The organism is Acidobacteriota bacterium (assembly GCA_039028635.1).
Lineage (GTDB): Bacteria > Acidobacteriota > Thermoanaerobaculia > Multivoradales > JBCCEF01 > JBCCEF01.
The window spans coordinates 1-42,290 of record JBCCHV010000059.1 but is presented as its reverse complement, the minus strand read 5'-3'; the positions used below and the strand labels follow the sequence as shown (position 1 = coordinate 42,290).

The 42,290-nt window shown below is 65.9% G+C and carries 39 protein-coding genes; 20 read left to right on the top strand and 19 right to left on the bottom strand.

Annotated elements, in window-relative coordinates:
• From AAF604_20110 to AAF604_20095, 4 genes are all read left to right on the top strand, one after another.
• A partial coding sequence (locus AAF604_20110; protein ID MEM7051983.1) for an RHS repeat-associated core domain-containing protein occupies window positions 1-1,317 on the top strand: 1,317 nt, incomplete at its 5' end.
• Entirely contained in the window at window positions 1,314-1,766 is a 453-nt protein-coding gene (locus AAF604_20105) for a hypothetical protein (protein ID MEM7051982.1), read from the top strand. The genes AAF604_20110 and AAF604_20105, both read left to right, overlap by 4 nt.
• Window positions 1,767-2,011: 245 nt before the next feature.
• Complete coding sequence (locus tag AAF604_20100) at window positions 2,012-2,473, top strand: hypothetical protein (GenBank protein MEM7051981.1); 462 nt, start codon at window positions 2,012-2,014, stop codon at window positions 2,471-2,473.
• Between the two features lie 217 nt (window positions 2,474-2,690).
• Window positions 2,691-3,236: a hypothetical protein gene (locus AAF604_20095; protein MEM7051980.1), complete on the top strand. Its 546-nt coding sequence runs from the start codon at window positions 2,691-2,693 to the stop codon at window positions 3,234-3,236.
• A 139-nt stretch (window positions 3,237-3,375) separates the two neighbouring features.
• Here AAF604_20095 and AAF604_20090 read toward each other — a convergent pair whose 3' ends face one another.
• Window positions 3,376-4,788 carry a hypothetical protein gene (locus AAF604_20090; protein MEM7051979.1) on the bottom strand — a complete coding sequence of 471 codons (1,413 nt, stop codon included), beginning with the start codon at window positions 4,786-4,788 and terminating at the stop codon, window positions 3,376-3,378.
• 32 nt (window positions 4,789-4,820) lie between these two features.
• Complete coding sequence (locus tag AAF604_20085; GenBank protein MEM7051978.1) at window positions 4,821-5,408, bottom strand: BON domain-containing protein; 588 nt, start codon at window positions 5,406-5,408, stop codon at window positions 4,821-4,823.
• 172 nt (window positions 5,409-5,580) lie between these two features.
• Between AAF604_20085 and AAF604_20080 the strand changes: the two genes are divergently transcribed.
• Window positions 5,581-6,183: a hypothetical protein gene (locus AAF604_20080; protein MEM7051977.1), complete on the top strand. Its 603-nt coding sequence runs from the start codon at window positions 5,581-5,583 to the stop codon at window positions 6,181-6,183.
• Between the two features lie 59 nt (window positions 6,184-6,242).
• On the opposite strand, the gene AAF604_20075 is transcribed toward AAF604_20080, so the two are convergent.
• The 6 genes from AAF604_20075 to AAF604_20050 form a co-directional block, all read right to left on the bottom strand.
• Window positions 6,243-7,055 carry a hypothetical protein gene (locus AAF604_20075; protein MEM7051976.1) on the bottom strand — a complete coding sequence of 271 codons (813 nt, stop codon included), beginning with the start codon at window positions 7,053-7,055 and terminating at the stop codon, window positions 6,243-6,245.
• Between the two features lie 7 nt (window positions 7,056-7,062).
• Window positions 7,063-7,314, bottom strand: coding sequence for a hypothetical protein (locus AAF604_20070; GenBank protein MEM7051975.1), 252 nt, complete (start codon window positions 7,312-7,314; stop codon window positions 7,063-7,065).
• The gene (locus tag AAF604_20065) at window positions 7,311-7,508 is read right to left on the bottom strand and encodes a hypothetical protein (GenBank protein MEM7051974.1); all 198 of its coding nucleotides are present in this window, start codon (window positions 7,506-7,508) and stop codon (window positions 7,311-7,313) included. The genes AAF604_20070 and AAF604_20065 overlap by 4 nt, the downstream gene beginning before the upstream one ends.
• A gap of 22 nt (window positions 7,509-7,530) precedes the next feature.
• Window positions 7,531-8,082 carry a cytochrome c oxidase subunit 3 gene (locus AAF604_20060; protein MEM7051973.1) on the bottom strand — a complete coding sequence of 184 codons (552 nt, stop codon included), beginning with the start codon at window positions 8,080-8,082 and terminating at the stop codon, window positions 7,531-7,533.
• Between the two features lie 71 nt (window positions 8,083-8,153).
• Window positions 8,154-9,845, bottom strand: a complete 1,692-nt coding sequence (locus tag AAF604_20055; protein MEM7051972.1) for a cbb3-type cytochrome c oxidase subunit I — start codon at window positions 9,843-9,845, stop codon at window positions 8,154-8,156.
• Between the two features lie 119 nt (window positions 9,846-9,964).
• On the bottom strand, window positions 9,965-10,666 hold the full coding sequence (locus AAF604_20050; protein MEM7051971.1) for a carboxypeptidase regulatory-like domain-containing protein: 702 nt from the start codon (window positions 10,664-10,666) through the stop codon (window positions 9,965-9,967).
• A gap of 266 nt (window positions 10,667-10,932) precedes the next feature.
• Between AAF604_20050 and AAF604_20045 the strand changes: the two genes are divergently transcribed.
• Window positions 10,933-11,439: a hypothetical protein gene (locus AAF604_20045; GenBank protein MEM7051970.1), complete on the top strand. Its 507-nt coding sequence runs from the start codon at window positions 10,933-10,935 to the stop codon at window positions 11,437-11,439.
• Here the strand turns inward: AAF604_20045 and AAF604_20040 are convergent.
• Window positions 11,397-12,485: an HD domain-containing protein gene (locus tag AAF604_20040; protein ID MEM7051969.1), complete on the bottom strand. Its 1,089-nt coding sequence runs from the start codon at window positions 12,483-12,485 to the stop codon at window positions 11,397-11,399. The two genes, AAF604_20045 and AAF604_20040, sit on opposite strands and share 43 nt — an antisense overlap.
• Before the next feature lie 236 nt (window positions 12,486-12,721).
• Between AAF604_20040 and AAF604_20035 the strand changes: the two genes are divergently transcribed.
• The 3 genes from AAF604_20035 to AAF604_20025 are packed head-to-tail and all read left to right on the top strand — an operon-like array spanning window position 12,722 to window position 16,588.
• Complete coding sequence (locus AAF604_20035; protein ID MEM7051968.1) at window positions 12,722-15,265, top strand: VWA domain-containing protein; 2,544 nt, start codon at window positions 12,722-12,724, stop codon at window positions 15,263-15,265.
• Window positions 15,262-15,915: a hypothetical protein gene (locus AAF604_20030; protein MEM7051967.1), complete on the top strand. Its 654-nt coding sequence runs from the start codon at window positions 15,262-15,264 to the stop codon at window positions 15,913-15,915. Before AAF604_20035 ends, AAF604_20030 begins: the two co-directional genes overlap by 4 nt.
• A gap of 10 nt (window positions 15,916-15,925) precedes the next feature.
• Complete coding sequence (locus AAF604_20025; protein MEM7051966.1) at window positions 15,926-16,588, top strand: rhomboid family intramembrane serine protease; 663 nt, start codon at window positions 15,926-15,928, stop codon at window positions 16,586-16,588.
• A 673-nt stretch (window positions 16,589-17,261) separates the two neighbouring features.
• Here AAF604_20025 and AAF604_20020 read toward each other — a convergent pair.
• From AAF604_20020 to typA, 3 genes are all read right to left on the bottom strand, one after another.
• The gene (locus AAF604_20020; protein MEM7051965.1) at window positions 17,262-18,299 is read right to left on the bottom strand and encodes a LamG domain-containing protein; all 1,038 of its coding nucleotides are present in this window, start codon (window positions 18,297-18,299) and stop codon (window positions 17,262-17,264) included.
• A gap of 105 nt (window positions 18,300-18,404) precedes the next feature.
• The gene (gene map / locus AAF604_20015; GenBank protein ID MEM7051964.1) at window positions 18,405-19,292 is read right to left on the bottom strand and encodes a type I methionyl aminopeptidase; all 888 of its coding nucleotides are present in this window, start codon (window positions 19,290-19,292) and stop codon (window positions 18,405-18,407) included.
• A gap of 121 nt (window positions 19,293-19,413) precedes the next feature.
• On the bottom strand, window positions 19,414-21,219 hold the full coding sequence (gene typA, locus AAF604_20010) for a translational GTPase TypA (GenBank protein MEM7051963.1): 1,806 nt from the start codon (window positions 21,217-21,219) through the stop codon (window positions 19,414-19,416).
• Window positions 21,220-21,503: 284 nt separating this feature from the next.
• Between typA and AAF604_20005 the strand changes: the two genes are divergently transcribed.
• On the top strand, window positions 21,504-22,796 hold the full coding sequence (locus AAF604_20005) for an aminotransferase class I/II-fold pyridoxal phosphate-dependent enzyme (GenBank protein ID MEM7051962.1): 1,293 nt from the start codon (window positions 21,504-21,506) through the stop codon (window positions 22,794-22,796).
• Here the strand turns inward: AAF604_20005 and AAF604_20000 are convergent.
• Together AAF604_20000 and AAF604_19995 are read right to left on the bottom strand one after the other, a co-directional pair.
• The gene (locus tag AAF604_20000; protein MEM7051961.1) at window positions 22,793-23,671 is read right to left on the bottom strand and encodes a 3-hydroxyacyl-CoA dehydrogenase NAD-binding domain-containing protein; all 879 of its coding nucleotides are present in this window, start codon (window positions 23,669-23,671) and stop codon (window positions 22,793-22,795) included. The genes AAF604_20005 and AAF604_20000 overlap by 4 nt on opposite strands.
• 83 nt (window positions 23,672-23,754) lie before the next feature.
• On the bottom strand, window positions 23,755-24,414 hold the full coding sequence (locus AAF604_19995; GenBank protein ID MEM7051960.1) for a ferritin-like domain-containing protein: 660 nt from the start codon (window positions 24,412-24,414) through the stop codon (window positions 23,755-23,757).
• A 337-nt stretch (window positions 24,415-24,751) separates the two neighbouring features.
• Between AAF604_19995 and AAF604_19990 the strand changes: the two genes are divergently transcribed.
• The 4 genes from AAF604_19990 (at window position 24,752) to infC (ending at window position 26,958) form a co-directional block, all read left to right on the top strand.
• Entirely contained in the window at window positions 24,752-25,024 is a 273-nt protein-coding gene (locus AAF604_19990) for a hypothetical protein (GenBank protein MEM7051959.1), read from the top strand.
• Window positions 25,021-25,362 carry a metalloregulator ArsR/SmtB family transcription factor gene (locus AAF604_19985; protein ID MEM7051958.1) on the top strand — a complete coding sequence of 114 codons (342 nt, stop codon included), beginning with the start codon at window positions 25,021-25,023 and terminating at the stop codon, window positions 25,360-25,362. Before AAF604_19990 ends, AAF604_19985 begins: the two co-directional genes overlap by 4 nt.
• 181 nt (window positions 25,363-25,543) lie before the next feature.
• Window positions 25,544-26,263, top strand: a complete 720-nt coding sequence (locus tag AAF604_19980) for a metal-dependent hydrolase (GenBank protein ID MEM7051957.1) — start codon at window positions 25,544-25,546, stop codon at window positions 26,261-26,263.
• A 164-nt stretch (window positions 26,264-26,427) separates the two neighbouring features.
• The gene (infC, locus tag AAF604_19975) at window positions 26,428-26,958 is read left to right on the top strand and encodes a translation initiation factor IF-3 (protein MEM7051956.1); all 531 of its coding nucleotides are present in this window, start codon (window positions 26,428-26,430) and stop codon (window positions 26,956-26,958) included.
• Window positions 26,959-27,051: 93 nt separating this feature from the next.
• Here the strand turns inward: infC and AAF604_19970 are convergent, their stop codons facing one another.
• Genes AAF604_19970 through AAF604_19955 form a run of 4 tightly spaced genes read right to left on the bottom strand, consistent with a single transcriptional unit; the run spans window position 27,052 to window position 31,212 of the window.
• Complete coding sequence (locus AAF604_19970) at window positions 27,052-28,167, bottom strand: metal ABC transporter permease (protein ID MEM7051955.1); 1,116 nt, start codon at window positions 28,165-28,167, stop codon at window positions 27,052-27,054.
• Window positions 28,164-29,465 carry an iron chelate uptake ABC transporter family permease subunit gene (locus AAF604_19965; protein MEM7051954.1) on the bottom strand — a complete coding sequence of 434 codons (1,302 nt, stop codon included), beginning with the start codon at window positions 29,463-29,465 and terminating at the stop codon, window positions 28,164-28,166. The genes AAF604_19970 and AAF604_19965 overlap by 4 nt, the downstream gene beginning before the upstream one ends.
• Complete coding sequence (locus AAF604_19960; protein ID MEM7051953.1) at window positions 29,462-30,253, bottom strand: metal ABC transporter ATP-binding protein; 792 nt, start codon at window positions 30,251-30,253, stop codon at window positions 29,462-29,464. The genes AAF604_19965 and AAF604_19960 overlap by 4 nt, the downstream gene beginning before the upstream one ends.
• Window positions 30,250-31,212, bottom strand: coding sequence for a zinc ABC transporter substrate-binding protein (locus tag AAF604_19955; protein MEM7051952.1), 963 nt, complete (start codon window positions 31,210-31,212; stop codon window positions 30,250-30,252). The genes AAF604_19960 and AAF604_19955 overlap by 4 nt, the downstream gene beginning before the upstream one ends.
• A gap of 88 nt (window positions 31,213-31,300) precedes the next feature.
• On the opposite strand from AAF604_19955, the gene AAF604_19950 reads away from it, so the two are divergent.
• Both AAF604_19950 and AAF604_19945 read left to right on the top strand, forming a co-directional pair.
• Window positions 31,301-31,996: a metal-dependent transcriptional regulator gene (locus AAF604_19950; GenBank protein MEM7051951.1), complete on the top strand. Its 696-nt coding sequence runs from the start codon at window positions 31,301-31,303 to the stop codon at window positions 31,994-31,996.
• 95 nt (window positions 31,997-32,091) lie between these two features.
• The gene (locus AAF604_19945; GenBank protein ID MEM7051950.1) at window positions 32,092-32,874 is read left to right on the top strand and encodes a tryptophan 2,3-dioxygenase family protein; all 783 of its coding nucleotides are present in this window, start codon (window positions 32,092-32,094) and stop codon (window positions 32,872-32,874) included.
• A gap of 181 nt (window positions 32,875-33,055) precedes the next feature.
• Here the strand turns inward: AAF604_19945 and AAF604_19940 are convergent, their stop codons facing one another.
• Window positions 33,056-33,436, bottom strand: a complete 381-nt coding sequence (locus tag AAF604_19940) for a hypothetical protein (GenBank protein MEM7051949.1) — start codon at window positions 33,434-33,436, stop codon at window positions 33,056-33,058.
• A 168-nt stretch (window positions 33,437-33,604) separates the two neighbouring features.
• Here AAF604_19940 and AAF604_19935 point away from each other — a divergent pair, with 168 nt between their 5' ends.
• The 4 genes from AAF604_19935 (at window position 33,605) to AAF604_19920 (ending at window position 42,162) form a co-directional block, all read left to right on the top strand.
• Window positions 33,605-34,519, top strand: a complete 915-nt coding sequence (locus tag AAF604_19935; GenBank protein MEM7051948.1) for a histone deacetylase — start codon at window positions 33,605-33,607, stop codon at window positions 34,517-34,519.
• Window positions 34,520-34,620: 101 nt separating this feature from the next.
• Window positions 34,621-35,883 carry a tetratricopeptide repeat protein gene (locus tag AAF604_19930; protein MEM7051947.1) on the top strand — a complete coding sequence of 421 codons (1,263 nt, stop codon included), beginning with the start codon at window positions 34,621-34,623 and terminating at the stop codon, window positions 35,881-35,883.
• A gap of 335 nt (window positions 35,884-36,218) precedes the next feature.
• Window positions 36,219-39,110 (top strand): TonB-dependent receptor, encoded by a 2,892-nt coding sequence (locus AAF604_19925; GenBank protein ID MEM7051946.1) that lies wholly within the window; start codon window positions 36,219-36,221, stop codon window positions 39,108-39,110.
• A 163-nt stretch (window positions 39,111-39,273) separates the two neighbouring features.
• The gene (locus tag AAF604_19920; protein ID MEM7051945.1) at window positions 39,274-42,162 is read left to right on the top strand and encodes an alkaline phosphatase family protein; all 2,889 of its coding nucleotides are present in this window, start codon (window positions 39,274-39,276) and stop codon (window positions 42,160-42,162) included.
• Window positions 42,163-42,290 lie beyond the last annotated feature (128 nt).

Here is a 42,290-nt window from a genome sequence, read left to right as displayed (position 1 = left end):
GTGGTGAAGGGCACGATGGGCGGAGGCAACTCTCAAAGCTACACCTACGACGCCTTCGGCAACATCTCCGCCGTCACCACCGTGCGCTCCGGCGTTTCGACGACCCGCGGTTACGGCATCGTCCGCTCCACCAACCGCCTGAGCGCCACCGGCTACGATGCCGCCGGCAACCAGCTCCACTTCGGCTCCGGCACCACCGGCTACACCTACACCTGGGACGCTTTGTCCAAGCTGAGGTCGAAGCAGAGCGGCAACGGCGCCATCGAGGACTACTACCTCTACACCGCCGACGACGAGCGCATCAACACCCTCCACTGGGCCGAAAGCCCGATCGAAGAGACCTGGACTCTCAGGGACCTCGGCGGCCAGGTACTGCGCACCTGGGGCACCGTCGGCGGCTCCGCCGGAACCTGGAACCACCGGGAAGACCACGTCCACCGGGATGGTCAGCTGCTGGCTTCCTGGAGACCGGCCGAGGGGCTACGTTTCTTCCACCTCGACCATCTCGGCACCCCGAGGCTCATCACCAAGGCCGATGGCCGCAGCGCGGGGCTTCATACCTACTTTCCGTTTGGGGAAGAGTCCGTGCCCAACGGGTCCACCGAGCGGATGAAGTTCACCGGGCATGAAAGGGACCTGCACGGCACCGCCGGTCAGGGGGATGACCTTGACTACATGCATGCCCGGTACTGCAATCCGCTCAATGGACGGTTTCTGAGCGTCGATCCGGCACGGGAATCCGGCAAGCCGGGGGCGCCCCAGAGCTGGAATCGCTATGCCTATGGGCGAGGCAATCCGGTCAAGTTTGTCGATCCCGATGGTCGAGAGACCGCCGCGGTCCTAGCCATGGAGAGGGACAACCAGGCGCTCTTGAATGGAGAGATCTCCTCCGAGCAGTACTTCGACAACGCCAAAGCAAGGGCCGGAGGAGCTATGCTCGGAGTCTCGCTGCTCATGCCCGGACCTGAGGATGCCGTCATCGCGGGTATTGCCGCCAAGACTCTCAGGGCCTATCGAGCCGCCAAGGAGATCAGGAAGGCCAAACAGGCGACTAGGGCGGCCGAGGCTGCCCAAGAAGTCCCAAGGAGGACCGCGCGGACCACGCCGCGAGACCTCCCTGAAACGCTGGCTCTCGATGAGGCCCAGGGTGGGGCCGGGAAACGAATTATGCAGGGGAAGATAAACGATCCGGAGTACCCGGAGGACGCCTGGGCCAAGATGCAGCATGTGCATGAGAACCCGGACGGAACCAGGACAGTCGTTCACTATTGGGAAAACCTCAAGACTGGTGCTCGGGAAGGATTCAAGTTCAAATGAACACCAATGGGTTGAAGGTAGCTGCCTCAAGAGCCGTGCTAGGGCTGCTTCAATCGGATGAACTTATTCGAGTCGGAGTGCAGGCGCTTGTAAGCGGCTGCGACTCGCCTTCGCTCCGAATCCTGGCTGGGCTGAACGCAACCGAGATCGAGGAAGCGAGAGGGATGTTTAAACGAGCGCTCTCGGAACTCCGCGTCGCTGTGCCTGGCAAGCGGGATGCGGTGATGCACTTGGCGCGAGAGACGGCGAAAGGAATCCTCTCTGGCACGACAGGGGTCTACCTCGGGGCGAAGCAAATCTGGGACCTCACTCATCGTGCATCAGACGAAGAATTTCCGGAGCTCGATTCATTCGTCTATGCGGCCAGCGAATGGGAGGATCGCCCCGAAGCTCGCCATGACTTCGAGGAAGGTATCGTCGCGGCGGCCAGAGAATTCGTGAACGGTTGAGACCTTGGCAGGTTGAGAGACCGAGACGCCATCCCCGAGGAGGCAGGGCGCGCTGTCCGTTCGGCGCTCGAGCGTAATTGAGAGCACCAAACGTGCTCCCATTAAGCTCTAAGCGAAGCGGGGAGGCACTTCGCAGTCAACCCTGCTGGTCGACCGCGAAGTGCCGGCTACGACGCGGCGGCAACCAGCTCACCTTGGGGGCTGGTTCCCTGGGCTTCGCCTACGAGTGGGATTCCCTCTCCAAGATGAAGCGCGCCCGCCGCAACGATGGGACTCGGGACGACCTCTATCTCTACACGGCCGACGACGAGCGCATCTGCACCTTCCGAAACGCCATCCAGTCGATCGAGGAGACTTGGACCGTTCGCGACCTCGACAGCCAGGTTCTCCGTACGTGGACCAATGTCGGAGGCTCCTCCGGAACTTGGACCCATCACGAGGACTATGTCTACCGGGAGGGCAGCCTACTGGCCTCGTGGCGGCCGCAGGAAGGGATCCGCCTCCAGCTCCTCGATCATCTCGGAACGCCGCGACTCTCCGTCAATGCCAATGGGCAGATCCCGGGACTTTCCGTCTTCTTTCCCTTCGGAGAAGAGTTCGGAAACATCCATCTCGATGACCGGTTCGATTCGATGAGGCTATCTTCGCGCTGCAACGGAGTCCTGGATGTGGAGGTCTCGAATTTTGAATCCACTGAAGGGGATTGAGGGAATTCGTTACGACGAAGACGGTGACGGTGTCTTGGAGTACCACGACATTGGTGAGGGCCTGCGGTGGCTTGAGAATCGCTGTGTCGTTTGGGCCGACTGGACAGGTCGCAGGTTCTTGAGTGTGGGCGAGAGTCGAAGGCCGGTTAACTCATCGTGAGCTATCCTGGGTCAAATTTCGAAAGGGCCAATTTTTGTGCCAGGAGATATCGACTAGATGAAAAGACTGACGCTGGTTTGGATTGTCTGCTCTGCTTGCGTCACGCCTATGACGGAAGACCTGGGGCCAGAGGCTGTCGCCCTGCGGCATCTTTGCCAAGAATTCTCTGGTATGGGTGATCTTGCGCCGGAAGTGATTCTCGTGAACGTCGAGACTCGCCCTGTCTTCTCTACTCTCGCACTTCGATACATATATTCCGGGACGCCTCCGGGGCTTGAAGAAGGTGAAGAAGATCTGGCTCGCGATGAGAATCTTGCGGAGAATTTTTCATCCAAAGATATTCCTAATGGTGCGCTTCCCGAGTTGTGCGAATGGGAGTGGCTGCAGCGAGAGGCCAAGAGTAGCGCTGGTGACAAATTGAGACTAGAGCTGTCCGGTATATTGCGAAATCCATTTTCAAACGCTGCGGAAGAGGAGTTGGGAATATTCGCCAAAGTGTCTTCCGGAGAATTGGGCGGTGCCTGGTGGTGGCTCGCCATGAAGAGAAGTGGCCAGGGATGGCATTTAGTTCGCTCTGTCTCGCTGGATGTCTCAGAGAACTAAAGGCAATTGATGTGGTAAAGAGGCCGATCAGGAGGTCGAAGCGTGGCACGGGCCTGATTCATCCACGGCTTGGCGGACCGAATTACAAGGAGCACGTCAGTGTGGAGGTCGACTTGGTCGAGCTCAACGATGTGGTGGTTCATTGCCGCCGTGGGTCCTCGAGCAGCAGGTAGAGGACGTTGTCCTTGAAGCTCGGGTCGCGGGTCACGCCAAGGTGATCGCTGAACAGGAAGTGGACGCCTCGCCAGGCGATGGGGGTGGCGACGTTGGGGCGCCAAGGGTTGCCGACACGCTCGTCGAGGAGGGCGCTGCTGCGCAGGACGGTGCCGTCGCCGGGGGCCTGTTCGATGGTGGTCAAACGGCCGGTCTCGGGCCTGAGCTGGGCGACGGCGGCGGTGGGCACGGAGTCGCCGGCGAAGAGATAGAGCTGGGTACCGGATGGCGGCTCGGCGGCGCGATCGAGGGCACGATGAAAAGCGCGGGCGCGCCGCAGGCTCTTGCGCTGGTGGTCGGCGGCGAGGCGCAGGCGCTCGGCGGGATCGGCGACGTCGGGCAACAACAGCTCGCGGATACGCTCCGCCTGGGGGGCGACCAGTCCCCAGCCCATCTCGCGCCAGAGCTCGGCATCGTAGGTGTCGAGGGACTTTCCTGTAGCGTCCCGGATGGCGCCGTGGCGGGGTCGGGGTAGGAGCTGGTAAATCGAGGGGAAGGTGCCCAGCAGGGCGGCATCGTAGCGCGGCGTCAGGGGCCCGAACTTGCGCCCCTCGATGAGCTGGACGGCGGCCGTCGGCGAGCCGGCGTTGGGGGTTCCGACCAGGATGGCTCGTTCGACATGGCGGCTTCCCGCCCAGTCGAGCGCCGGCAGGGAGCCGTCCGCGGGCAGCGGCTGATCGCCGTAGCGCAGGTAGTAGCGCAGGATCAGCCCACCCATCGAGTGGGCGATGACATCGAACTTGAGATCCGGATCGACCTCGCCGAAACGTCGCTGTGACTGCTCGGCGACGAAGGCCTTCTTTTCGGCGATGAAGCGCGCCAGTCGGTGCGCGTTCTCGACGTTGTCGCGGCGCCAGTCGTAGTCGAACTGAAAGCAGGTGAAGTGGTCTTCGCCGTAGTCGATGTCGCCGTAGTCGACGGCTTCGTCCCGGTAGCCGCCGGCGCCGAGGGTCTTCAAGATCTGGACGTAGGCCTGAAGCTGGAACGGCAGGCCCGCGAGGCGAACCTCGAGGCGGTCGAGGACTCCGGCCGGCTCGACCTCGTCGCGCAGATCGACGAATGGGCGATCCTCGCCGAGGGGTAGGGCGATGAGGGCGAGGTCGTCGTCTCTTTGGGGATTGGCGGCACCGCCGCGAAAGGCGCCCCAGACGGTCCGTCCCGAACCGGGATCGATCAGCCGCGAGCCCAGGATGCCGGGGATGACGATGACCGGGTTGCGGTAGGCGTCGTGATGCTGGGCGGCGCGGTTGTAGATCGCCGAGAGGTCTGGCGTCGCCGGCGCCTGGGGGCGACACGCCAGGCCAGCCAGGAGGGTCGCGAGGAGCGCCCATCGAATCACCCCGCGGGGCGCTCCCCGACCCTCTAGCACCGCTATTCCAACCCTACTCGCAGCAGGTCGATGACCTTGTTGACACCGGGGGTGGACTCGGCTGCCGAGAGGGCGAAGCGTTTGCGCTCGGGGTCCGGCAGCCAGCCCCGCAGGCTGGCGACGCCGTCGACACACTCGACTTCGATTTCGAGCCCGAAGCGGCCGACCTCGGAGAGCAGACGACCTTTGATGCGGGTTTCCAGGAGGGCATCGCGAACCTCGCGCTCGGCGTCCGAGACGGCGGCACCGAGGGCGGTGGAGTCGCCCTTGGCGACCTTGATCCGGTTTTTGACCCGCCGTACGCCGCGCACCGACGCGGCGACCTCCTCGGCGAGCTCTTGGCTCGAGCGCTGCTGCACGGTGCCGGTGAGGAAGGCGCGGTCACCGCGCACTTCCGGCTCGATGGTCATGCCATCGGATCCCAGCTTCTCGAGCAGGGCGAGGCGGACCGCTGTCGTCAGTCGGGCGTCCTCGAGGTTGGTACTGTCGGTCGTTGTGCCGGAGGTCGAAGTTTCAGGGGTGGGAGTCCTGCCAACGCATGCCGTCGCCAGCAAGGCGATGGCGGCGAGAGACAACAAGGATCGCTTCATCGGGGTCTCCTCGTCAGTTCGCCGGCAGTCTATCCCGAGGGGCGGGTCGAGGTGTCGGTGCGCCCTGAGGTAGCGGTCAGGGCTTCGATTCGCCGGTTCAGCGAGAGAAAGAGGACTGCGATCGAATCGCGGCCGTGGGTCCGTCTACCAGGATGAGAGGAGGGGCCAGGAGATGCTTCTACAGGCGATTGGACCGTGGATCTTGGTGGTGCTCGGCGCCGTGACCGTGGTGACGGCGATTATCGGATCTTTCAAGAAGCTGCCCCTCGGGGGCACGGTGGTCAAGTGGATCTTCGGGGTCGCCCTGCTCGGGATCGGCACCTACGGGCCGGCATTCCTGAAGGACTTTACGCCCTTCATCGAAGCCCTCAACCAGGTGGTGGCCGAGCCCACCGTCGAGGGGGTGGTCGAGTTTCTCGACGAGGGGCGCAAGGCGGGAGTTACTCTCCAGGCTCGCCAGGCGGTGTTGATCGATGTGCAAAACCGACCGGGAACCGACTCCCGAGAGCTGCTCGAGATCTACCGTCAGGCCGCCGAGAGCTCTCCCGAAGACCAGGAGATCCTGAACGGGGCCGGGCAGTGGATTCTCGCCGAGAGCAAAGCCCGCGAGCTCGCCAGGCGGCAGATCTTCTCTCAGTTCACGGCGGCTCCGAGCAGGACTGGAAGTGACGATCTGGTGCCCTTCCTCGATCTCGGCGATGAATCCCTGGAGGTCTTCCAACTCGATCGTGGCCAGTTGCAGGAGCTGCAGCTCGGCAGCGAGCACACCATGTGAGCCGGCGGTGGCGCGGGTCGTGGCGCGCCTGGTCCTTTGAGATGCGTCGCGGGAGCGACTCAGTTCCAGAACGAATCCCCGCTCGCTTCCTCTTCTCTCTTACGGGCGAGCTGCTCGTCCATCCAGGTGTCGAACTCGGCCTGCGGCAGGATGTCGAGGTAGCCCCGCATGCGGTAGTGGCCGAGGCCGCAGAGCTGAGCGCAGGCGATCTCGAAATTGAGGTCGTCCCTGCCGTGCTTGGCGCGGAGCTCGGCGGTGGTCATGGTGGGGGTGAACCAAACCGGCGTGACGATGCCGGGGATGGTGTCTTGCTTGATCCGCATCTCGTTGAGCATGAAGCTGTGGATCACGTCCTTGCTCGTCAGGCTGATGATCGCCGGCCGGTCGACGGGCAGCGAGAGGCGGTTGAAGGTGGTGAAGTCGTCCTTGCCGTGGGGATCCTCGGGGTCGAGGCCGATCGGGTTCGAGGCGGCGTCGAGCAGGTCGATGGCGGTGCGCCCGAAAATGCCGTCGGGACCCGGGTAGTGAACGTTCCAGGCGAATTGCTCGGCGATGACCCGGACCTGGGTCGCCGAGGCGAGGGGCGGAAAGTCGTCGACCCGGGCCGACCAGAGGGGAATGGCGAGGCCGACCAGCAGCAGGGCTTCGCTGGTGGCGACGAGGCCTTCGAGCCAATAGCCGGCGCGGGTCTGCAGTCCCCGGGGATTGGCCTTCGGCTGCCGGCTGCTACGGAAGCGCACCAGCACGTAGATCAGGAAGACGCCCCAGCCGACGAAGAGCAGGGCCATCAGACCGTGGATCAGGTAGGTCACCCGGTCGAGGTCGGCGCCGTGGGCCGAGGCCACCTCCGGCAGTCTGAGTAGGTCTCCCATCTCGCGTTCAGCCGGCGATCTCGGCGCGGCCCTGCAGCCGCCGGGCGCGGCGCCGCAGCAGGAAGAACAACAGGCAACCGCTGGCGAGCACGGTGTAGAGCAGACTGCCGAGGAAGATCACCGACCAGCGGGCCGCGTCGAGGGTCGGGTCCTCGGCTTCGCCGAAGCAGACCGGACAGGCGGAGAGGTCGTGGCTCAGCAGCAGGGCGCCGAAGACGGCGAGGCAGAAAGCGACGAAGCGTCGGCGATGCGAGGTCACAGGTAGCTGATCTCCCGGTGGCGGATTAGAAACCAGCGACCGTAGGCCAGCAAGCCGAGGGCGAAGGCGAAGCAGGCGGCGGCGAAAGCGAGAGCGAGGGGCTCGTCGCGGGTCACGACCAGCCAACCACCGGTCCCCAACATGAGAAGGATGCTGAGGCAGAGCAGGACGACGTGGAGGGCCTTGAGGGACATGGTGACGGTCTCGCCAGGAGCTCTAGATGAGGTAGAGGAGCGGGAACAGGAAGATCCAGACCAGCCCGACGAAGTGCCAGAAGAGGCCGCTGGCTTCGACGCGATGGAGGAGTTGCTGCGGCGCCCGCTTCCAGAATCCCGGGCCCGAGGCCCAGAGGTAGAGAATCATCAGCGCGCCGCCCAGGACGTGGACGGCGGTGAGGCCGGTGAGGGTGAAGTAGAGGGCGAAGAAGGTGCTGGTCGATGGATAGAGGCCGCGGCCGAATGCGTCCGAATAGGCTGCCCCTTGGAGCGCCAGAAAGGTGGCGGCGAGGGCCACGGTGAGCCCGAGGGCCGGTCGGTAGAGGGCCAAGCGCTGGCGCAGTAGGGCGCTCCAGCCGGCGACCATGGTGACGTTCGAGAGGATCAAGACGAAAGTGGCGAGCAGACCCAGCGGCAGGTCGAGAATGGTCGCCCCAGGGGGCCAGGGATCGGCGGCACCGACTCGCAGCAGGAGGTAGGCCGCGAAGAGGGCGCCGAAGAGCATCACCTCCGAGGCCAGGAACAGCCAGATCCCGAGCTGGACGTTGTGCAGTCCGGTATCGGGACGGATCTCGACGGTGTAGGGAATGGGGTGCTGGATCGTCGCCTCCTCGCGGCCGCGTCTCAGGGGGAGTCGGCCAGTCCCGGCGAGGCGGCTGCCGGCGGCTGGGATTGGGGCGTGAAATCGGAGGCCCTTCCCGGCAGGCTGTACTCGTAGGGCTGCCGGTGGATCTGCGGAATGGCGGTGAAGTTGCCGGGCGGCGGGGGCGAGGCGGTTTGCCATTCGAGGGTGGTGGCGCGCCAGGGATTGCGGGCGGTCGAAGGGCGGCCCTTGAGGCTGATCAGGAGGTTGATCAGGAAGGGTAGCTGGAAGAGGCCGAGGCCGGCGGCCGAGAGGCCGATCAGGCCGTGCAGGGCGACGACGTTCTCGGTGTGGGCGTAGATCTGGCCGCCGTCGTAGAGGCGCCGCTGCATGCCGGCCAGACCCTGCAGGAACATCGGCAAGAAGACACCGTTCATGCACACCAGGCTGCCCCAGAAGTGGATCAGGCCGAGGTGCCGGCTCATCGGGCGGCCGGTGACCTTCGGGTACCAGTGATAGATGCCGGCGAAGAGGGCGAAGAGAGTGCCCGGTGCCACCACGTAGTGGAAGTGGGCAATGACGTAGTAGGTGTCGTGCAGGTGGATGTTCGAGGCGGCGAGGCCGAGGGGCAGGCCGGTGAGGCCGCCGAGGCCGAACATCGGCAGGAAGGCGATGGCGAAGAGCATCGGCGTGGTGAAGCGGATGGAGCCGCCCCAGAGGGAAAAGAGGAGGGCCGTCAGGATGATCACGGAGGGGATCGAGATGATCATCGTGGTGGTTTGAAAGAAGGTGTTGAGGACCGTTCCCATGCCGGTGAGGAACATGTGGTGGGCCCAGACCAGAAAAGACATGAAGCCGAGGAAGATCACCGAGTAGACCAGCGATCGGTAGCCCCACAGGGGACGGCGCGTGTTGGTGGCGATGATCTCGCCGACGATTCCCAGGGCCGGCAGGATGAGGACGTAGACCTCCGGATGGGCGAGGAACCAGAACAGGTGCTGCCACAGGATCGGGCTGCCGCCGCCGCTGAGGTCGAGGACTTCGCCGCTCACCACTAGGCCGCTGGGCATGAAGAAGCTGGTGTCCGCCAGCCGGTCCATGAGCTGCATCAGGCCGGCCGCCTCGAGGGGGGGAAAGGCCAGCAGCAGGAGGAAGGCGGTGACCAGCTGCGCCCAGACGAAGAAGGGCAGGCGCATCATGGTCATGCCCGGTGCGCGGAGCTGGACCACGGTGGTGATCAGGTTGATGGCGCCGAGCAGCGAGGAGACGGCGAGGAGCACGATGCCGACGAGCCAGAAGGTCTGGCCGAGGGGGGCGATGTTGGCGAGGGGCGGGTAGGAGGTCCAGCCCGATTGGGGGGCTCCGCCAGGCAGGAAGAAGGAGCCCACCATCACCGAGCCGGCGAGCAGATAGAGGTAGAAGGCGACGCCGTTGAGGCGCGGAAAGGCGACGTTTGGAGCGCCGATCTGGAGCGGAACCAGGTAGTTGCCGAAGCCGCCGACGGCCAGCGGCACGACGCCGAGGAAAACCATGATGGTGCCGTGCATGGCCCCGAGCTGGTTGTAGAACTCGGGCAGCACGATGCCGCCGGGCATCTTGGATTCGCCGAACAGGGCAGCGAGCCAGGGCAGCGGTGCGCCGGGATTGGCGAGCTGCCAGCGCATGATCAGCATCAGGCCGAAGCCCAGCAGCAGGAAAGCCGAGGCCGCCAGGACGTAGCGGATGGCGACCATCTTGTGGTCGATGGAGAAGAGGGCTCGCCGCCAGGTCCCGGATGGAGTGTCGATGATCAGCCTTTCTCCAGAGGCCGACGCGTCTCTCTGCGAGCGGCCCGGATCGTCGCAGGGATGGCCTATTTCGGCACGCGCAAAGTGAAGTCCGCGGTCGCTTCGCCTTCCTCGACGGTCACCGTGGTGGTGTGGATGCCGAGCTTCTCGTGCCAGGCGGCGAGCTCGTAGGTGCCGGGTGGCAGATCATCGATCTCGTAACGTCCGTCTTCTCCGGAGATCGAGAAGAAGGGGTGGCTGAGCACGGCGACGTAGGCCTCCATCCAGGGATGAACGTCGCAGCGCACCGGGAAGGCCGGCTCCGGCTCGACCAGCCTCTGGGAGGACTCGGCCACCGTGGGCGGCATGCCGATGTTGAACTCGCGGTTCGCCTTGGGAAGCCCGTGGACGTTGTGGAGAATGCCGTCGGAGTTGCGGAAGAGGAGCTCTTGACCGGTCATCACGGCGACCACCCTGGGTGTGTAGACGCAGCCCACCTGATCGATGACGATCGCTTCTTCCGGGGCTTGGTAGTTGCCCGGCGGAGGATTTCGGACCTGGATCAGGACGTTGGCGAGGGCATTGTCCTCCCCCAGGATCAAGAAGTCCGGATAGACCCGCCCGTCGTGTTTCGCGGCGCAGGCAGGATCGGACTCGATGCGCAGTGGGCGCAGCCGGGGAATCTTGTCATCGAAGACGATCTTGCCGCTCACCGAGCCGCCGTCGGCGGACAGGGACACCGAGAGAAGGGCGAAAATCGTGAGAACGAGGCTGAATCGACGGCCCATGGATTCTCCTTGCGGGTGCGGCGAGAAGGCGCCGTTGCGGTCTTGGGACGGGTCGGCTGGGTCTTCCTCGAAGTGGTCTGAGAAAGCTCGTTTTTCTGGCGGACCGAAGCTTAGTATAAGGGACGGGATCAGAGCTTTGCGGGACCGAATCTCGCCCCCGCCGGAGCTCCTTCCGAGGAGCTTTTCAGGCGCCCGCCCGCCACGCCCGCGCCGGCTGCCGAGGGGGTGCCCGCAAGGCAGCGCCAGATCTCGAGGAGACCAACCGAATGAGCCGCTTCTCGCCCACCGAAACGCCGCGCCGCCGTCCGTTCGTTCTCGGCTGCATCGGCGGCGCGTTGTTGTTGGCTCTGGGAGCCTCGCTGTGGTTGGTCTGGCTCCTCGAGGTGCCTTCACCGGGGGTGCGAATCGGTGCCGAGGTGCCGGCCTATGTTTTCGAGCTGGTGGAGGTCGAGGGGCTCCTCGAGAAGGGTGAAACGGTGCGAGCCTTTTACGATCGCAGCCGCGAGCTGAGCGGCACCAGCGCGGTGCTGGTGACCGATCGGCGGCTGCTCGCGTGGGACGCCGGCGGTCGGCGATCGGTCACCTGGCGGTCGGGCGAGCGGGTGACCGGCCAGGTGGCGGAGAGCGGTGGGTGGCGCTTCGAGGTGTCGGCGGGAGGGTCCTCCCGGTGGCGTTTCGAGGTTGCGCCGGGCCACGGCGGGGAGCGCCTCGCGGCGGTCCTCGAAAGTCTTCAGTCGTCGCCCGCGGGCTCGTCGAACAGGCTCGCCGGCTGAGGGGTCGGCGCGGCCTCGGTGGATTCCTGCGGCGGCTCCACGGGGGCTTCTTCGGCGGTCTTCGGCGGCTCCCCTTCGGCGGTCCCCTTGGCGTCGACCTCCGGAAGGTAGACGTGACGTCCCAGGCCGCGATGCCACACCATGCCGGTGCCCTCGGCGCGGTGGCGAATGAACTGATTGAGCTTCGAGTCGAGGTCGTCGATGAAGTGCAGGACCAGAGCTTCCGGCGTGGTTGGCTCGACCGGCGACGAGTACTCCTTGCGGCCCTGGTGAGCCAGCACCAGGTGCTCGAGCTGGATCTGCAGGTCGGCCGGGAAGTCGGCGATGGCGGCGCAGCGCTCGCGCACCATGTCGCGGCCGATGACGACGTGACCGATCAGGCGCCCTTCCAGGGTGTAGTCGTTGGCCGGCATGGCGCCGAGCTCGTCGAGCTTGCCGAGATCGTGGAACAACACTCCGAGGAGCAGCAGGTCGCGATCGAGGTCGCCGTAGTGGGCGCTCACCTGGTCGGCCAGCTCGGCCATCGACACGACGTGCTCGAGCAGGCCTCCGCGGTAGGCGTGGTGCATGACCTTGGCTGCCGGGTGGACTCGCAGTCGCTCACCGTAGACCGCGAGGGTCTCGCTCGCCAAGCGCGCCAGGATCGGCCTTTCGAGACTGCCGAGGAGGGTCTCCAAGGTTTGATAGAGCTGGTCGATGTCTTCGTGCGTCGAAGGCACCAGCTTGCTCTCGTCGAAGCCGTAGCGGCGATCCTCCTCGGTGGCCCGCCGGCACTCGTCGATGGTGAGCTGGAGCTGGTCGCGGTAGAGCTTGACCAGGCCGCGGAAGGCGACGAAATCATGGGCATCGAAGTCGCCTTCGAGGGCCGGGCTGTCGCTCCAGATCTTGCCCGCCATGGTGCCCGTTTCATCAGCGATCTCGAGGTCGACGAAGGTGCGGTTGTTGCGGTCCTGGCGAACCTCCTTCTTGGTCACCAGGGCAAAGCCCTGAACCCCGTCTCCGGACTCCCAGTCGCGGATCGCCTCGTTGCGTCGAAATTGCGCCATGTCACCTCCCGGCGGGGAGTGTACTGCAGGGGACGCTCGCCCGGAACCGTCTCCTCGTCGCTCCTCCATTCGGTGGCTCCGGCGAGCCTGTTAACCTCGACAACCCAGCCCGGCGGTGGCGCCGTACCTATCCACCGAGGGCAGCCCGAGCTCGGTGGACAGGAGTTCGGCGAGGGCCCTCTCCCTCCGCCGTCGGGTTCGACCCTGCATTCGGTTTTCTCCCGGTGAGGTGCTCCATGAAGCGACCGAAGATTCTGTTGCCCCTGTTGTTGATCGCGGTTTCCCTTTTCGCCGGTTCAGCTCCGACGACCGCTTCCGAGGCCGAGCTGTGGAGCGACTCCCAGCGCGAGTTCTTCCTCGGCGGGCCCGCTCTGCTGCTCGGCGCCGAGAAGCGCGAGCGGCTGGTGACGATGGATCCCGAGGCGCGCGAGCAGGAAATGCTGACCTTCCTGTCCCGCGATCCCGATCCGTCGACCTCCTTGAACGAGCTCGCCGAGGGCATCGAGCGACGTCGTCAGTTGGTGCGCGCGGAGTTTCTGTCGCCCCGTGACATCCGCTCCGAGCTGCTGTTCCTCAACGGTCCGCCGCTGCAGCGCGAGGTGGTGGAGTGCGGGGTCGCCTTTCGGCCGATCGAGATCTGGACCTGGGAAGGCCGTCCCGGTTGGCCTGGCGCCCTCCCCGGGAGCGTGATCGTCTACCAACCGAAGCCCGACGCGGCCTACAAGATGTGGTTGCCGCTCGATTCGAAGCGCGCCCTCTACCAGCCGGATATGGAAAACTTCCTCCAGGAGCTCTACGACTACGGGGCCAACGTCAACCGCCTGCGCCTCGACCTCAGAGCCTGCAAGCCCGGCAAGCGCATCGATCGCATCACCGGCATCAAGGCGCTCCTCGACTATCAGGAGGATCGTCCCCTGGCCGCCGAGTTCACCCGCTTCCTCGAGCCGCCGACGGACCTCGCCGGTTGGTCGGCGGCGGCCGCCGCGACGGTGCTGCCGGAGCTGCCGGACCGCCTCGGGACGGAGGGCTTGACGATGTCCTTCCCGAAGCGTGCCGGCCAGCGCCTGCTGGCCCGGGCGCGGGTGACCCTGCCGGTGTCCTCCGGCATCGAAGTGGCGACGGACGGCGAGGTGCCGGAGCTTCGCCTGGTGGTGCAGGGCGTGATCGAACGCGATGGCGAGCCCTTCGACACCTTCCGCTTTCGCTTCCGGCAGACCGAGCCGAGCGCCGACGTGCCGGTCATCCTGGTGCTCGAGCGCGCTCTGCGAGCCGATCGCACTTATCTGCTGAGACTGCGAATCCAGGACGAGGTGAGCTTGCGGGAAGCCGATCTGTCGGCCGGATTCCGGGTGCCCAAGGCGCCCGAGAAGGTCGACGAGCCGGAGCTCGATGGCGCTATCCAACTGCTGCCCGCCGGCAAGGTGCTGGGGGGCAAGGACAGCCTGCTGCTGACGCCTCCGGAGCAGGAGGTGATGGTGGGGCTGTGGCGCACCGAGGCGCTGGTCACCGGTGAGCGCATTCGCAAGGTCACCTTCTTCGTCGACGGGGAGGCTCAACTGACCCGCAGCCGGCCGCCCTTCGGAGTCGAGATTCGCCTGTCGGAGGTGCCCAAAGAGCAGGTGGTGCGCGCCGAGGGCTACGACGCCGAGGGCGAATTGGTGGCCTTCGACGAGGTGCTGGTCAATCAGATTCGCGGTGCCTTCGCGGTCCGGCTGGTGAGCCCCAAGCGCGGTTTCGTGGGATCCGGTCCGGTGGAGGTGCGGGCCGAGGTGGTGGTGCCCGAAGCGCGGCGGGTGGAGTCGGTGGAGATTCGCCTTGGCGATGAGTTGATCGCCACCCTCAGCAGCCCACCCTGGATCGCCCAGGTCTTCGTGCCGCCGCCGTCGGAAGGAACGCTGACCTACATCTCGGCGACGGCGACCCTCGACGACGGTCGCTCGGCCGAGGCGGTGCGGTTCGTCAATGCCCCGGACTTCGTCGAAGAGGTGGAGGTCAATCTGGTCGAGCTCTACGCCGCCGTCCTCGACCGCTCGGGGCGGCCGGTGAGCGGCCTACAGCAAGACGACTTCGAGGTTTTCGAAGACGGTCGCCGGCAGGAGATCAGCAAGTTCGAGCAGGTGGCCAACCTACCGCTGTCGGTGGGCGTGGTGATCGACACCTCGGGCTCGATGGTGCCCTCCATCGGCCAGGCACAGCAGGCCGGCAAGGAGTTCATCGATCGTGTCCTGAAGCCTGGTGATCGCTGTTTCGTGGTCGGCTTCTCGGATCGCCCGGCGCTGCTGATGCCGCCGACGGACGACGCCGCGGCCTGTACCCTCGGCCTCGACGAGCTCACCGCCTTCGGTGCCACCGCCCTGCACGACGCCATCGTCAGCAGCCTTTACTACTTTCGGGGAATTCGTGGCCAGAAGGCTCTGGTTCTTCTCTCCGACGGCGACGACACCGCGAGCTCGATCGCGTTCCCGCCGGCGGCCGAGTACGCTCGTCGCAGTGGGGTCGCGATCTACACCATCGGTTTGCAGGTCGGTGCCCTCAACGTCAACATCCGCCAGAAGCTCGGCAAGCTGGCGGAGGAAACCGGCGGCCGGTCGTTCTTCGTGCGCAATGCCGAAGAGCTCGACGAGGTCTACGGTGAGATCGAGGAAGAGCTGCGCAGTCGCTACCTGGTAGCGTACGCGTCGGATAACACGACGGTGGAAGAAGGGGAGTTTCGCGAAGTGGAGCTGAAAATGAAGCGGCGGGGCCTGAAGGCCCGAACCATGCGGGGCTACTCTCCTTGAGGCGGGCGACGCTGGCAGCGCTGGCGGTGGCGAGCGCGGCCTTCGCCGGGGGCCTGACGGCCGAGTCCGTCAGCATGACCCTGGAGGGCGTCAAGGGGGTCTACAGCCAGCCGGGGGTGACCGTCGAGCCGCCGGTTCAAGGCTCCCTGAAACTGCGCTTGACCTCGCCGCGCAACGAGCTCCATCTCGACGACAACGTGCTGCGCCTCGAGCCGGTGGGCGACGGCACCCATCGGGTCGGCCTGACGGTGACCTTTCGCGGTCACGGCTGGCTGGTGGCGGAGCTCGATGCGGCCGGCACCGCGACGCCCTTCGAGGACGAGGTGCGGATTCCCGAGCAGACCCTGGAGATCGCCGCCCGGGTGCGGCTGGAGCGCGGCGAGGGCGGCTACGACGTGACGCCGGTGGAGATCCCGGCGACCGCCGAGGTGCGCTTCGAGAGCAATGCCGCCCAAGGGTTGCTGTCCCTCTGTCGCGGCATGGCCGCTTTGCCGATCTTTCCGGTCGACTGTCGGGTGGTGGAGCGCTCCCTCACCCGTGCCGACCTGCCCTTGCCCGCAGTGGGCGAGACCTTTCACCTGCAGGACGGTTTTCTCACCGCCGCCGACCGGCGCCAGATCGACGCCTATTTGACCGCCCACGACGGCTGAGATCCCTGCCATGTTGCGAGCTCCTCTGACCACCCTTCTGGTGATGTCCATCGTGGCGGTGTTTGCCTTGGAGCTGATTTTCGCCTTCCTCGGCCAGGGTGGGCTGCTGCGCGATCTGGGGGCGAATTTCGGCCCGCTGGTCGCGGAAGGCCAGCTCTGGCGGCTGGTCAGCAGCATGTTCCTGCACGGTGGGCTTTTCCACCTGGCGGTGAACGGCTGGGCGCTCTATCAGCTCGGTACCCTGGTGGAGCTGTGGATGGGCAAGGGACGCCTGTTGGTGGTCTACGTGGTGACCGGCGTGGCGGGGTCGATCGCCAGTGTCGCCTGGAATCTCTTCGGGGCGGAGATTCCGCGGCCGAGTGTCGGGGCGTCGGGGGCGATTTTCGGCTTGCTCGGGGCGCTGATCGCGTTTCTGGTGCGGCGGCGGGATCGCTTGCGGCCGGAGGCGAAGTCGATTCTGCGCTCGCTCAGTTTTTGGGCCGCGATCAATGTCTTTCTCGGTTTGACGGTGCCGGTGATCGACAATGCGGCCCACCTCGGCGGCCTGTTCGCGGGTTTTGCACTCGGTTGGTTCCTGCAGGCGCGCCGCCGGCTGCGGCAGCCACCCCCGCCGCCTCCTGATCCGCAGGAGGTCTGGACGCACCCTTCGTCTTCTTCTTCGACCTGGTCTTAGTCGGGCCTTCTCAGCTCATCCCCCTCTGATGGTTCCGAGGGCCGCTCGGTGTTCCCGATGACTGCGTTCGGATCGCACTTTTGGGCCGCCGGTCGTTCCCGGTGACTGCGTTCGGATCGCACGTTTGGGCCGCCGCTCGTTCCCGGTGACTGCGCTCGGATCGCAGAACTCGCCCGGCCGGGATCTGCTTCGAAGCTCACACAGGGTCCTTCGAGAGTTCTTTGCTTCGGAGCTCTCTTCTGCTCGGACAGGCTGCGCTCCGTGCTCGTTCACCGGGCTCGTCCGGCTCCGTTGTGGGTTGGCAGGGTCGATCGCTGGTGGTGGCAGGGGCTTCAACGGTCCGAGGGCTGGGTTTGGTGGGTCTCGGAGCGGAGCGTGAGCCCGCGGGCAAGGTCCTTGGGAGTCCCAGGCTCGGCCCGTGGAGGAGGAACGGAGGCATCTGTTTGAGCCGCAGGCGAGTTGTGCCTCCGTCCGGAACGGGCCGATTCGGAGGCCGCTGACCTTCCTCGCGGGCGGATAGCGGAGCGCAGAGACCCGCCGAACCCAGCCCTTCTTCGCCAATGCCGGCCGCGCGCCTTCCAGGATCGGCCGGACCGGCCGATGACATCGAGGAAGCGAAGAAAAAGGAGCCCCGTGAAGGGGCTCCTTGAATGGTGAAGGCTGTTCGCCGTCGTTAGGGGCAGGTGGCGAAGGCGTTGGTGTCGGTGACCGCCGGGGCCGGTGGCCCCGGGTAGTTGAAGTAGATCTTGTTGACGCCGGCGCGAATGTCGAAGACCTCGAGGCGGTAGAAGACGTTGGTGACTCCTGCCGTGAACACCCAGTAGCGACTCGGCACCAGCGGGCAGGCGTCGAGTACCTTGACCATCACCTCCCAGTTGGTGGGAGCGAAGAACCACAAGATGCCCGACTCCGGGGTGGTCAGGCCGGTGACCACCCGGGCCGGCCCGGTCTCGTCATCGGGCTTGCGCCAGCTACCGGTGACCGAGAAGCGGTCCTGCAGACAGAGCTGGTTGACGGTGGTGGGGTTGCAGGACAGTGCTACCGGGAAGGTCAGGAAGAAGGTGTCGCCGTTGAGGGTGCCGTCGAAGTTGCCGAGGCTGTCGTCGGCGCCGTTCATGCCGTAGACCGCCACCAGGCCGGGCTCCGGGGAGGTCTTCTCCTGGTTGATGTTGGCGCGGATCTCGGCGGTGGTGAGGGCCCGGTTCCATAGGCGAACTTCGTCCAAAGTGCCGGTAGGTGTAATGAACCAGTCCGCGTCACGGGCCACCATGAAGGGGTCGTTGCTGGGCGGAACGGCGCCGCCTTCGGCCCACTCGCCGGCGATCTCACCGTTGATGTAGTGGCGCCGGAAGCCGCCGCCGTAGGTGACGGCGATGTGAGTCCACTGGGTCGTCGGGACGGCGCCGGCCGTGCGAGCACTGGCCGAGCCGCGGACGTAGCTTCGCAGGGTGCCGTTGCAGACGCCGAGCCAGTAGCTCGTCGTCCAGCCCTTGCCCGCAATGCTGACGCAATTGCCGGTGTTCCCGATGAAGACCCAGGCCTCCAGGGTCATGGCGTTGCCCGGATTCAGGGCGTTGCTGTGGGGAACCTCGATCCATCCCGGCGAGTCCTGGTCGACGATGATCCAGCCGCCGTAGGGCTGAGCCTGGGCCACGGGAACCGCGAGGCTGGCGATGAGCAGGATTCCGATCGTCCAGAGGAACTTTCGCATGTTGCTTCTCCTCGATAGTTGGCTGTCATCGACCTCGTGGCGAGATCGGTGGGAGGATCTCGGTCGAAGACCATCGCAACCACTGTCGGTTGCGGCGCGGTTTCGTTACCCGGTGAGTAAGTCTACGCCTGAATCAGTAACCACAAGTGTATGTTCCCATTGGGCCGACAGCGAGCCATCGAGGGTGACGGCGGTCCAGCCGTCGTCGAGCACCTTCACCTTCCAGGTGCCGGCGTTGATCATCGGCTCGACCGTGAAGACCATGCCGGCGGCGAGCTCTACGCCCTGGCCGCGGCGACCGTAGTGGGGCACGAAGGGGTCCTCGTGGAAAGACAGGCCGGTGCCGTGTCCGCCGAAGGCTTGCACCACCGAGTAGCCGCGCCCCTCGGCGAGCTCTTGGATGGCCGCCCCGATATCGCCGATGTGGGCTCCCGGCCGGATCTGCGCGATGCCGCGGTCGAGGCACTCCTTGGCGGTGTCGACCAGGCGACGGGCGTCGTCGCTGATCTCGCCGACGGCGTACATGCGGCTCGAGTCGCCGTAGAAGCCCTCGACGATCGAGGTCACGTCGATGTTGACGATGTCGCCCTCGACCAACTCGCGGCTGCCGGGGATGCCGTGGCACACCACTTCGTTGATCGAGATGCACGAACTCTTCGGGAAGCCCTTGTAGCCGAGGGGTGCCGGAATCGCTTTGTGGTCCTGGGTGACCTGGTGAATCCAGCGGTCGATCTCGCCGGTTGTCACCCCCGGGACGACCCGTTCGCCAACCTCGTCGAGAATCTTCTTGGTCAGCCGTGAGGCGCGCCGAATGCCCGCGATCTCCTCGGCCGTCTTGATCCGGATGCCGCCCCGCCGCGGTGCTTTGGGGAGGCTCGCCGAGCGGTCCTCCCGCAGGTGGCACTTCTTGTACTTCAGTCCACTACCGCACCAGCAGGGATCGTTCCGGCCGGGCAGCCGGGCCGGCGGCTTGGCGAAGTTGGGCTCGTTCATGGTCTGGGCTCTCGAAAACCGGTTCATCGACCCGGGGAGCTTACCTCAGGCCTGAAAAATCAGGCGATTTCGCACCGGAACTCGGGGCTCGAGGAGCCCATGCCGAGCCCTCGGCGGGGTCTTATTTGCGCTTGTGCGGGACCAGCTCGCGCTTGCGCATGCGGATCGCTTCCGGGGTCACCTCGACCAGCTCGTCCTCTTTGACGAACTCGAGGGCGTCTTCGAGCTGCAGGGTCCGCGGAATGGCGAGGCGCACCAGCTCATCGGACGTCGAGGAGCGCATGTTGGTGAGCTTTTTTTCCCGCGTGATGTTGACGTCGAGGTCGTTGGAACGGTTGTGCTCGCCGACAATCATGCCCATGTAGACGTCCTCGCCGGGCTTGACGAAGAGGGTGCCCCGGGGCTGCAGGTTTTCGATCGCGTAGGCGGTCGTTTTGCCGGCCCGGTCGGAAACCAGCGAGCCACTCGAGCGATGGGCGAAGTCCCCCTGCCAGACGTCCCAGCCATCGAACAGGTGATTCAGGATGCCGGTGCCGCGGGTTTCGGTGAGGAAGTCGGAGCGGAAGCCGATCAGGCCGCGAGACGGAATGCGAAACTCCAGCCGTACCCGCCCGGAGCCGTGATTGACCATCTGCAGCATGCGCCCTTTGCGCGCGCCGGCGAGCTGGGTCACGGCGCCGATGAACTCTTCGGGACAGTCGATGACGAGCTGCTCCATGGGTTCGTGCTGGCGGCCTTCGATGGTGCGGATGATGACCCGCGGTTTGCCGACCGAGAGCTCGTAGCCTTCGCGCCGCATCATCTCGATCAGGATGGCGAGCTGCAGCTCACCGCGGCCGGAGACCTGGAAGGACTCCGGCGAGTCCGTCGGATCGACCCGGATCGCCGGGTTGCCGAGGGCCTCGCGCTCGAGCCGTTCGCGCAGCTTGCGCGAGGTCAGGTGGGTGCCGTCGCGCCCCGCCAAGGGCGAGGAGTTGATGGTGAAGATCATCGCCAAGGTCGGCTCGTCGATCTGGATCGGCGGCAGCGGTAGCGGATTCTCGGAGTCGGCGATGGTCTCGCCGATATTGACCTCGTCGAGACCGGTGATGGCGACGATGGCGCCGGCGCGGGCCGTCTTCGCTTCGACCCGGGCCAGGCCCTGGTAACCGTAGAGCATGGCGATCTTGCCCGGCACCTGCTCGCCGTCGCGGCGACAGAGCAGCACCTCCTGGCCCTTCTCGACGGTACCGCTGACCACCCGGCCGACGGCGAGACGACCGACGTAGTCGTCGTAGTCGAGGGTGGTGATCAGCATCTGCAGCGGCAGCTCCGGGTCGAAGCGCGGCGGCGGCACGGTGCGCACGATCTCGTCGAAGAGCGGCTCGAGGTTGTGGTTCTCGCCTTCCGGCTCGTGGCGCACGACGCCGTCCCGAGCGATGGCGTAGAGGACCGGGAACTGTAGCTGCTCTTCGTCGGCGTCGAGCTCGATGAAGAGGTCGTAGATCTCGTCGAGAACCGCTTGCGGCCGGGCGTCGGAGCGGTCGATCTTGTTGATCACCACGATCGGCGGCAGGCCGGCGTCGAGGGCCTTGCGCAGCACGAAGCGGGTCTGCGGCAGCGGTCCTTCGCTGGCATCCACCAGCAGCATGACGCCGTCGACCATCTTCAGAATGCGCTCCACCTCACCCCCGAAGTCGGCGTGGCCCGGCGTGTCGACGATGTTGATGTGAGTGCCGCGGTAGAGCACCGCCGTGTTCTTGGCCATGATGGTGATGCCCCGCTCGCGCTCGAGGTCGATCGAGTCCATGACCCGCTCAGCCACCTCCTGATGGTCGCGAAAGGTGCCGCTCTGCCAGAGCATGGCGTCGACCAGTGTGGTCTTACCGTGGTCGACGTGGGCGATGATCGCCAGATTGCGAATGTCGTCTCGAGTTGCGAGGGTCATCGCTCGGATTCCATGGGGTCATTGACGGCCTGTGGTGTCTGCGGGCGGGCGAGGCGAGGCGGCGCGGGCAAAACCTCGACAGGACTGCGTCATCCTGCGTCTTCGGTTGGCTTTGTCGGGAGACTGGACCAGGCCGGCGGCCGCCGCACGCCTGTCGCGAGCGATTGATAGCACGCCGCCGGCCCGCGGCGCAAGGCAATTTGGCTGGTCGGCCCTATTGCCTTCGGAGGGCGACCGTTCATATGCTGCCCGGCGGACGGGAGCGACTCCCGAAGGAGAGTGCGATGAACGCAGCCCAGGAGATCAATCGAGCGCTGGCCGACGAGTCGCCGGCACTGGCGGCGGCCCTGTCGCCTCTCGGCCGTCGAACGGTGTATCCCAAGGGCATTCCCTTTCAGGCGGCGCAAGCCCGCGGCAAGGCCTACAACGGCACCATCGGCCAGATCACCGACGGTGCCGGTCGGGCGGTGCCGCTGCCGTCGCTGGCGGCGGCCTTCGACGGCATGTCCGCGGCCGGCCGCGACCGCGCCCTGCTCTACTCGCCGATCGACGGCCTGGCGGAGCTGCGCCAGGCCTGGCAGCAACGCCAGCGCCGCGAAATCGATTCCAGCCTGCCCTCGAGCCTGCCGATCATGACCCTGGGGTTGACCCACGGTCTGTCCCTGATCGCCGACCTGTTCGGCGGCGAAGGCCGTGCGGTGGCGGTGGCGGAACCCTTCTGGGGCAACTATCGGCAGGTCTTCGAAACCCGCACCGGGGCGCGGCTGGTGTCGGCCCCGGCCTACCGCGAGGGGCGCTTCGATCCGCTGGCGCCGGTCAGGGCCCTGGCCGATCTGGCGCCGGGCGAGCCGGCGCTGGCGATCGTCAACTTTCCCTCCAATCCGGGCGGCTACTCGCCGCGCGCGGACGAGCGGGCGGCTTTGCTGGCGGGGCTCCTCGAGGAGGCCGAGAAGCGGCCCTTGGTGGTGTTGTGCGACGACGCCTATGCCGGCTTGGTCTACGAGGAAGGTGTCCCGACCGATTCCCTGTTCTGGTCCCTGATCGGCTGCCACCGCAACCTGGTGCCGATCAAGATCGACGGCGCCACCAAAGAGCTCTCCTTCTTCGGTGGGCGGGTGGGCTTCTTGACCTTTCCCTTCGCTCCCGATTCGCCGGCGACGGTGGCCCTCGAGAGCAAGGTGAAGTGCTTGCTGCGGGCGACCGTCGGCGCGCCGGTGGCGGCGAGCCAGGTGGCGGTGCTGGAAAGTCTCCGGTCCCCGGCGGTCGAGACCGAGGTGGCGGCGGTGCGCGAGCTGCTCGCCGGTCGCTACCGGGTGCTCGCCGAGGCCCTGGCGGCCTGTGATCCGGCGCGTCTGCGTCCGCTGCCGTTCAATTCCGGTTGCTTCGCCCTCGTCGAGCTGCCGGCTGGCCTCGATCCCGAGGCGCTGCGCCGCCACCTGCTGGCCGAGCACGACACCGGCCTGATCGCCATCCGGCCGCGCTTCCTGCGCCTGGCCCACTGCTCGGTGGCGGCCGAAGCCCTGCCCGAGCTGGTGCGCCGGCTCGAGGCCGGCGTCGCCGACCTCTTGGGCTCTTAGGACCTTCGTCGACCGTCCTCGTCGTACTCGTAGACGCCCTTGCCGACCTTGCGGCCGAGGCGTCCGGCCTTGACGTACTGCTCGATCAGGATGTTGGGTCGGTAGGTCTCGCCGAGGGTGCGGTGGAGGTGCTGAAGGATCGAGAAGCGCACGTCGAGGCCGACCAGGTCGACCATCTCGAAAGGGCCCATCGGGTGGTTGAGGCCGAGCTTGAGGGCGGTGTCGATGTCCTCGGCGCTGGCCACTCCCTCCTGCAGCATGCGGAAGGCCTCGTTGCCGATCAGGGCGTTGATCCGCGAGGTCACGAACCCCGGTGCCTCGTTGACCCGCACCACGGTCTTGCCCATACGCTCCGAGACCGCCTGCAGCAGGTCGAGGGTCGCCTCCGAGGTCTCGAGGCCGCGCACCAGCTCGATCAGTCGCATCAGATGCACGGGATTGAAGAAGTGCATGCCGGCGAAGCGCTGCGGCCGGCCCGAGGCCGTCGCCATCTCGGTGATCGACAGGCCGGAGGTGTTGGAGGCGAAGGTGGCCGCCGGTGGCGCCAGGCGGTGGCACTCGGTGAACAGCTCGACCTTGAGGGACATCGACTCGGGCACCGCCTCGATCACCAGGTCGCTATCGCCGACGGCCGCCGCGAGATCGCTGCCCGTGTGCAGGCGCTGGCGAGCCGCGCTGGCGTCATCGGCGGCGACTTTGCCGAGCTGCACGCCTTTGTCGAGATTGCGTTCGATGCGTCGGCGGGCCCGCTCCAAGGCCTCCGCGTCGACATCGAAGAGCTGAGTCGAGTATCCGGCGAGAGCCGAAACGTGGGCGATGCCCAGGCCCATGGTGCCGGCACCGAGAACCGTGATGGTCTGGATCGAGTCTGTCATCGGTCGAAAATCTCCGTCGGCACCGGCCTTCGAGGCGGTGCCGCTGGCAGGTCCTGATGTGGGGGGCGAGGTCTAAGAGAAGCTCAGGAGAACGGCACGTTGAGGAGGCCGCGACTTTTTTCGGCCAGCATGCGGAGCTCGTCGGCGATCGCCAGTGAGTTGCGCATCGCCGAGGCTGCCCGCTCCTGCTTCTCCGGGGTATCGCAGAGATGGGCCAGAACCTCCGCCGCCAGGTGGTGGTGACGCACCTCCTCCGGCTGGATCACCTTTTCATAGAGGCGGGCCGTTTCGGCATCGCCGACAGAACGGCAGTAGGCGATGAACTGGCCGTTGCGAATTTCCGCGATGGCCTCGCCGGTGAAGGGGCCGGCGGTGATTCGCTCGACCGTGTCCTGGAGCGGCCGCAGGTACTGGTAGAGGACGCTGTAACCGCCGGCGAAGGGGTCGAAGTCGGTCAGGTCCTCGCCCAGCTCCTCGAGCCGCCGGCTGATCAGGGCGTAGTGCTTCATCTCGTCGCCGCACTGGTGGGCGAGGGCGAGCTTGGCTTCGACCTCCGGCGTCGACGGCATCCAGTGGGCGGCGATCTCGCTGGCTTCGAGCTCGCTGGTCAGGGCCAGGCGCAGCAGGGCCACGACGCTGACCTGCCCCTCGGCTTCGGACTCCAGGGTCTCGGTGGCTCCCAGTCGGGAAAAGATCTCCCGCATTTCGGCTTGCAATTGCTCGACGAACTCTTGGCCGGTCACGACAGGACTCCTTCCGGGGTGGAATCGATGGACAGGAGAATTATAGCGCCGTATGTCGCGCCGCCGTGCTGGAGCAGCGAGCGGCCCGCCGGACTTGTTTTTATGATGTCGAAATATTTATAGTGGTGAAGCGGTTGTTACGTCTCGTCGTCGGTGCATTGCCGCGGTCGACGACGACCCCCCGCCGGGTCGTCGGACCCCGCCGCCCCGGGGATTCCCCGGAAACAGCTCTGGGAGGAACTGGAAATTTTGCTGCGAGGGTGATTCGAAGGCAGTCGATCCAGAATCGCTTAAATATCTGACCTGTAGTAAGTTCTGGGTACGTCTGTGGGTAGGTGTGGATCTCGAATCGCTAAAAAAACTCGCCCAGATTTTCGATTATGCTGGAAAACCTCTTGCTAATTCGTATAATGGCGGCAAGGTGATTCCAGACCCAAATCCGGTCGGCACCGAGAGCTGGGACGCCCGGTTTTTAAGCTGTTTTCGGGCGCGGCGCGGGGCGCGTCGATCCAGCGAATATTGCTTTGTTCGCAATTCTTCGCGATCGGGTCGGTGGATCACCGATCTCGGTTTCGAGCTTGCGCAGCGGAGGAAACTTTTTACCGAGTGAGGGCCCAAGTCATGGTGCAAGAAGAGATGGCGCAGATTCGCCAGAGCCTGGAAGTTACCCCTGACATCGAAGAAGCAGCGGAGCTGATGAACTTGGCCGGCAATTCGACCCGGCTCAAGTTGCTCTATCTGCTCGACAACATGAAGGAGCTCTGCGTCTGCGACCTCGCCGAGTTGCTCGGCGTCTCCGTGTCGGCGGTGTCTCAGCATCTGTCGAAGCTCAAGGCCTACGGGCTGGTGGCTCCGCGTCGCGATGCTCAGACCATCTACTACCGCTTGACCGAGCACGTGTTCAACACCAAGCTGCGGGAGAACTTTTTCCGCCAGTTCCAGGTATAAGCAGTTTCAGCAGTCGTCTCGACGTCTCCCCGCTCGGGGATACGTCGGGGCTTGCGCGGGTCCTGCCGACCCGCCTCTCGGAGACCCGGACTCGTGCCGGGTCTTCGGTTTTTCGGGCCAACGCTTTCGGGCGATGGGTCATTGCGAGTACAATCGCGCCCCTGATGGACGGAATCTCTCCTTGAGCCACGCACACCGCCGGCCGCGGTTCGATTTTCTCGGCCATTCCACGGTGACCTCCACCCTGGCCGATGGGCGCTGCCTGTTGATCGATCCCTGGGTGATGGGCAACCCCGCCTGCCCCCATTCCGAGTCACCCTTCGACCGCCTCGACGGCCTGTTGGTGACCCACGGCCATCCCGACCATCTGGCCGATGGGGTCGAGCTGGCGAAGCGCCATGAGCCGGCGGCCGTGGTGGCCAACTGGGAGATCTGCCAGTGGCTCGAAGGGCAGGGGGTGAGCGGCTGCGCACCGATGAACACCGGCGGCACGATCTCGGTGCTCGATCTGGAAGTGACAATGGTGCGGGCCGATCATTCGTCGTCCATCCTGGATGGTGATCGGCTGATCAACGGTGGCTCCGCCGGTGGCTTCATGGTGCGCGATAGCGGTGGCTTCTGCTTCTACCACGCCGGCGACACGGCGCTGTTCTCGGACATGGCCCTGCTCGGCGAGATGTATCGCCCGGAGCTCGCTCTGTTGCCGATCGGCGACTGCTTCACCATGGGCCCTGAGGCGGCGGCCCGGGCTTGCGCGCTGCTCGGCGTCGCCACCGTGATTCCCATCCATTGGGGAACCTTCCCGTTGCTCACCGGGACCCCCGAGGCCTTCGAACGCGCGGTGGCGGAGCACGCTCCCGATTGTCGCGTCGTCACTCTCCAGCCCGGGGAGAGTTACTGATTCCGGAGCAACCGAGATACAGCACGTCCCTGCCCAACGTATCCAGAATTGGCTATGATGAGCGAATCCTGCGCCAAGCGGGAGCGGCCCGAGGGTCACTCCGAGGTTGGTTTATTCGTTTTGTCGGTAGGGAATCGACAACCGTAGGAAAAGGAGACTGAACAATCGCCAGGCCCAGAGGACCCCGTGTCAATCACCAGATCCGCAAGAGCCCCATCCGGCTCATCGACAGCGATGGCTCCCAGCTCGGCATCGTCGATCTCGACGACGCCCGCCGCCGAGCCGATGAAAAGGGTCTCGATCTCGTCGAGGTCAGCCCCGATGCGGATCCCCCTGTCGTTCGTATCCTCGATTGGGGAAAGGAGCGCTACGAGAAGCAGAAGCGAGATCGTGAAGCGCGCCGCAAGACGCACACCATCGAGATCAAAGAGGTCAAGTACCGACCGACCATCGACGTTCACGACCGCGATCGCAAGACCCTGCGCGCCCGCAAGTTCCTCGAGAAGGGCAACAAGGTCAAGGTGACGGTGTTCTTCCGCTACCGGCAGATGCGTCGCCCGGAGCTCGGTCGCGACATCCTCGATCAGGTGACCAAGGATCTCGCCGACGTCGGGACGGTGGAGTTCCGCACCCGCGGTATGGAAGGTCGGACCATGAACATGATCCTGGCCCCCATCGAGCAGCCGACCGCCTGACCTCTGGCCGCCGAGACGGGCGCTTCTCCGGCGCCCTCGCAGCCTTTCCTTCCTCCCTCCCGAAGCGAATTTGCTGGCCCGTCGTTGGCCGCGTCAGGCCGGCGAGAGGTGATGGGCGAGGCGATCCTGGCCGCTGCGTTCGAGCGCCTCGGCCCCCTCGTCGGTGAGGGCGACGCCGCCCTTCTGGCGTCGTACCCAGCCCGCCGCCTCGAGCTCCCGGAGGGTGCGGTCGAGGCGCGTCCGGCGCCAGCCGAAGCGCTGCACCAGCGTCGCCAAGGGCAGAGGATGGCGGCCCTTCTCGAGGTGCAGCATCACCAGCTGACCATCCATGCGACGAGCGCCGCGCCAGCGTCCGAGAGCGCGGGCCAGGAGACCGTGACGCGGCGACAGCACCATGGCGCCGACGAACAGAGCGCCGGCCACCGTCGCCATGGCGCCGGCGATCGAGGCATCCCACCAGCGCGCCAGCCAGTACCCGCCCAGGGCCGAGGCGACGCCGAAGGCAGCGCCTAGCCAGATCATCGTCGCCAGGCGGTCGGTGAGCAGGTAAGCGGTCGCCGGAGGCACCACCAGCATGGCGACCACCAGAATCGCTCCCACCGACTCGAAGGCTCCCACCACGGTCACCGAAACGGCGCTCATCAAGATGTAGTGGAGCGCCACCGAGGAGAAGCCGAGGGCGGCGCCGAGCTCTGGATCGAAGGTCGAGACCTTGAGCTCCTTGAAGAGTCCGAAGACCAGCGCGAGGTTGAGCAGCAGGGTGCCGCCGCTCACCCACAGGGCCTTGGGTCCGAGATTGTGGTCACCCCAAGAGAGGGTGTCCCAAGGGGTGTAGGCGATCTCGCCGTAGAGGACGCAGTCGAGGTCGAGATCGACCTGCGCGGCGTATCGGCTGATCACGATCACCCCGATCGAGAACAGCGCTGGAAAGACGACCCCGATGGAGGCGTCTTCCTGGAGTCGGCCGCTGCGGTGGAAGAGCTCGACCAGGAAGACGGTGAGCACGCCGAGGGCGCCGGCTCCGATGATCATCGGCAGCGGCGAGCGGTCGCCGGTGAGCAGGAAGGCGATGGCGATGCCGGGCAGGACGGCGTGGCTGATGGCGTCGCCCATCAGGGCCATCTTGCGCAGCACCAGAAAGCTGCCGACGAGGGCGCAGCTCGCCGCGACGCAGCTGCCCACCAGCAGAATCACCAGGGTCGGGCTCATGGTCGGCCTCCGACGGCCGCAAGGTCCGGGGCGGCCGGAATCGGGCGACCGTGGGGGTCGGTCTCGGGAAAGCCGAGGCGGGCTTCGAGCTCGGCCACGGCGCGGTCCGTCAGAACGTGCTCCATGGCCTCCGCGTCGCGGTGGACGTGGTCGCTGGCGAGCTCGAGCTTGCGGGTCAAGTAGAGCTCCCAGAGGCGGTGCTTGCGCACCACCCGGGCGGCCTCGGCTTTGCCGCGCGGGGTCAGCCGCCAGGCTCCGTCGCGCTCCTCGAGCTCACCGCCGGCGATCAGCGGTCGGGCGCTGCGGGCGAGCTGCGGCGCCGATTGGCCGCGCACGCCCATCAGTAGCACCGCCGGCAGCAACAGGTTCCAGTCGTCGCGGTCCTCGCACAGGCGGTAGAGATCTTTGAGCAGGTTTTCGCGTCGAATGCGCCGGGTCAGGCGCCGCTCCCGCAGCATCGCCCACAGGATGCCGCGATTGGGGGCGAAGAGCAGCGATGCCACCAGCACCGAGCTCGAGATCAGCACGATCGCCGGTCCCGTCGGCAGCTTCGGAATAGTGGCGCTGGCATAGGCGCCGACCAGACCGGCGCCGGCGCCGATGGCGGCGGAAAGCCCGATCATGCGGCCGAGACGCTCGGTCCACTGGCGGGCGGCGGCGGCGGGGGTGATCAAGGTGGCGACGATCAGCACCACGCCGACGGTCTGCAGACCGACCACTACGACCACCACCAGGAGCAGCGTCAGCAGGACTTCGAGGCGGCGCACCGGGAAGCCCAGGCTGGCCCCGAAGTCGGCGTCGAAGGACATCAGCTTGAGCTCTTTGTAGAACAGCAGGACGGTGACCAGCACCGCCGCGCCGAGCCAGCTCATGCGGGCGACGTCTTCCGGCAGCAGGGTGGCCGCTTGCCCGAACAGAAACCGATCGAGGCCGCTCTGGTTGCCCGTCGGCAGCTTCTGAATGTGGGTCAGGAGCACGATGCCGGCACCGAAGAACACCGACAGCACGATGCCGATGGCGGTGTCCTCCTTGATCCGGGTGAGGCGGATGGTGGCGAGGATGAAGAGCGCTCCCAGCAGGCCGGCGACGAGGGCGCCGAGAAACAGCGGCAGCGGTGCCTTGACGCCGGAGATCAGGAAGCCGAGACAGACCCCGGGGAGGGCGGCGTGGGCGAGGGCGTCGCCGAGGAGGCTCTGGCGCCGCAGGAAGGCGAAGCTGCCGAGGGTGCCGCCGAGGGCTCCCAGCAGGCCTGCCCCGAGGAGCACGTTGCGGGCCGCGAAGGTGAGCTCGAAGCTCATGGGGCGTTGCGCTGGCCGAGGAGGGCTTCGGCGGCCTGGGTCAACACTGTCAGCTTGCCGCCGTAGGTGCGCTGCAGGTTCTCTTGGGTGAAGGTCGAGGACACCGGCCCGGCGGCCACCAGGCGCATGTTGAGCAGCACGACATGGTCGAAGTACTCCGCCACGGTCTGCAGGTCGTGGTGCACCGCCACCACCGTGCGGCCGCGATCGCGCAGCTCCTTGAGCATCTCGAGGATGGCCTTCTCGGTGGTGGCGTCGACGCCGGCGAAGGGCTCGTCCATCAGGTAGAGGCGGGCGTCCTGGGCCAGTGCCCGGGCCAGGAAGACGCGCTGCTGCTGGCCCCCCGAGAGCTGGCTGATCTGGCGGTCGGCGTACTCCTCCATGCCGACCATGGCGAGGCACTCGAGGGCCTTCTTGCGCTGCGCGCGGCCGGGCCGGCGGAACCAACCGAGCTCGCCGTAGAGGCCCATCGTGACGACGTCGAGGGCGCTGGTGGGAAAGTCCCAGTCGACGCTCTCGCGCTGCGGCACATAGCCCACCCAGGAGCGCCGCTGGCGGTACGGTGCCTGGAAGACCTGAACCCAGCCGGTGATCGGCCGTACCAGCCCCAGAACGGCCTTCAGCAGGGTCGACTTGCCGGCGCCGTTGGGGCCGACGATGGCGATCAGCTGACCGGCCGGCAGCTCGAGGTCGATGTCCCAGAGCACCGGCTGGGAGCGATAGGCGACGGTGAGGTCGTGGACCTCGAGGGCGACGTCCGAGTGGGGATGATCGCGGGGCTCGCTCACGGCGTCGCCTCCTGGTTCGCCGGGGACATGGCATCGACGAAGGTGCCCACGTTGTGGCGCACCATGCCGAGGTAGGTGCCCTCGGGGGTGCCGGCGGGGCCCATCGAATCGGAGAACAGGGCACCGCCGATGGTCACCCGGTGGCCGCGTGCCGCCACCGCCGCCTGCACCGCCTCGATCGAGCGCTGGGGCACGCTCGACTCGACGAAGATGGCGGGGATCTTCTCCTCGACCACCCGGTCGACGACCCGCTCGACGTCCTGCAGACCGGCCTCGGAAAGGGTGCTGATGCCCTGCAGGCCGATCACCTCGATGCCGTAGCGGGCGCCGAAGTAGCCGAAGGCGTCATGGGCCGTCACCAGGATGCGGCGCTCCTCCGGAAGCCGCGCCAGGGTCTCCTCGACCCAGCCGTGGAGGGCGGCGAGCTCACCGTCGAGGGCGGCGGCGCGGGCCTCGAAGGCGGTCGCGTGGTCGGGGAGCAGGTCGCTCAGGGCTTGCCGGATCGGCGCCAGGGTGGCGCGCCACAGGACGATGTCGAACCAGATGTGGGGATCGTACTGGCCGGGCAGGCCGGGGGGCTCGCGAAGCGCATCGGGGGCGATCACCTCGGCCACCGCCACCACCGGCCGAGAGCGGCTCATCTTCTTCAGGACGTCACCCATCTTGCCCTCCAGGTGGAGGCCGTTGTAGAGGATGAGGTCGGCTTCGGCGAGGCGTCGGACATCGCTCTCGCTGGCCTTGAAGAGGTGGGGGTCGATGCCCGGCTGCATCAGGGCCTCCACCTGGGCCTCGTCGCCGGCGATGCGCTGCGCCATGTCGGCGATCATGCCGGTGGTGGCGATGATCCGAGGCTTGGCGTCGGCGGCGGGCTCCGGAGACCCGCCGCAGGCAACCCAGAAGAGCAGGCCGACGAGCGGCAGGATGATTCGAGCAACGGTGGCGCCTTGATTTTTTGGCATATCAAAATTATCGTCAAGGACCGTAAAAATGTCAACTTCGCGGCATCCTCTCTGGGCACCGCGGAGACCATCGAGTAGGCTTGTCGGGATGGCGACGAGTACGGTCGAGGACTACCTCAAGTGCATTCTGCTCGAGCAGCAGAAGAACCCCGCCGACCGGGTGACGACGGGGCGCATCGCGGCCTCCTTGCGGGTCGCGCCGGGCACCGCGACGGCGATGGTCAAGACCCTGGCGCAGAGCTCGCTGGTGGCCTACGAGCCCTACAGTGGAGTGCATCTCACGGAGTCCGGCCGCCAGCTCGCCACCCATGTCCTGCGGCGCCATCGGTTGGTGGAGCTTTTCCTGGTCAAGATCCTCGGTCTCGACTGGTCGGAGGTCCACGACGAGGCGGAGCACCTCGAGCACGTCGTCTCGGACCGCGTCATCGAGCGCATGGATCACATGCTGGGCTATCCCTCCGTCGACCCCCACGGTGATCCCATTCCCAACGCCGAGGGCGTGGTCGAAGAGCCCGACGGTGTCAGTCTGCTGGGGTGCTCGACGACGCAGGCGGTGCGGGTGGTGCGAATCGACGACCAGAGTCCGGAGTTTCTGCAACTGGTGGAGCGGCGCGGTCTCAAGCCCGGCAGCCGGCTGCAGGTGGCGCATCGCGATCCAGCGGCCGATACGGTCGAGCTGCGTCTCGCCGTCGGCGGAGATCTCAGCCTCGGCTGGCGGGCGGCCTCGAAGATTTTCGTCCTTCCGGAGCGGGACGATCCGGGGCCGGCAGCGATGGCTCCCTGATCCGCTCGGCGACCTGCTAGGCTCGCAGTCCGGTTCGAGGGGCCTCGACTAGCCAACCCCTTCACAACCCATCCCAAGAGCAGGAGTGAACGACGGTGGCATTGACCTACGGCGAATACCTGCGAATCGATGAGCTATTGGCGCTGCAGAGCCCGCGCTCCGAAGGGCCCGAGCACGACGAAGTCCTGTTTATCGTCATCCACCAGGTCTACGAGCTCTGGTTCAAGCAGATCCTCCACGAGATCGACTACCTGCGTCCTCATCTGGAGCGGGGCGATGGAGCGGTCTCCTTGGCGACCTTCAAGCGCATCTTGACGGTGCTCAAGACGATGGTCGGTCAGGTCGACATCCTGGAGACCATGACACCGGTTTCCTTCCTTTCCTTCCGATCTCGCATCGAGTCCGCCAGCGGCTTTCAGTCCTGGCAGTTCCGTGAGGTCGAGATCGCCCTCGGCATGCGCGGTCCCCGGCTGGCGGCGCGGCAGCCGGAGGGCAGTGAGGGGCGCCGCCGGCTCGAGGCCCGCCTCGCCGAGCCATCGGTCTTCGATGCCTTCCTGCGATTTCTGGTGCATCACGGCCAACCGGTTCCGGAGAGCCTGCTGCATCGCGACCTCGCCGAGGCGGTGGAGCCCAGTCCCGAGCTGCAGGCGACGCTGGTCGAGATCTACCATCACCAGCCGCCCCTGCGCGCCATTTGTGAGCGTCTGGTGGACCTCGACGAGGGCATCCAGGAGTGGCGCTATCGCCACGTCAAGATGGTCGAGCGCACCATCGGCACCAAGGCCGGCACCGGCGGCTCGAGCGGCGCCGAGTACCTGCGCAAGACTCTCTTCCGGCCGCTCTACCCGGACCTCTGGGCGATCCGCAGCCATTTGTAGAGGGGCCAGCCGGCTGCTGAAAAGTCCGCTTCGCGACTTTTCCAGCGCTGCTAGCTGTTTTTTCCGAGAGGCCCGGAAGCAGGTTGTTGATGAGTTTTTCAGCAACCTGCAAGTCATTTGCAGGCCTAAATCGGGGCTCTTGGCGTCTCAGGGCTTCGAGCCCCCTCGAAATAGCCGGCGGCTATTTGCGCGGCAGGGTGGCGTACCAGCAGCCCTTGCCGCTGCCGTCCTTGGTCTCGTAGGTCCCGGCGATGCGCCACAGCGGGTCCCTTTCGGAATGGTGCATCAGATAGCCCGTGAAGTACTGCTTGATTTGGGTCACTCGCACGAAGGTGAGCACGCCGAGCAGGCTCGGTCCGGTGGTACCGCTCCATTTTCCGTTGAGGAAGTCGCCACTGCTGATCGTTCCTTGGACCTGCAGGCCGGAGATGCTCTGCAGGTCGAGCTGAAAGATCCGCCCATTGGCCATCATGTTCCATTCGCCGAGGGGGAGATCCGAGGGGTACTGGTAGGGGCCGCCGTAGACCGAATTTGCGGGAAAGCTTCCGGGTTCGATGGACATTTTCTTTTCTCCTGATCAATCGTGCGTCCCGCGTCGGGTCCGCACGGCGGGGATTTCAGTGGACGACGGCGGCCATCGGCAGGTGCCCTCTGGGTGCCGTCTGCCGAGTCCACGACGAAGGGCGCGGCGACCGGACAGGCGAAATTCGAGAAAGTTAGGATGGTTGTCGTGAAGGCCTTCTACTGCGACCAGTTCGAGCTCCCCTTGCCGCCCGAGCACCGCTTCCCGATGGCCAAGTACCGCCTCCTGCGGCAGCGCGTCGCGGGCCACCGGGAGATCGATCTCGAGGTGCCGCCGGCCGCCGAGGCTGTTGATCTGCTGCGGGTGCACGATGCGGCCTATGTTTCTCGGGTGGTCGGGGGCGCCCTGGCGCGACAGGAAATACGGCGCCTCGGCTTCCCCTGGTCACGGCGGCTGGTCGAGCGCTCGCGCCGCTCCGTCGGCGGCACCCTGGCCGCCTGTCGGTGGGCCCTCGAAGATGGTGCGGCGGTCAACCTCGCCGGCGGTACCCATCACGCCTTCGCCGACCACGGTGAGGGCTACTGTGTCTTCAACGATGTGGCGGTGGCGGCGCGAAGCCTGCTCGCCGAGGGCTCGGTGCGGCGCGTGCTGGTGGTGGATCTCGATGTTCACCAGGGCAACGGCACGGCGGCGATTTTCGGCGGCGATCCCCGGGTCTTCACCTTTTCGATGCACGGCCGGCGCAACTTCCCGGCCCGCAAGGTCCCCGGCGATCTCGACCTGGCCCTCGAAGACGGTACCGGTGACGACGAGTACCTGGACCTCCTCGACCAGGCCCTCGAACGGGCCTTCGCCGCCAGCGGGGCGGAGTTGGTGATCTACGTCGCCGGCGCCGATCCCTTCGCCGGCGATCGCCTCGGGCGCCTGGCGCTGAGTCGCGCTGGCCTGGCGGAGCGGGATCGGCGGGTCTTCGCCGGCGCCCGCCGCGAGGGGCTGCCGGTGGCCGCCGTGATGGCCGGCGGCTATGCCCGCGACGTCGACGACGTGGTCGCCATTCACCAGGTCACCGTCGAGACGGCGGTGCGCAACTGCACCGGCACCGCCGGCGGCGCGATAGAATAATGGCTCCGCCTCGTGGGTTATGGCTTTTGGATTCCGTCTCCGGAGATGGAAGGCCCTGAACCGAAGATTGGGACTCTTGAACGATAGAAAGGTAGGAACCGATGTCTCGAGCTCTTCGTAGCACTGTTTTCACCCTGGCTGGCCTGTTGCTGGTGACGGGTCTCTTGTTCGCTCAGGCCCAGGGACGGGTCCAGGGCAAGGTCGTCGATGAGAACGGGGAGCCCTTGGCTGGAGTCACCGTCACCATCACGTCGGAAGGCTATGGCTTCGAGGAGGTCAAGAAGACCGACAAGAAGGGGCGCTTTGCGGTGCTCTTCGTCGATGCCACTCGACAGTACCTGTTCAAGTTCGAGAAGGAAGGCCACGCCACCTTCGAGCAGCCCTTGAAGCCCACCATCGGCGACAACATGCGCCAGGAGTTCACCCTGCCGACGGTCGGCTCGCAGGCCGCCCAGGCCGGTGGCGGAACCACTTCCGGCCCGTCGACCAATCCGGCCATCAACACCTTCAACGATGGCGTCGAGGCTTTCCAGGCCGGTGATCTCGAGACCGCCAAGGCGAAGTTCCTCCGGGCGTCCGAGATGGACAAGAAGCTGGTCGAGCCCTATTCCGCTCTGGCCGGCCTCTACAGCGACGAAGGCAATCACCAGCAGGCCCTCGAGATGGCCAACAAGGTGATCGAGCTCGATCCCGCCAACACCCGCGCGCTGCGCGTGCAGTACGACGCCTACAAGGAGCTCGGCGACAACGAAAAGGCCGCCGCTGCCCTCGAGGCCTTGAAGACCACTGGCGGCGGCACCGACACCGCCATCCGAATCTTCAATGAGGGAGCCGAGGCGGCCCGATTGGGTGATCTCGATACCGCTTCGAAGCGTTTCGAGGAGGCCCTGGAGCTCGATTCGGAGCTCTCTCCGGCGCACAACGCTTTGGCCCGTATCTACTTCTTGCAAAAGGATTACGAGAAATCCATCGCGGCGGCGACGGCGGCCCTCGACATCGACCCGAGTCTGACCGACGTGCTCAAGTTCAAGTACGAGTCCTATCGCGCCCTGGGCGACGATGCGGCCGCCCTCGAGGTCTTCGGTGAGATGTCCCAGGCCGACCCCAAGGGCACCGCCAAGGCGCTCTACGATCAGGCCGTTTCGATGTTCAACGGTGGCAATATCGCCGGTGCCCAGGCGGCTCTCGAGCAGACCTTGGCGGCCGACTCGAGCTACATCAAGGCGCACTACATGCTGGGCCTCTGCTACGTCAACTCGGGCGATACCGCCAAGGCCAAGGAGCACCTCGAGAAGTTCATCGCCGAGGCGCCGGACGATCCCGATATCGCCACCGCCAAGGAGATGCTGAGCTACGTCGGTTAGGAAGCGCAGCGAGGGCGCGGGCCTCAGGCGCTGAGGCGGCCCGCGTCCAATCCATTGGATCATTCTTCGGTCCATTGAATTGACGCCCCCGATCCGCCTTCCGGCTCGGGGGCGTGTCGCGTCTAAGTGCATTGCTATCAGAGGTATGCTTGTTCGGCATTTGACCGAAAAGAGGTGGCATGGTGTATGCTCTGTTCTTCTGCGAGAACAGGTAGCGATCTCGACCCCGAATCGGACCCAACGATCACTCGAGCTCGCGAAACTCAAGACAGCCGAAGTCCGACGGAGCGTGTCCGGCGGACTTCACCTTTGGGACGCAAAGGAGATTCCTGCGTATGAATGCCAAGTGGATGAAAGGCCTGGCCCTGGTAGCCGTCGTGCTGCTCGTGGCCCCCGCCGCCTTCGCCCAGACGACCGGCCGTGTCGACGGTACGGTCTCGGACGACACCGGCGCCGCCCTTCCGGGCGTGACGGTGACCCTGAACAGTGGTCAGCTCCAGGGTGAGCGTGTCGGCGTCACGGGCGCCGACGGCAAGTTCCGTTTTGTCGGCCTGCCGGTCGGCGACTACACCCTGACCGCGGCTCTCGATGGTTTCTCGAACCTCGAGCAGACCGGCATCGGTGTTGGTATCGATAAGACCATCACCCTCCAGCTCACCATGTCCACCGCCTTCGGCGAAGAGGTGACCGTCAGCGGCGCCGCGCCGATCATCGACACCACCAGCACCACCGGTGGCGCCAGCTTCAGCGAGGATCTGTTCGAGGAGCTGCCGGTCGGCCGCACCTTCGCCGGTCTCGCTTTCGCGGCCCCGGGTGTGGTCAGCGGTGGTCTGGGCAGCAACCCGTCCATCGGTGGCGCCTCCGCCGCTGAGAACCGCTACGTGGTCGACGGTCTCGACACCACGGATCCGGCCTTCGGCACGATCGGCACCAGCGTGCCCTTCGAGTTCGTCAAGGAGGTCGAGGTCAAGACCGGTGGTTACGAGGCTGAGTACGGTGGCGCCCTGGGCGGCATCCTCAACGTCGTCACCAAGTCCGGTGGTAACCAGCTCGAGGGCGACATCTTCGGCTACTGGTCCGACGACAGCCTGCAGTCCGACAGCCCGCCGACGGCGGTCTTCGGCACCGACCTGGGCTTCACCGAGTACGATTTCGGTGCCGCCATCGGTGGCAAGCTGATCCAGGACAAGCTGTGGTACTTCGTGGCGGTCAACCCCTCGACCACCGAGGACGAGTACACCAGCCGTGGCGAGCTCACCACCTACACCGAGGAAGAGGAGTCCCTCTTCTACGCCGGCAAGCTGACCTGGCAGATGAACCCCAGCCACCAGCTGGTGTTCTCGGTCTTCGGTGATCCCCGCGATCGCACCGAGGACGGTGTCCGCAATACCGCCGGCTTCGTGGCCTCCGAGTCCGAGCGTGGCGCCCAGAACTTCGGCGTCACCTACAACGGCACCCTGTCCTCGAGCCTGTTCGCCGAGGTCAGCGTCGGTCTCTATGACGAGACTTTCAACGCTCAGCCCGTCACCGAGAATGCGCGCTACGAGGTTCGCAGCTTCGGCGGTTTGGCGGAGCAGCTCGCGTCGACCCTCGGCGACTGCTACACCCCGGGTCAGTTCAACACCCGCTTCAACATGAACGCGGGCTGCCGTGGCGGCACCTTCGCTCAGGACAACGGTGACTCGGAGCGTTCCGAGGCTCGCGGTGCCCTGACCTGGTTCGGTGCCACCGGCACCATCGACCACGAGCTCAAGTTCGGTGCCACCGTCCGCGACGTTGAGTACACCGACCAGGCCCGCTACCCCGGTGCGGTTCCGGGACCGGCCATCGATGAGACCGGTTTCGTCTTCGATCCGCAGGGCCTTGCTGGGCAGCGCTACCTGCTGTTCAACACCCTCGCCGGTGTGCCGGCCTACCTCCTGATCGAGTACGACCAGGACTCTACCGGTGAGACCGACGAGCAGGCCATCTACCTGCAGGATCGGGTTCGCTTGAACGACTACTTCTCGCTGAACCTCGGCGTCCGCGCCGATTCCTTCGAGTCGACCGGTGAGGCCACGGCCGCTTCGCTCGCCAACCCGGCCGCCAACTCCACTCAGGCGCTGGACTTTGGCTTCAGCGACATGGTGGCGCCGCGTATCGGCTTCACCTGGGACGTCTTCAAGAACGGCCGCTCGAAGCTGTACGGTCACTACGGTGAGTTCTACGAGTCGGTTCCGCTCGACATCAACGCCCGTGCGTTCGGTAACGAGCAGTTCAACTTCTACTACTTCTACTACCCGAGCGACGGCTCCGTGCCCTCCGCCAATAACTACGGTACCCACTTCTACACTTACGCCTTGGGCACCGGTGTCGGCGTCAGCGATGACATCGAGCCGATGTACACCACCGAAGCTTTGGTCGGGTTCGAGTACGAGGTCATGCCGAACGTGTCCCTCGGCATCAAGTACACCGAGCGCGGTATCGAGAACGTGATCGAAGACATCTCGGTTGACGGTGGCCAGACTTACTTCGTCACCAACCCGGGTAGCACCACCTTCGACGTCAACCCGGTCACCGGCGCTCCGCTGGCTTCGACCGTGGTCTTCCCCGAGCCGGTTCGCGACTACGAGGCCATTGAGCTGACGGTCAACAAGCGGTTCACCAACAATTGGCAGCTCTACGGCTCCTACGTGAACTCGGAGAACTTCGGCAACTATGGCGGTCTGTTCCGTCAGGACAACGGCCAGCTCGACCCGAACATCACGTCGCTGTATGACCTCCCGGAGCTCCTGGTGGGCGCCGAGGGTCTGCTGCCCAACGACCGTGAGCACCAGTTCAAGCTCTACGGCTCGTACCTGTGGCCCTTCAAGCTGGTCACCGGCTTCTACGGTCAGTTCCTGTCCGGTACGCCGATCAGCCAGCTGGGTGCCCACCCGGTCTACGGCACCTCGGAGCGTTTCGTGACGCCTCGCGGTTCCTTCGGCCGTACCCCGGACCGGTGGAATGTTGACCTCCACCTGCAGTACCCGATCGAGTTCGGTAACGGTACCGAGCTCAAGATCATCGCGGACATCTTCAACGTCACCGACGAGCAGGAAGCGACGACCGTTGATCAGGACTGGACTTTCGCCCGTCTGACCGCGACTCCGAACCCGCCGGACCCGCAGGGCAACCCGAACTTCGGTACGCCGACGTCGTTCCAGTCGCCGCGTACGGTTCGGATTGGTGTCAAGCTTGCTTTCTAAGTCTGCTTGACGCTGGACGAGGAAGGAGGGGCCTCTGGGCTCCTCCTTTTTCTTTGGTCAAGAGGCCGATCGGGGCGACCCGGTCGGCCTTTTGTGTGCCTGGCCGGGGGCCTCCGGGAAGGCCCGATCGATCCCTCCGGCAAGCTGGTAGGCTTGTCGGGCTATGGTGAAACGACTCCTACTCGTCGCTGTCGTCGCTGCCGGGATTCTCCTTCTGGCGAGTGGTTTCTTTCGGGTTCGCGAGGGCGAGGTCGCCCTTGGGAGCGGGGATTCTCCCTCCGTCTGGAACAGCGGCTGGCACTGGCGGCTGCCCTTTTCGGGAGACCTCCAACGGCTGCCGCGAAGCCCGATTCCCTTGCAGTCGGAGCTCGAGGTCCGAACTGCCGAGGGTGCCACCATAGTCCTCGACCTGGCCGGTGACTTCGGAGTTGCCGAAGGCGGCGAGGAGGCCTGGCGTCGGAACGCCGGCGAGGGCATTTTCGGCGACGGCTTGATCGCGGTGGCCTCGCGCGCCGCCGAGCCGGCGGTGCGCGCCATCGATCCCGCCGATCTCTTCCAGCCGGAGGCCGAGAAGCGCTTGACCGGCGGCCTGCTCGAAGGTCTTTCCGAAGCCGGTTTGGTGGTCGACGCGCTGAGCGTCCGCGTGCCGGCGGAGCGCAACCCGGTGGCGGCGGCGGTGGTCCGCAACCAGCTCCGCGATCTGGCCTCTCCCTCTGGCCGAAAGGTCTTGTTGATCGGCTGGGATGGTGCCGACTGGTTGATGATCCGTCCCTTGCTGGAAGCCGGCCGGATGCCCCATCTCGCGTCGCTGATTCGACGCGGCGCCTCCGGCGAGCTGCGCTCGGAGAAACCGCTCCTTTCGCCTTTGGTGTGGACCACCATCGCCACCGGCAAGCCGGTGGTGGAGCACGGCATCGCCGACTTCCTGGTGCAGGATCCGGACACCGGCGGCCTGGTGCCGATCAGCTCGTCATCCCGCAAAGTGCATGCCCTCTGGACCCTGCTACCGGCCTTCGAGCTCTCCGTCGATGTCGTCGCCTGGTGGGCGACCTGGCCGGCGGAGGCGGTGCAGGGCACGATGGTGACCGACCGTGTCGCCTATCAGCTCTTCGAGTACGAGGAGACCGAGGGCAACGACGGCAAGGTGCATCCGGACACTGCCTGGAACGGGGTCCAGAATCACCTGGTGGCGGCCGAGCAGGTGCCCTTCGAGACGGTGCAGCGCTTCGTCGATGTCGACCGCCAGGAGCTCGCCCGCTTGTGGGACAGCCTGCCCGCGGCACAGCGCCAGGAAGAGAAGCTCAATCACCTGCGCAAAATCATCGCCACCACCCAGAGCTATCACGCCATCACCAAGGATCTGCTCAGCGAGCAGGCCGATCTCACGATGGCCTACTACGAAGGCACCGACACCGTCGGGCACCTCTTCGCGCGCTTCCTCCCGCCGCGTCTCGAAGGGGTTTCCGCCGATGAGGTGAGGCGCTTCGGCCGAGCTTTGCCGCAGTTCTACGAGTACGCCGACGAGCTTCTCGGGGAGCTCCTCGAGACCATCTCCGACGACACCGTCGTGATGTTGGTGTCGGACCACGGTTTCTTCACCGGCGAGGCGCGGCCGGAAAGCGATCCGGCGAACTTCGCCGAAGGGGCACCGCAATGGCATCGTCAGTACGGCATCGTGGTCGCGGCGGGGCCTGGCGTCCAGCCGGGAGAGGTGCGGGGAGCCAGCATCTTCGATGTCGCTCCCACGGTGCTGGCGTTGCTCGGGCTACCGATCCCCGAAGACATGCCGGGCAAGGTGCTCTCGCAGGTTGCGGCGGCGCCGCCGAGTGGTGGTGAGGCGCTGGCGAGTTACGAGATTCTGCCGCGATCTCAACCGGGTCAGATCCGCGTCGCTTCCGCCCTCGACGAGGAGCGTCTGCGCGAGCTGGTTGCGCTGGGCTATATCTCGCCCACGGTTCTCGAAGAGCGACAGGCGGCAGCCAGCCAGGGGGGCGGCGGTTCGGCGACGCCGCGAGCGTCGGAACCGTCGCGGGCCGCCTCCGAGACAGCGAGTGGCGGCGGCACGGAAGATCTCCAGGCGATGGCCACCGAGGCCTACAACCTCGGTCGAATTCACCAACGCCAGGGCGATTTCGACCGCGCCAGCGAGCAGTTTCGGCTTGCCGTCGATCGAATGCCTGAGTTCGGATTGGGCTATGCGGCCCTCGCCCAGGTCGAGTCGAACCGTGGCGACCACAGCGGCGCCTTCGATCTGCTGGTCGAAGGTTTCTCGAAAAGCGGTTCAATGCCGATGTCGGCGATCACCGGATTGGTCGACGAAGCCAAGCGGTGTGGCCGGCTTCAAGACGCTGGCCGCGAGCTGTCAGTGATTCAGTCGGTGTACGGAGGCCAAGCCGCTTACCATGCGGCCATCGGGCTGCTTCAAGAGGAGACCGGTCGCCCGAACGAGGCCCTGGAGGCCTATGATCGCGCCCTCGCCATCGATCCGTTGGATCACCTGGCGACGGAGCAGAAGATCGGTTTGCTGCGCCAGGCCGGGCGTGAAAGCGACGCTCGGGCCTTCCTCGATCGCTCCTTCGATCTCGCCGCAGGCCAGGTGACCCAGATGAACCAGCTCGCCGTCATCGCTCTGCGTCAGGGCTGGGCACCGCAGGCCGAACGGTTGTTGCGTGGAGTGCTGGCCTCGGACCCGGGAAACCCCGGGGTGCTCGCCAACTTGGCCGCCAGCCTGATGCAGCAGCGTAAGACCGGTCAGGCTCTCGAAGCCATGTCTTCAGCCGTCGAGCGGGATCCGGACAACGCCGGGAACCACTTCAATCTCGGCGCCATGCTCGCCGAGCAGGGGCGATTCGCCGAGGCCCTGGCGGCCTTCGAGATGGCGAGCGCCAAGGGGCTGCGCAACGCCCGCGTCTATATCGCGGCCTCCAAGATGCATTTTCGACTCGGCGATCCGGGTCTCGCCGAGCAGGCACTAGTAGAGGCCCTGTCGGTCGAGCCCAGCAATGCCGAGGCACGCCAGCTCCTCTCCATCCTGCGCCAGGGAGCCGGTTAGGGCGGGAGCCGGTCGCCGTCCTGAGCTGAAACTGAAAACGGCGGGCCGAGTGGCCCGCCGTTCGAGGTCCTCCCGGATCTGCTAGCGACCGGGCCCGAGAGGGCCCGGCGGCGGCAAGAGCCGCCGAG

What these genes read in the sequence shown, in the direction of transcription:
- AAF604_20105 (MEM7051982.1), top strand. Translation starts at nt 1,314, where the DNA reads ATGAACACCAATGGGTTGAAGGTAGCTGCCTCAAGAGCCGTGCTAGGG.
- AAF604_20100 (MEM7051981.1), top strand. Translation starts at nt 2,012, where the DNA reads ATGAAGCGCGCCCGCCGCAACGATGGGACTCGGGACGACCTCTATCTC.
- AAF604_20095 (MEM7051980.1), top strand. Translation starts at nt 2,691, where the DNA reads ATGAAAAGACTGACGCTGGTTTGGATTGTCTGCTCTGCTTGCGTCACG.
- AAF604_20085 (MEM7051978.1), bottom strand. Translation starts at nt 5,408, where the DNA reads ATGAAGCGATCCTTGTTGTCTCTCGCCGCCATCGCCTTGCTGGCGACG.
- AAF604_20080 (MEM7051977.1), top strand. Translation starts at nt 5,581, where the DNA reads ATGCTTCTACAGGCGATTGGACCGTGGATCTTGGTGGTGCTCGGCGCC.
- AAF604_20075 (MEM7051976.1), bottom strand. Translation starts at nt 7,055, where the DNA reads ATGGGAGACCTACTCAGACTGCCGGAGGTGGCCTCGGCCCACGGCGCC.
- AAF604_20065 (MEM7051974.1), bottom strand. Translation starts at nt 7,508, where the DNA reads ATGTCCCTCAAGGCCCTCCACGTCGTCCTGCTCTGCCTCAGCATCCTT.
- AAF604_20055 (MEM7051972.1), bottom strand. Translation starts at nt 9,845, where the DNA reads ATGGTCGCCATCCGCTACGTCCTGGCGGCCTCGGCTTTCCTGCTGCTG.
- AAF604_20050 (MEM7051971.1), bottom strand. Translation starts at nt 10,666, where the DNA reads ATGGGCCGTCGATTCAGCCTCGTTCTCACGATTTTCGCCCTTCTCTCG.
- AAF604_20045 (MEM7051970.1), top strand. Translation starts at nt 10,933, where the DNA reads ATGAGCCGCTTCTCGCCCACCGAAACGCCGCGCCGCCGTCCGTTCGTT.
- AAF604_20040 (MEM7051969.1), bottom strand. Translation starts at nt 12,485, where the DNA reads ATGGCGCAATTTCGACGCAACGAGGCGATCCGCGACTGGGAGTCCGGA.
- AAF604_20035 (MEM7051968.1), top strand. Translation starts at nt 12,722, where the DNA reads ATGAAGCGACCGAAGATTCTGTTGCCCCTGTTGTTGATCGCGGTTTCC.
- AAF604_20025 (MEM7051966.1), top strand. Translation starts at nt 15,926, where the DNA reads ATGTTGCGAGCTCCTCTGACCACCCTTCTGGTGATGTCCATCGTGGCG.
- AAF604_20020 (MEM7051965.1), bottom strand. Translation starts at nt 18,299, where the DNA reads ATGCGAAAGTTCCTCTGGACGATCGGAATCCTGCTCATCGCCAGCCTC.
- map (MEM7051964.1), bottom strand. Translation starts at nt 19,292, where the DNA reads ATGAACGAGCCCAACTTCGCCAAGCCGCCGGCCCGGCTGCCCGGCCGG.
- typA (MEM7051963.1), bottom strand. Translation starts at nt 21,219, where the DNA reads ATGACCCTCGCAACTCGAGACGACATTCGCAATCTGGCGATCATCGCC.
- AAF604_20005 (MEM7051962.1), top strand. Translation starts at nt 21,504, where the DNA reads ATGAACGCAGCCCAGGAGATCAATCGAGCGCTGGCCGACGAGTCGCCG.
- AAF604_20000 (MEM7051961.1), bottom strand. Translation starts at nt 23,671, where the DNA reads ATGACAGACTCGATCCAGACCATCACGGTTCTCGGTGCCGGCACCATG.
- AAF604_19970 (MEM7051955.1), bottom strand. Translation starts at nt 28,167, where the DNA reads ATGAGCCCGACCCTGGTGATTCTGCTGGTGGGCAGCTGCGTCGCGGCG.
- AAF604_19965 (MEM7051954.1), bottom strand. Translation starts at nt 29,465, where the DNA reads ATGAGCTTCGAGCTCACCTTCGCGGCCCGCAACGTGCTCCTCGGGGCA.
- AAF604_19955 (MEM7051952.1), bottom strand. Translation starts at nt 31,212, where the DNA reads ATGCCAAAAAATCAAGGCGCCACCGTTGCTCGAATCATCCTGCCGCTC.
- AAF604_19950 (MEM7051951.1), top strand. Translation starts at nt 31,301, where the DNA reads ATGGCGACGAGTACGGTCGAGGACTACCTCAAGTGCATTCTGCTCGAG.
- AAF604_19940 (MEM7051949.1), bottom strand. Translation starts at nt 33,436, where the DNA reads ATGTCCATCGAACCCGGAAGCTTTCCCGCAAATTCGGTCTACGGCGGC.
- AAF604_19930 (MEM7051947.1), top strand. Translation starts at nt 34,621, where the DNA reads ATGTCTCGAGCTCTTCGTAGCACTGTTTTCACCCTGGCTGGCCTGTTG.
- AAF604_19925 (MEM7051946.1), top strand. Translation starts at nt 36,219, where the DNA reads ATGAATGCCAAGTGGATGAAAGGCCTGGCCCTGGTAGCCGTCGTGCTG.
- AAF604_19920 (MEM7051945.1), top strand. Translation starts at nt 39,274, where the DNA reads ATGGTGAAACGACTCCTACTCGTCGCTGTCGTCGCTGCCGGGATTCTC.